Source organism: Lentzea flaviverrucosa, from assembly GCF_003350445.1.
GTDB classification, from domain to species: Bacteria; Actinomycetota; Actinomycetes; order Mycobacteriales; family Pseudonocardiaceae; genus Lentzea; species Lentzea californiensis.
Map to the genome: position 1 here is coordinate 967220 of NZ_QQAU01000001.1, position 54766 is coordinate 1021985.

Annotated in this window: 63 protein-coding genes (2 of these 63 cut by a window edge); 27 read left to right on the plus strand and 36 right to left on the minus strand. The window is 70.5% G+C overall.

Going from position 1 to position 54766, the window contains the following annotated elements; genetic code table 11:
• Positions 1-525, plus strand: the 3' portion of a protein-coding gene (locus DFR72_RS04300; protein WP_211335296.1) for an SDR family oxidoreductase. The gene continues 348 nt to the left of window position 1, outside the view; only the last 525 of its 873 coding nucleotides appear in the window; the start codon falls outside the window, past its left edge; the stop codon is at positions 523-525.
• Between the two features lie 5 nt (positions 526-530).
• Here DFR72_RS04300 and DFR72_RS04305 read toward each other — a convergent pair whose 3' ends face one another.
• The 5 genes from DFR72_RS04305 to DFR72_RS04325 are packed head-to-tail and all read right to left on the minus strand — an operon-like array spanning position 531 to position 3835.
• Positions 531-1250, minus strand: coding sequence for a polysaccharide deacetylase family protein (locus tag DFR72_RS04305; protein ID WP_090063932.1), 720 nt, complete (start codon positions 1248-1250; stop codon positions 531-533).
• Entirely contained in the window at positions 1247-1747 is a 501-nt protein-coding gene (locus DFR72_RS04310) for an MOSC domain-containing protein (protein WP_090063931.1), read from the minus strand. Before DFR72_RS04310 ends, DFR72_RS04305 begins: the two co-directional genes overlap by 4 nt.
• On the minus strand, positions 1726-2223 hold the full coding sequence (msrA, locus tag DFR72_RS04315) for a peptide-methionine (S)-S-oxide reductase MsrA (protein ID WP_090063930.1): 498 nt from the start codon (positions 2221-2223) through the stop codon (positions 1726-1728). The genes DFR72_RS04310 and msrA overlap by 22 nt, the downstream gene beginning before the upstream one ends.
• Before the next feature lie 24 nt (positions 2224-2247).
• The gene (locus tag DFR72_RS04320; RefSeq protein ID WP_090064520.1) at positions 2248-3387 is read right to left on the minus strand and encodes an AI-2E family transporter; all 1140 of its coding nucleotides are present in this window, start codon (positions 3385-3387) and stop codon (positions 2248-2250) included.
• A gap of 52 nt (positions 3388-3439) precedes the next feature.
• Positions 3440-3835 (minus strand): nuclear transport factor 2 family protein, encoded by a 396-nt coding sequence (locus DFR72_RS04325; RefSeq protein ID WP_090063929.1) that lies wholly within the window; start codon positions 3833-3835, stop codon positions 3440-3442.
• Positions 3836-3918: 83 nt separating this feature from the next.
• Here DFR72_RS04325 and DFR72_RS04330 point away from each other — a divergent pair, with 83 nt between their 5' ends.
• Positions 3919-4287 (plus strand): winged helix-turn-helix transcriptional regulator, encoded by a 369-nt coding sequence (locus tag DFR72_RS04330; RefSeq protein ID WP_090063928.1) that lies wholly within the window; start codon positions 3919-3921, stop codon positions 4285-4287.
• Here DFR72_RS04330 and DFR72_RS04335 read toward each other — a convergent pair.
• A complete protein-coding gene (locus DFR72_RS04335; protein ID WP_090063927.1) occupies positions 4284-5459 on the minus strand; it encodes an FAD-dependent oxidoreductase in 1176 nt (391 codons plus the stop codon). The two genes, DFR72_RS04330 and DFR72_RS04335, sit on opposite strands and share 4 nt — an antisense overlap.
• Positions 5460-5474: 15 nt before the next feature.
• The gene (locus DFR72_RS04340; protein WP_090063926.1) at positions 5475-6242 is read right to left on the minus strand and encodes a DUF4142 domain-containing protein; all 768 of its coding nucleotides are present in this window, start codon (positions 6240-6242) and stop codon (positions 5475-5477) included.
• A 95-nt stretch (positions 6243-6337) separates the two neighbouring features.
• Here DFR72_RS04340 and DFR72_RS04345 point away from each other — a divergent pair, with 95 nt between their 5' ends.
• Positions 6338-6826, plus strand: a complete 489-nt coding sequence (locus DFR72_RS04345) for a MarR family winged helix-turn-helix transcriptional regulator (RefSeq protein ID WP_090063925.1) — start codon at positions 6338-6340, stop codon at positions 6824-6826.
• Here DFR72_RS04345 and DFR72_RS04350 read toward each other — a convergent pair.
• The 5 genes from DFR72_RS04350 to DFR72_RS04370 form a co-directional block, all read right to left on the minus strand.
• Entirely contained in the window at positions 6773-7330 is a 558-nt protein-coding gene (locus DFR72_RS04350; RefSeq protein WP_090063924.1) for a TetR/AcrR family transcriptional regulator, read from the minus strand. The two genes, DFR72_RS04345 and DFR72_RS04350, sit on opposite strands and share 54 nt — an antisense overlap.
• A gap of 9 nt (positions 7331-7339) precedes the next feature.
• Positions 7340-7768 (minus strand): SRPBCC domain-containing protein, encoded by a 429-nt coding sequence (locus DFR72_RS04355; RefSeq protein WP_090063923.1) that lies wholly within the window; start codon positions 7766-7768, stop codon positions 7340-7342.
• Positions 7769-7880: 112 nt separating this feature from the next.
• Positions 7881-8948, minus strand: coding sequence for a CU044_5270 family protein (locus DFR72_RS04360; RefSeq protein ID WP_090063922.1), 1068 nt, complete (start codon positions 8946-8948; stop codon positions 7881-7883).
• Positions 8941-9531: an RNA polymerase sigma factor gene (locus DFR72_RS04365; protein WP_143086648.1), complete on the minus strand. Its 591-nt coding sequence runs from the start codon at positions 9529-9531 to the stop codon at positions 8941-8943. Before DFR72_RS04365 ends, DFR72_RS04360 begins: the two co-directional genes overlap by 8 nt.
• 70 nt (positions 9532-9601) lie before the next feature.
• Positions 9602-10168: a GNAT family N-acetyltransferase gene (locus DFR72_RS04370; protein WP_090063920.1), complete on the minus strand. Its 567-nt coding sequence runs from the start codon at positions 10166-10168 to the stop codon at positions 9602-9604.
• 57 nt (positions 10169-10225) lie between these two features.
• Between DFR72_RS04370 and lexA the strand changes: the two genes are divergently transcribed.
• Positions 10226-10885 (plus strand): transcriptional repressor LexA, encoded by a 660-nt coding sequence (lexA, locus tag DFR72_RS04375; RefSeq protein ID WP_090063919.1) that lies wholly within the window; start codon positions 10226-10228, stop codon positions 10883-10885.
• A gap of 30 nt (positions 10886-10915) precedes the next feature.
• On the opposite strand, the gene DFR72_RS04380 is transcribed toward lexA, so the two are convergent.
• On the minus strand, positions 10916-11809 hold the full coding sequence (locus DFR72_RS04380; RefSeq protein ID WP_245982513.1) for a LysR family transcriptional regulator: 894 nt from the start codon (positions 11807-11809) through the stop codon (positions 10916-10918).
• Positions 11810-11865: 56 nt separating this feature from the next.
• On the opposite strand from DFR72_RS04380, the gene DFR72_RS04385 reads away from it, so the two are divergent.
• A complete protein-coding gene (locus DFR72_RS04385; RefSeq protein WP_090063918.1) occupies positions 11866-12525 on the plus strand; it encodes a type 1 glutamine amidotransferase domain-containing protein in 660 nt (219 codons plus the stop codon).
• A 19-nt stretch (positions 12526-12544) separates the two neighbouring features.
• Here the strand turns inward: DFR72_RS04385 and DFR72_RS04390 are convergent, their stop codons facing one another.
• Together DFR72_RS04390 and DFR72_RS04395 are read right to left on the minus strand one after the other, a co-directional pair.
• Positions 12545-13900 (minus strand): DUF6297 family protein, encoded by a 1356-nt coding sequence (locus DFR72_RS04390; protein ID WP_090063917.1) that lies wholly within the window; start codon positions 13898-13900, stop codon positions 12545-12547.
• Positions 13897-14502: an ABC transporter ATP-binding protein gene (locus DFR72_RS04395; protein ID WP_090063916.1), complete on the minus strand. Its 606-nt coding sequence runs from the start codon at positions 14500-14502 to the stop codon at positions 13897-13899. The genes DFR72_RS04390 and DFR72_RS04395 overlap by 4 nt, the downstream gene beginning before the upstream one ends.
• Positions 14503-14591: 89 nt before the next feature.
• On the opposite strand from DFR72_RS04395, the gene DFR72_RS04400 reads away from it, so the two are divergent.
• Genes DFR72_RS04400 through DFR72_RS04410 form a run of 3 tightly spaced genes read left to right on the plus strand, consistent with a single transcriptional unit; the run spans position 14592 to position 16830 of the window.
• Entirely contained in the window at positions 14592-15749 is a 1158-nt protein-coding gene (locus DFR72_RS04400) for an LLM class flavin-dependent oxidoreductase (protein ID WP_090063915.1), read from the plus strand.
• Positions 15746-16168, plus strand: coding sequence for a MarR family winged helix-turn-helix transcriptional regulator (locus DFR72_RS04405; protein WP_245982514.1), 423 nt, complete (start codon positions 15746-15748; stop codon positions 16166-16168). The genes DFR72_RS04400 and DFR72_RS04405 overlap by 4 nt, the downstream gene beginning before the upstream one ends.
• Positions 16168-16830 carry a CE1759 family FMN reductase gene (locus tag DFR72_RS04410; RefSeq protein WP_090063914.1) on the plus strand — a complete coding sequence of 221 codons (663 nt, stop codon included), beginning with the start codon at positions 16168-16170 and terminating at the stop codon, positions 16828-16830. The genes DFR72_RS04405 and DFR72_RS04410 overlap by 1 nt, the downstream gene beginning before the upstream one ends.
• Here DFR72_RS04410 and DFR72_RS04415 read toward each other — a convergent pair.
• Positions 16827-17657 carry an SDR family NAD(P)-dependent oxidoreductase gene (locus DFR72_RS04415; protein WP_090063913.1) on the minus strand — a complete coding sequence of 277 codons (831 nt, stop codon included), beginning with the start codon at positions 17655-17657 and terminating at the stop codon, positions 16827-16829. The genes DFR72_RS04410 and DFR72_RS04415 overlap by 4 nt on opposite strands.
• Positions 17658-17716: 59 nt before the next feature.
• Between DFR72_RS04415 and DFR72_RS04420 the strand changes: the two genes are divergently transcribed.
• A complete protein-coding gene (locus tag DFR72_RS04420; protein WP_090063912.1) occupies positions 17717-18373 on the plus strand; it encodes a TetR/AcrR family transcriptional regulator in 657 nt (218 codons plus the stop codon).
• Here the strand turns inward: DFR72_RS04420 and DFR72_RS04425 are convergent.
• Genes DFR72_RS04425 through DFR72_RS04435 form a run of 3 tightly spaced genes read right to left on the minus strand, consistent with a single transcriptional unit; the run spans position 18370 to position 20824 of the window.
• Positions 18370-19119: an ABC transporter permease gene (locus DFR72_RS04425; RefSeq protein ID WP_090063911.1), complete on the minus strand. Its 750-nt coding sequence runs from the start codon at positions 19117-19119 to the stop codon at positions 18370-18372. The two genes, DFR72_RS04420 and DFR72_RS04425, sit on opposite strands and share 4 nt — an antisense overlap.
• Positions 19116-19838 carry an ABC transporter ATP-binding protein gene (locus DFR72_RS04430; protein WP_090063910.1) on the minus strand — a complete coding sequence of 241 codons (723 nt, stop codon included), beginning with the start codon at positions 19836-19838 and terminating at the stop codon, positions 19116-19118. Before DFR72_RS04430 ends, DFR72_RS04425 begins: the two co-directional genes overlap by 4 nt.
• The gene (locus DFR72_RS04435) at positions 19835-20824 is read right to left on the minus strand and encodes an ABC transporter substrate-binding protein (RefSeq protein WP_090063909.1); all 990 of its coding nucleotides are present in this window, start codon (positions 20822-20824) and stop codon (positions 19835-19837) included. The genes DFR72_RS04430 and DFR72_RS04435 overlap by 4 nt, the downstream gene beginning before the upstream one ends.
• Positions 20825-20878: 54 nt before the next feature.
• Here DFR72_RS04435 and DFR72_RS04440 point away from each other — a divergent pair, with 54 nt between their 5' ends.
• Positions 20879-22399, plus strand: a complete 1521-nt coding sequence (locus DFR72_RS04440; protein ID WP_090063908.1) for an FAD-dependent monooxygenase — start codon at positions 20879-20881, stop codon at positions 22397-22399.
• Between the two features lie 4 nt (positions 22400-22403).
• Positions 22404-22919, plus strand: coding sequence for a cupin domain-containing protein (locus tag DFR72_RS46215; protein WP_177224505.1), 516 nt, complete (start codon positions 22404-22406; stop codon positions 22917-22919).
• Here the strand turns inward: DFR72_RS46215 and DFR72_RS04450 are convergent.
• Positions 22904-23278 carry a YciI family protein gene (locus DFR72_RS04450; RefSeq protein WP_090063907.1) on the minus strand — a complete coding sequence of 125 codons (375 nt, stop codon included), beginning with the start codon at positions 23276-23278 and terminating at the stop codon, positions 22904-22906. The genes DFR72_RS46215 and DFR72_RS04450 overlap by 16 nt on opposite strands.
• Positions 23279-23370: 92 nt before the next feature.
• On the opposite strand from DFR72_RS04450, the gene DFR72_RS04455 reads away from it, so the two are divergent.
• Positions 23371-23790 carry a hypothetical protein gene (locus DFR72_RS04455; RefSeq protein WP_143086647.1) on the plus strand — a complete coding sequence of 140 codons (420 nt, stop codon included), beginning with the start codon at positions 23371-23373 and terminating at the stop codon, positions 23788-23790.
• Here the strand turns inward: DFR72_RS04455 and DFR72_RS04460 are convergent.
• The 3 genes from DFR72_RS04460 to DFR72_RS04470 are packed head-to-tail and all read right to left on the minus strand — an operon-like array spanning position 23723 to position 26082.
• Positions 23723-25423 (minus strand): GMC family oxidoreductase, encoded by a 1701-nt coding sequence (locus DFR72_RS04460; protein WP_090063905.1) that lies wholly within the window; start codon positions 25421-25423, stop codon positions 23723-23725. The two genes, DFR72_RS04455 and DFR72_RS04460, sit on opposite strands and share 68 nt — an antisense overlap.
• Positions 25420-25698 (minus strand): hypothetical protein, encoded by a 279-nt coding sequence (locus tag DFR72_RS04465; protein WP_090063904.1) that lies wholly within the window; start codon positions 25696-25698, stop codon positions 25420-25422. Before DFR72_RS04465 ends, DFR72_RS04460 begins: the two co-directional genes overlap by 4 nt.
• A gap of 51 nt (positions 25699-25749) precedes the next feature.
• Positions 25750-26082, minus strand: coding sequence for a putative quinol monooxygenase (locus tag DFR72_RS04470; RefSeq protein ID WP_090063903.1), 333 nt, complete (start codon positions 26080-26082; stop codon positions 25750-25752).
• A gap of 95 nt (positions 26083-26177) precedes the next feature.
• Between DFR72_RS04470 and DFR72_RS04475 the strand changes: the two genes are divergently transcribed.
• Positions 26178-28142: an MDR family MFS transporter gene (locus DFR72_RS04475; protein WP_090064517.1), complete on the plus strand. Its 1965-nt coding sequence runs from the start codon at positions 26178-26180 to the stop codon at positions 28140-28142.
• 99 nt (positions 28143-28241) lie between these two features.
• On the opposite strand, the gene DFR72_RS04480 is transcribed toward DFR72_RS04475, so the two are convergent.
• Complete coding sequence (locus DFR72_RS04480; protein ID WP_211335297.1) at positions 28242-30860, minus strand: AfsR/SARP family transcriptional regulator; 2619 nt, start codon at positions 30858-30860, stop codon at positions 28242-28244.
• A 199-nt stretch (positions 30861-31059) separates the two neighbouring features.
• Here DFR72_RS04480 and DFR72_RS04485 point away from each other — a divergent pair, with 199 nt between their 5' ends.
• Positions 31060-32193, plus strand: a complete 1134-nt coding sequence (locus tag DFR72_RS04485; protein WP_211335298.1) for an endonuclease/exonuclease/phosphatase family protein — start codon at positions 31060-31062, stop codon at positions 32191-32193.
• On the opposite strand, the gene DFR72_RS04490 is transcribed toward DFR72_RS04485, so the two are convergent.
• Positions 32190-32480, minus strand: a complete 291-nt coding sequence (locus DFR72_RS04490) for a DUF1905 domain-containing protein (RefSeq protein ID WP_090063901.1) — start codon at positions 32478-32480, stop codon at positions 32190-32192. The two genes, DFR72_RS04485 and DFR72_RS04490, sit on opposite strands and share 4 nt — an antisense overlap.
• Positions 32481-32490: 10 nt before the next feature.
• The gene (locus tag DFR72_RS04495) at positions 32491-33030 is read right to left on the minus strand and encodes a hypothetical protein (RefSeq protein WP_090063900.1); all 540 of its coding nucleotides are present in this window, start codon (positions 33028-33030) and stop codon (positions 32491-32493) included.
• Between the two features lie 85 nt (positions 33031-33115).
• Between DFR72_RS04495 and DFR72_RS04500 the strand changes: the two genes are divergently transcribed.
• Together DFR72_RS04500 and DFR72_RS04505 are read left to right on the plus strand one after the other, a co-directional pair.
• A complete protein-coding gene (locus DFR72_RS04500; RefSeq protein WP_090063899.1) occupies positions 33116-33667 on the plus strand; it encodes a TetR/AcrR family transcriptional regulator in 552 nt (183 codons plus the stop codon).
• A gap of 5 nt (positions 33668-33672) precedes the next feature.
• The gene (locus DFR72_RS04505) at positions 33673-35829 is read left to right on the plus strand and encodes an MMPL family transporter (protein WP_090063898.1); all 2157 of its coding nucleotides are present in this window, start codon (positions 33673-33675) and stop codon (positions 35827-35829) included.
• A gap of 61 nt (positions 35830-35890) precedes the next feature.
• On the opposite strand, the gene DFR72_RS04510 is transcribed toward DFR72_RS04505, so the two are convergent.
• From DFR72_RS04510 to DFR72_RS04525, 4 genes are all read right to left on the minus strand, one after another.
• Positions 35891-36211: a DUF6292 family protein gene (locus DFR72_RS04510; RefSeq protein WP_090063897.1), complete on the minus strand. Its 321-nt coding sequence runs from the start codon at positions 36209-36211 to the stop codon at positions 35891-35893.
• Positions 36212-36299: 88 nt separating this feature from the next.
• Positions 36300-37247 (minus strand): sporulation protein, encoded by a 948-nt coding sequence (locus DFR72_RS04515; protein WP_090063896.1) that lies wholly within the window; start codon positions 37245-37247, stop codon positions 36300-36302.
• Between the two features lie 27 nt (positions 37248-37274).
• Complete coding sequence (locus DFR72_RS04520; protein WP_090063895.1) at positions 37275-38306, minus strand: hemolysin family protein; 1032 nt, start codon at positions 38304-38306, stop codon at positions 37275-37277.
• Positions 38303-39547 carry a hemolysin family protein gene (locus DFR72_RS04525; protein ID WP_090063894.1) on the minus strand — a complete coding sequence of 415 codons (1245 nt, stop codon included), beginning with the start codon at positions 39545-39547 and terminating at the stop codon, positions 38303-38305. Before DFR72_RS04525 ends, DFR72_RS04520 begins: the two co-directional genes overlap by 4 nt.
• A gap of 104 nt (positions 39548-39651) precedes the next feature.
• On the opposite strand from DFR72_RS04525, the gene DFR72_RS04530 reads away from it, so the two are divergent.
• Positions 39652-40047, plus strand: a complete 396-nt coding sequence (locus tag DFR72_RS04530) for a MerR family transcriptional regulator (RefSeq protein ID WP_090063893.1) — start codon at positions 39652-39654, stop codon at positions 40045-40047.
• A gap of 33 nt (positions 40048-40080) precedes the next feature.
• On the plus strand, positions 40081-41784 hold the full coding sequence (locus DFR72_RS04535) for a dihydroxy-acid dehydratase (protein WP_090063892.1): 1704 nt from the start codon (positions 40081-40083) through the stop codon (positions 41782-41784).
• Here the strand turns inward: DFR72_RS04535 and DFR72_RS04540 are convergent.
• Positions 41781-41963: a zinc transporter Slc39a7 gene (locus tag DFR72_RS04540; protein WP_090063891.1), complete on the minus strand. Its 183-nt coding sequence runs from the start codon at positions 41961-41963 to the stop codon at positions 41781-41783. The genes DFR72_RS04535 and DFR72_RS04540 overlap by 4 nt on opposite strands.
• A 111-nt stretch (positions 41964-42074) precedes the next feature.
• On the opposite strand from DFR72_RS04540, the gene DFR72_RS04545 reads away from it, so the two are divergent.
• From DFR72_RS04545 to DFR72_RS04565, 5 genes are read left to right on the plus strand one after another with little or no spacing between them, the layout of a single operon-like run.
• The gene (locus tag DFR72_RS04545; RefSeq protein ID WP_090063890.1) at positions 42075-43637 is read left to right on the plus strand and encodes an ABC transporter substrate-binding protein; all 1563 of its coding nucleotides are present in this window, start codon (positions 42075-42077) and stop codon (positions 43635-43637) included.
• Positions 43604-44614 (plus strand): ABC transporter permease, encoded by a 1011-nt coding sequence (locus DFR72_RS04550; RefSeq protein WP_245982515.1) that lies wholly within the window; start codon positions 43604-43606, stop codon positions 44612-44614. Before DFR72_RS04545 ends, DFR72_RS04550 begins: the two co-directional genes overlap by 34 nt.
• Positions 44607-45491, plus strand: coding sequence for an ABC transporter permease (locus DFR72_RS04555; RefSeq protein ID WP_090063889.1), 885 nt, complete (start codon positions 44607-44609; stop codon positions 45489-45491). Before DFR72_RS04550 ends, DFR72_RS04555 begins: the two co-directional genes overlap by 8 nt.
• Positions 45485-46387, plus strand: a complete 903-nt coding sequence (locus DFR72_RS04560; RefSeq protein ID WP_211335299.1) for an ABC transporter ATP-binding protein — start codon at positions 45485-45487, stop codon at positions 46385-46387. Before DFR72_RS04555 ends, DFR72_RS04560 begins: the two co-directional genes overlap by 7 nt.
• A complete protein-coding gene (locus DFR72_RS04565; protein WP_090064513.1) occupies positions 46381-47001 on the plus strand; it encodes an ABC transporter ATP-binding protein in 621 nt (206 codons plus the stop codon). The genes DFR72_RS04560 and DFR72_RS04565 overlap by 7 nt, the downstream gene beginning before the upstream one ends.
• Here the strand turns inward: DFR72_RS04565 and DFR72_RS04570 are convergent.
• From DFR72_RS04570 to DFR72_RS04590, 5 genes are read right to left on the minus strand one after another with little or no spacing between them, the layout of a single operon-like run.
• Positions 46973-47497, minus strand: coding sequence for a class F sortase (locus DFR72_RS04570; RefSeq protein ID WP_245982516.1), 525 nt, complete (start codon positions 47495-47497; stop codon positions 46973-46975). The genes DFR72_RS04565 and DFR72_RS04570 overlap by 29 nt on opposite strands.
• Positions 47497-48234: a DUF4397 domain-containing protein gene (locus tag DFR72_RS04575; RefSeq protein WP_143086646.1), complete on the minus strand. Its 738-nt coding sequence runs from the start codon at positions 48232-48234 to the stop codon at positions 47497-47499. The genes DFR72_RS04570 and DFR72_RS04575 overlap by 1 nt, the downstream gene beginning before the upstream one ends.
• Positions 48235-48279: 45 nt before the next feature.
• Entirely contained in the window at positions 48280-49137 is an 858-nt protein-coding gene (locus DFR72_RS04580) for a PfkB family carbohydrate kinase (protein ID WP_090063886.1), read from the minus strand.
• Positions 49138-49156: 19 nt separating this feature from the next.
• Positions 49157-49906, minus strand: a complete 750-nt coding sequence (locus DFR72_RS04585; RefSeq protein WP_090063885.1) for a hypothetical protein — start codon at positions 49904-49906, stop codon at positions 49157-49159.
• Positions 49907-49931: 25 nt separating this feature from the next.
• A complete protein-coding gene (locus DFR72_RS04590) occupies positions 49932-51056 on the minus strand; it encodes a GAF domain-containing protein (RefSeq protein WP_090063884.1) in 1125 nt (374 codons plus the stop codon).
• Between the two features lie 125 nt (positions 51057-51181).
• Between DFR72_RS04590 and adh the strand changes: the two genes are divergently transcribed.
• The 4 genes in view from adh to DFR72_RS04610 are tightly spaced (at most 37 nt apart) and all read left to right on the plus strand, a layout consistent with a single transcriptional unit that may run on beyond the window.
• Entirely contained in the window at positions 51182-52705 is a 1524-nt protein-coding gene (adh, locus tag DFR72_RS04595; protein WP_090063883.1) for an aldehyde dehydrogenase, read from the plus strand.
• Complete coding sequence (locus DFR72_RS04600; protein WP_170176120.1) at positions 52705-53070, plus strand: DUF779 domain-containing protein; 366 nt, start codon at positions 52705-52707, stop codon at positions 53068-53070. Before adh ends, DFR72_RS04600 begins: the two co-directional genes overlap by 1 nt.
• A gap of 37 nt (positions 53071-53107) precedes the next feature.
• Positions 53108-53962, plus strand: coding sequence for a hypothetical protein (locus DFR72_RS04605; protein ID WP_090063882.1), 855 nt, complete (start codon positions 53108-53110; stop codon positions 53960-53962).
• Positions 53959-54766: the 5' portion of a hypothetical protein gene (locus DFR72_RS04610; RefSeq protein ID WP_090063881.1), read on the plus strand. It continues 35 nt past the right edge of the window; the window shows 808 of its 843 coding nt (coding positions 1-808); the start codon lies at positions 53959-53961; the stop codon falls past the right edge of the window. The genes DFR72_RS04605 and DFR72_RS04610 overlap by 4 nt, the downstream gene beginning before the upstream one ends.

Sequence of the window (54766 nt, forward strand, 5' to 3'; positions counted from 1 at the left end):
CTGGGCACCCAGCGCGTGAACCGCGCCGCCCTGCCGCACCTGCGAGGACAGCGTTCCGGCCACGTCGTGTGGGTCGGTTCGAGCTCGACACGCGGCGGCACTCCCCCGTACCTGGCCCCGTACTTCGCGGCCAAGGCGGCGATGGACGCGGTCGCCGTCTCCTACCGCGCCGAACTGCTGCGCTTCGGCATCGAGACCACGATCGTCGTGCCGGGCGCGTTCACCCACGGCACCAACCACTTCGCGCACAGCGGCACGCCCGCCGACACGTCCCGCGCCTCGGAGTACGAGGAGCTCTACCCCGGCCTGATGGACCAGGTCGGTGGCCGTCTCGCCGAGTTGGAGCCTTCATGGGCGGACGCCGGTGCCGTGGCCGACGCGATCGTGGACGTCGTCGGCGCGGCGAAGCCGCCGTTCCGGGTGCACGTCGACCCGTCGTCCGATGGCGCCGAGGTCGTCAACGCGGTGGCGGACCGGGTGCGCGGCGAGTTCCTGCGCCGGGTGGAACTGGCCGACCTGATCTAGTGCGACTAGCGGCTGCCCAGGAGCGCGGACACGGTCAGGAACCGGTAACCGCGCTCCTTCAGCCCGGTGATGACGGGCTTGAGCGCCTGCCGGGTCTGCTCCCTCGCCGCGTACATGGGGTGCAGCAGGATGATCGAGCCCGGCTTGGTCTGAGCGAGGGTCCGCTGGGTGATCTCCTGCGCGGTGGGAGTGCCCTCGGAGTCCGGTTCGACGTCCCACATGACGGTGGTGCGGTCGTGCTGCTGGAGGTAGCGCGGCAGGGCGAAGAGCTTCTTGCCGTTGGGCGGGCGGAAGTGGATGTCCCCGCTGTAGCCGGTCCTGCGGATCTGGGCGTCGGTGTCCTCGACCTCCTTCGCCACCGTGCTCGGGAGGACGCCGATCATGCGCTGGTGGTTGTAGGTGTGGTTGCCGATCTCGTGCTTCGCGTCCGCGATCCGCCTGCCGAGCTCCGGGTGCTTCTCGAGGTCGCGGCCCATGAGGAAGAACGTCGCGGGCACGTTCTCCGCTACGAGCAGGTCCAGGACCTGCTGGGCGCCTGCGGGGTCCGGTCCGTCGTCGAAGGTGAGGGCGACCACCTTCTCGGTGGTCTCGACGCGGTCGACCAGGTCGCCGAAGAACTGGAACGTGCGGGCGCTGCTGACGTTCCACAGCGAGATCGCGGCGACCAGCACCACGATGAGGCTTACCGCCGTGATGATCGTTGGCTTGCGGCGCAACCAGTTCATGCGCTCACTATGACCGCGGCGGACTTCCCGGTGCGCAGCACCCCGTCGTCCAGCGGCACGCACCGGATCCCGCCCTTGCGCCGCAGCGCCTTGAAAGCCCCCGGAGCGATGACCTGGTCCATCCAGGCACAGGGGTTCGCCGGCCGATGAACTTCGAACCGCACCGGCCCGTCCCCGCTGTCGAGGCTGAACACCGCACCACGCGGCAACGAGTCCACGTCGAACCCGCGCACGACGACGTTGCGGCGCGCCACCAGCGGGTCCACCGGCCATGCGTCAAGTGACTCGGCCGCGATGAACGTGACCGCCGCGTTGCGGTGGGCAGGGTGGTTGAAGTAGCGGTCACCGACGATGCCCAGCCGGGCCCTGATCTCCACCTGGGAGCGCGAGACAGGCCCGGGATCGGGACGAGGGCCGTCCGTCGGACGGCCCTCGAACGCGTGCACGGGTGAGACGTGCAGCGCGACGATCTCGATCAACGCTCGCCGAGCTGCCACTCCGGCCGCACGTAGTGGCACGTGTAGCCGTTCGGGTAGCGCTCCAGGTAGTCCTGGTGCTCCGGCTCGGCCAGCCAGAAGTCCGACTCCTGGGTGACCTCGGTGACGACCTTGCCCGGCCACTTGCCGGAGGCGTCGACCGCGGCGATGGTCTCCTCCGCGATCTTCTTCTGGGTGTCGTCGGTGTAGAAGATCGCCGAGCGGTAGCCCGCGCCGATGTCGTTGCCCTGGCGGTTGCGGGTCGACGGGTCGTGGATCTGGAAGAAGAACTCCAGGACCTGCCGGTAGCTCAGCAACGAAGGGTCGAACACGATCTCGATGGCCTCGGCGTGGTTGCCGTGGCGGCGGTACGTGGCGTTCGGCGTGCTGGGGTCGCCGGTGTAACCGACGCGCGTGGAGACGACGCCGGGGTGGCGGCGGAACAGGTCCTGCATGCCCCAGAAACAGCCGCCCGCGAGAACAGCCTTCTCCGTCACTGTGTCACTCCTCTTCTCGGGTGTTCACTCAGGAGAACGTTCGGTCTTCCCCGGTTCATCCCCGTCAGGTTGTGACGTAACCATTACGGACCTGGATTCGATGACTTCGCCCAGGTAGCGCATGACGACGGCCACGGCGGCGGCGACCGGGACGGAGAAGAACGCCCCCGCGATGCCGTAGAGCGACGTGCCGGCCGTGACGACGAGCAGGACGACCGCCGCGTGCAGGCGCAGGCCGCGCGACTGCAGGATGGGCTGCAGCACGTTGCCCTCGACCTGCTGCACCACGACGACGATGATCAGCATGATGATGGCCGTGGTCAGGCCGTTGCTGACGAGCGCGACCAGCACGGCCAGGGCGCCGGCGATGAACGCGCCGATGATCGGGATGAAGCCGCCGAGGAACGTCAGCGCGGCCAGCGGCACCGCCAGCGGTACGCCGAGGATGAGCAGGCCCACGCCGATGAACACGGCGTCGATCAGCGAGACGATGGCCTGGCTGCGGATGAAGCTGCCGAGCGTGACCCAGATCCGCTCCAGCACCGTCGTGACGTGCGCGCCGGCGCGCTCACCGATCAGCCCGCGCACCCACGGCGTGAACCGCATGCCGTCCTTGACGAAGAAGAAGGCCAGCAGCAACGCCACAAGCCCGGTCACCAGGCCCGACGTCACCGCGCCCGCTCCGGTCAGCAGCCCACCGGCGATCGACCCGATGCTGGACTTGATCTGCTCGACGCCCTGCGAGATGAGCCGGTCGAGATCCGTGTCGCGCAGGTTGAACGGTGGCCCGGAGGCCCAGTCCTGCAGCTGGGTGACGGCCTTCTGCGCGCTCTGCGCGATCTCCGGCACGCCGGACGCGATCGACGACGAGATCGCCGCGATGACCCCGCCCAGCACGCCGAGCCCGACGAGCAGCACGATCGTCGCCGCCAGGGCCGAGTTGAGGCCCTTCGACATCATCCACCGCGCCGGCGGCCACAGCACCGTCGTGATCAGCAGGGCGAGCAGCACGGGCATGACGACCACCCACAGCTTCCCGACCAGCCAGAAGACCATCCAGAAGCCGAGTGCGGCCAGCGCCGTCCGCAAACTCCACCGCGCGAGCCAGCTCACGCCGTGCCCGATGGCCTCACCCTTGTCCGCCCACCTGCGATCCCGTTCCACGCCCACAGTGTGTCGTTACCCGCACCGAACGGGTGGCAGACATGCCGTTTCGTTAGCCGCGCCCCCAGAACGCGTCCTCCTCCGCCGGGTCGGCCGTGAACAGCCACACCTCGACGACCTTCCCGCCGTCGACGCGCATCACGTCGATCCCGGCACCGTCCATCTCCGCCCCGGAGCGCTTGCCGGTCCAGTGCACGGGAGCCGCCACGACATCGCCGTTCACCATCAGCGGGGCGCTGCGCTTCAGGGAGAAGGTGCCCTCGGACACGGACATCATGCCGCCGATCATCGCCCCGACGGCTTCACTGCCGCGGTGCACGCCCGAGAACTGGTTGCCGCCTGGCTGGTGCCACACCACGTCGTCCGCGAACTGAGCTGCGACGGTGGCGAAGTCGCCGACCTCCAAGGCCTCGAAGTAGGTGGTGGCGACGGCGAGCGGGGTGGTCATGGGTTTCTCCGTTCGTTGCGGTTGACCTATGCTCACCAAAAGTAACTAATTACCTCAACGTAACTAATGGACGGATGTGTGCCATGTCACAGACCATGCCGGACTGGAACGTGCTGATGGCCACCTGTCCGTCTCGCAAGAGCCTGGCGCGCATCGCGAACAAGTGGACGGCCATGGCGGTGTCGGTGCTGGGCAACGGGCGCACGCGGTTCGGCGACCTCAAGGCGCAGCTCGACGGCATCAGCGGCAAGGTGCTGACCGAGACGCTGCGGGACCTCGAACGCGACGGGCTCGTCACGCGGCACGTGTACGCCGAGGTGCCGCCGCGGGTCGAGTACGAACTGACGGAGCTCGGGTTCACGCTGTACGAGCCGCTGCTCGCGCTGTGCCGGTGGGCCGAGGAGCACATCGCCGAGGTGCTGGTGAACCGCGAGGCGTACGACGCGCGCTAGCGCGAAGGTGTTCGACCGGGCGTGAGCACGCCGTCGACGTCCGGCGCGACGGAGCCGCGGATCAGGTTCCGCACGACGGGCAGGCCGGACAGCCGGAACGCCAGGTCGCGCACCGAGATCCACCACGCGGACGAGGGCGCCATCCAGCCGATGAACCGCCGCCCGAACTCCTGGGTGTGCGCCACGGCAGGCTTCATCCGGTCCTGGTAGCGATCGAGAGCGCCCTCGGCGCCCGCGGAGAGCTCTTCCACCAGCACGCAGGCGCCGGTCATCGCGAGTGAGGCCCCGTGGCCGGCGAACAGCGACACTGCCCCGCACGCGTCGCCCACGAGCACGACCTTGCCGCGATGCCACAGCTGCATGTCCACTTGGGAGACCTCGTCGTAGTAGACGTCCTCCGGCACGGCGGAGAGCAGCGCGGGCGCGACCCAGCCGAGGTCACCGAATCGCTCCCGCAGCGCCGAGGCCGGATCGGCGGGCAGTTCGGGAGAGGTGGACCGGTAGAGCATCAACGCGGCCATCGACCCGTCCCGCACGGCGTAGCAGCCGATCATCCGATGCGGCACGGTCAGCATCTGGTAGCGGTGGCCGATTCGCGCGCTCAGCTCCACGTCCCGCAACGAGAACGCCGCGGTGTGGTGCCCCAGATACCGCACGAACGACGACGACGGCCCGAACACCAGCTCCCGCACCCGCGAGTGCACGCCATCGGCACCGACGACCAGGTCGAACTCGTCCGAGGACCCGTCCGAGAACGTTGCCCTGCCGCCGTCACTGAGAGCGGAAACCGTTGTGCCATAACGGATCGGCGCGCGCAGGTCGTCGCGGATCACCGAGGCCAGGTCGCCGCGCAACAGGCTGATCACCCCGTCCGCGACCGCCTCGTAGGCGGAGGCGGAGATCTCCGCACGCCGACGCCCGGAGGAGTCCACGCTGGTCACCGACGAGATCGGCGCCCGCCGCGCCTCCAGCGCGGGCAGCAGCCCCATCCGCCGCGCCACCTCGTGACCAGGCCCGAAGAAATCGATCATGTAGCCGCCCGCGCGGAACGACGGCGCCTTCTCCACCACCGAGACGTCCCACCCGGCGCGCTCCAGCCACCACGCGGTCGTGAGCCCGGCGATCCCCGCTCCCACGACCAGCGCACGTTGTTGGGCATTCGACTTAGGCATTTGCCCAATCTAGCATCACGGGTGCGGCCGGCGACTGCTCCGCCCGCTCGTCCAGAACCAGAGACCGGCCACGACCAGCGCCAGCACGCCCAGCCCGAGCGCGCCGTCGGGGATGTCGCCGTCGTCCTGCCGCAACGGCTGGGAGTACTGCGGACTCTGCTGAACGGCCTGACCGGAAGGGGTGGGCGCGATCGAGGACGGCTGTGCGACCAACGCCAGCGGAATCGCCTCGGTGTCGTTGAAGTCGACCATCCCGGTGGCTTCGAGCACCGTCATGTGGTCGAGCACGGTGTCCATGCAGACCTTGGCGTAGTCGCGGATCGCGGTGTTGCGCGTGCCGGTGCGCACGGAAGCGAGGAACTTGTAGACACCGCCGTGCGCTGCCCTGAGGCGATTCGCGAACACGCGGTCGAACTCGGGGCTGCGCGCGGGCGCGGCCGTCATCTCGTCCAGCCAGCCCTGCTGCGCCTCACTGGGCCGCGTCGGCAGCTGCACGCCGAACGTGCGGGCGAGCACGGCGGTGCGCCGGTCCAGGTCGGCGTGCCCGTCGATGAGGTGCCGGCCGGCCTCCTGGACCTTCGGGTTGGCCGACTTCTCGAGCCCCATCCGCCCGGCGGGACCCTCCCACAGGCCCGCGAGGGCCACCTTCTCCAGCAGGTCCCGACCGGCCGGACCCATCGGCCCGAACTGGGTCTGCACATAGTCAGGCCCCAGATCCTGCTGCGCGAACGCGGGCTGCGCTCCGAGCGACAACGCCAGCAAAGCGACGAGGAGTATCCGCATGACGAGAGGTACGGACAGACGTCGACCCGCTGACCGTTGCACAGTGCAATGTTTATCGTTTCGTTACCGAAGCCGGGCCCTGTAGAACTAGGCGGGTGAGCGACATCGACGACCTGACCGACGCGGTCCTCACCGCGTCCCGCCTGCTGGTGGCCGTGTCGGCCCGGTCGCTCGCGGCCGTCGAGGAGACGCTCACGCTGCCGCAGCTCAGGATGGTCGTCCTGCTCGACGGCCGCGGCCCGATGAGCCTCACAGCACTCGCCGACCTGCTGGAGGTCAACCCGTCCACGGCCAAGCGCATGATCGACCGCCTGATCACGTCCGGGATGGTCGACCGCGCCCCGAACCCCGCCTCGAAACGCGAGGTCGTGGTCGTCGCGAGCCGGGAGGGCAGCCGGGTCGTGACCGAGGTGATGTCGCGCCGGCGGGCCGAGATCAGCACGATCGTCGCCCGCATGCCGGAGCACCTGCGGCACGGCCTGGTCGAGGCGCTGACGGCGTTCGCCGAGGCCGGCGGCGAGCCGCGCTGGTCAGCCCGCGACGAGGCGCCGGAACGGACCCGCGGCCACGCGGAAGTCGACTGACGAGTCCAGCGCGCGGTGCAGCACCAGGCCGTCGATGGCCGCGCTCAGCAACAACGCCACCGCGTCGGCGTCCTGCACGCCCGAGTCCCGCAACCACCCGGCGACCTGGGCCCGGAAGTCCACGACCAGCGCCGACAACGCGTCCCGCAGCCCGGGCAGCCGGTGCGCGGCCAGGAACGCCTCCGCCAGCAGCAACGACTCGGGATCCGTGCCGGTGAAGCGGGACAGGTCCTCGAAGATCCGCTCGACGCCCTCGGCCGGCGACACCGTCGCCAGCGCCTGCGCCGACTCGGCCAGCGCGCGCGAGGCGAACTGCAGCGCGGCCGTCGACAGCAGTTCGGGCACCGACGAGAAGTGGTAGTGCACGAGCGCGGCGTTGACGCCCGCCCGTTCGGCGACCAGCCGCGTGGTCACCGCACCCCAGCCGACCTCGCCCACGAGCTGTGCGGCGGCGTCGATCAGTTGTTCACGGGTGCGGCGACCGCGGTCGGCTGACTTGGGCACGTGCTCAACTTAGCTTTCGGCCTTCTTCGTGAACGCCTCGAGCACCTCGGACCAGCCGCCGGTGTTGTCCTGCAGAGCCTTCGCGCGCAGCTCGTCCGAGCCCGCGAGCTGCGAGAACCCGCTCTCCACGACCTTGAGCCGAGTCGCCTCACCCTCGGGCACGAGGGTGAACTCGACCAGCGTCGTGTTGTCCGCGCTCAGCTCCTGCCCGCCGAACGCGCTGGCCCAGCGGTAGGACACGTACGTCTGCGGCGTCACGGTCTCGACCCGCACCGGGAAGTCGCCGTACTGCTCGTTCTCGCAGAGGGTCGTCTCCCCCTCGACCGCGGTGCCGGACGGCTGGGAGGCCACCCAGAACCCCGGCTCGGTCACCAGCTGCCAGACCCGCGCCAGTGGTGCTTCGATCAGGGTCTCGCGTTCGATCCGGTCCACGCTCACGACAACTCCCAGGTCCGCCAATAAGTGCAACCCCAGAGTTGCACATCCCCCCGAGGATGCGCAACCCCAGGGTTGCATGTCTCTCCCGCGCCCCGAACGGCGGGAGATGGGCCTAGGGGTGGCCGCCCAGCGAGTCCACGACCGCGGAGGTCACCGCGTAGGAGCTTCGAACGGTGCCCTTCTCCAGACCGCCCATGTCCTCGGGCAGGTCCTCGGCCACGGTCGACCGGCCACCGATGAAGTCGCCGTTCTCCGGGTCGATGATGATCTCGCTGAAGTCCTCGCCCTGCTTGATGCCGAGCGCGACGCCTTCCTTGCCGTCGAGGTTGGCCTTCTTGTCCGTGACGACCAGTCCCGGCACCAGCGCGACCGCCCGGAAGATGTTCGCCCGCACGTCGGCGGGGTACTGACCCGACTGCAGAGCCCGGCGAGCCGACGCCAGCACGCCCGCGTCGCCGGTCCCGTCCTCGTCCTTCAACCTGGCGTAGAGCTCCTTCGGATCCTTCGGCAGCGACGCGATGAACTCCGGCGTGGGGTTGTGGAGCGAGCCGGCGGTGCACCGGTCGGGCTGCCCTTGGGCGAAGTAGGAGTAGTTGCCGCACTTGGCGCGGAACTCCTGGCCGTCCTTGAACGACGTGCCGGGGTCCGGCGCGCCGTCGCCCTCGTGGCCGTCCAGCCACTTCGAAGAGTTGATCTTGTTCCGGAACAACCACTCGTCGCGGCGGTCGGCGGGAAGCCACTCCTCCTGGACCAGGTCGACCTCCGAGGCGTTCCCGGAACCGAGCTCCACGGTGATGCCCGCGGAGCGGGTGCGCACGTACCGGAACTGGCCGGGAGCGAGAGGCCGTTCGACGACACGGGACGCCAGGTCGGCGGCCTTGGTCAGCTCCTCGGCGGCGTTCACCGGGTTGCTGCCGACGCCGGTGAGGTCGACGGTCGACGCGGCCAGGCCACCGCCGGTCAGCACGGCCACGGCGGCAGCGGCGGCGAGCCAGCGAACCCGCTTGCGCGGCCGGTGCTCGACGGCGATCGGCTCGGCCACTTCGGCGCGTGCCTTCAGAGCTGCGGCCAGGGCGTTCTTGCCGGCGGCCCCGTCGAAGTGGACGGGCTCGTCACCGGCACGCGACAGCGCGGCGTCGAGCACTCGGTCGAGGGTCTCGGGCTTGGTGGGCTCAGACATGGCTGTCCTCGGTGAAGTCGTGGTCGGTCGCGGCGAGACGGGTGCGCAGCCGTGCCCGGCCGCGGTGCAGGCGAGTGCGAACGGTGGCCACCGGGACGTCGAGCGCCACGGCGATCTCCGCGGGCGAGAAGTCCGCCCACGCGTGCAGCAGCAGCACTTCACGTTCCTCGATGCGCAGTTCGGCGAGCCAGGAGGTGAGCGGCCCGGCGAGCAGCCCGGCGTCCGCCGCGGCGCTCACCCGGTCGCCGATGTCGGCCTCGTCGGTGCGGGCCGCGTACTCCTTGCTCCACGCCCGCAGCTTGCGTTCCTCGGCACGGACGTGGCCGCGCAACAGGTTCGTCGCCACCCCGTAGAGCCACGCCCGCACGGCGTCGGCGTCGTAGGCCTGCCCGGCGCGCTGGTCCCAGAGCACCAGGAACGCCTCCGACACCACGTCCTGCGCGGTGTCGGCGCCGACCCGCCTGGCCACGTAGCGGTGCAACCGCTCGGCCGTCGATTCGTAGAGCTCCAGCAGCGCGGACTCGTCCAGCACGGCCGGCCTCACTTCCGGTGTCAGCGCCATCGGCGCCGCTTGGGTTCGCACAGACCTACCTGGTCGCAGCCCCCCGGAGCGTTCCCGACGTGTGCTCACCGCCACATCGTGCGGCAGCCGGTCAGATTTCGCGCGGGTACGGGTGCCGGGCGGCGAACTCGGCCGCGGTCATCCCGAACAGCACCACGTCGTGGTGACGGCCGGCGAAGAACTCGTGGTCGCGCAGCCTGCCCTCCTCGGTGAAGCCGAGCTTGCGGTGCAACGCGATCGACGCCTCGTTGAACCCCCACACGCTCGCCTCGCACTTGTGGAACCGCCGCTCGCCGAACATGAAGTTCAGCAGCAGCCGCACGGCTTCCGTCGCGTAGCCGCGTCCTTTGTGGTCGGTGCCGATCGAGATCCCGTACGTGAACCGGCCGGCGCGGTAGTCGACCGCGTCGGTCGCCAACATCCCGACGAGCGCGGCCTCGGCCAGCGACTCGACCCCGAGCATCATCGTGTCGTTCTCGGGTGTCCCGAGCGCGGTCTTCTGCGCCCACTCCCGCTGCCGGGCTCCTGATCGTGGCGGGTGGACGCGGTCTGCCCTGCGCATGTCCCCGGTGTTCGCGTCGAACCGCTGGAAGCTCTCCCAGTCCTCCGGTTCGACGCCGCGCAGCCGGACGAGTTCTCCTACCCAGGCAGAGGTCATCGCATGATCGAACGACCACCCGATCGTGTCTGGCAAGCGGATTACTACTATCGCCCGATGACCGCCTACGACGATCTCGAGCTCGACACGACGGTGCTGCCGGAGCGCCAGCAGGCGATCCTGGTCGCCATCCGCGACTGGGTCGTCGAGCACGGCTACTCCCCCAGCACGCGCGAGATCGGCGAGGCCGTCGGCCTGAAGTCGTCCTCCAGCGTCTCCCGGCACCTGACGGCGTTGGAGGACAAGGGTTTCCTCAAGCGCGGCGGCTCGGTGACGCGGCCGATGGACGTGCGGGTCTTCCTGAGCGGCGCGCCGATGGCGCCGGGAACTCTCTCCGGGGACTCGATCTCGGTGCCGGTCGTCGGTGACATCGCCGCCGGTGCGCCGATCTCCGCCGTCGAGCACGTGGACGAGGTGCTGCACCTGCCGCGCGGCCTGGTCGGCCGGGGCAGCAACGTCTTCGCGCTGCGCGTGCGCGGCGACTCGATGGTCGACGCCGCGATCTGCGACGGCGACACGGTCGTGGTGCGGCAGACGCACGAGGCGTACAACGGGCAGATCGTCGCCGCGATGATCGAGGAGGAGGCGACGGTCAAGGTGTACCAGCGCAAGGGCGGCCACGTGTACCTGGAGCCGCGCAACGCCGAGTACCCGGTGCTCGACGGCGACAAGGCCGTCATCCTCGGCATCGTCGTGTCGGTGCTCCGGAGCGTCTGAGGAGTCGGCGGTCCACTCAGGACAGATCGCTCAGAGGACGCCCCAGTCGCGTGACCGCAGGTGCTCCGCGACGGCGTCGGTGGCCGGCGTGGTCGTGCCGCGGGTGACGACGTAGAGGGTGTTGAGCGGGGGCACCTCCGGGTGGTGCAGCTGTTCGACCGAGCCGGCAGCGAGCGCGGGTTCGGCGAGGTAGCGCGGCAGCGCGGACACGCCCGCCCCGGCGATCACCGCGGCCAGCACGGCGCGCAGGTCGGGCACGGTGACGGCGACGGTGTTCGCCGGGCGGGTGCCGAACTCGCTGCGCCAGTAGCGGCGGACGATCGGCAGGTCGCCGTCGTAGGCGACGAGCGGCAGGTGTTCGAGGGCTCGCGCGGGGTCCGTGGCCAGCACGTCCTGGTCCACGGTCCTGGCCAGCAACGGCGGCCCGACCAGCAGGAACTCCTCGTCGGTGAACGGTGTGGCGGTGAACCCGGCGGCAGGGCGCACAGACGACAGGACCACGTCGAGCTTCGCGGCCCGGAGCGCGGCCAGCAGGTCAGCGGCCAGGCCGAACGTCACCTCGAAGCGAAGGCCCCTGCGGGTCAGCGGGGCGAGTGCGGGCAGGCCTCGCACGGTCATGAACTCCGCCGCTCCCCCGATCCGGACCGTGCCTTCGAGGGTTCCGCCGGGGTCGAGCGCGGTGCGGAGCTGGTCGACGTGCTGGCCGACGCGGCGGGCCAGGTCGTCGGCACGGGGTGTGGGAGTGACCCCGCGGCCGCCCCGCACGAACAGCGGTTCGCCTAGCTCCTTCTCCAACTTGGCGAGCTGGCCGCTGACCGCGGGCTGGGTGAGCCCCCGCCTGGCAGCCGCGCTGGTGAGCGAGCCGCCCCGGTAGATCTCCAGGAACGTCGCCAGCAGGTCCAGGTCCGTCAACCTCGCAGCCATAACTCATCTTATAGCTCATTCGTCGCGTTCTCCGGATCTGTGATGTCCTGGTCGGCATGAAGAAGCTGCTGATGGTCGTGTCCGGCGCCGACTCGCTCACCCTGGCGGACGGCTCGGCCCACCCCACGGGGTTCTGGGCGGAGGAGGTCGTCGAGTCCGTGCGCGTGCTGCGCGAAGCCGGTGTCGAGGTGACGGTCGCGACGCCGGGCGGGGTTGTGCCGACCGTGGACAAGGCGAGCCTCGACGGCAAGTTCGATGAAGCCGTCGCCTCGCTGGAGGACCTGCGCGCACCGGCCGCGCTGTCCGATGTGGACGCTGCCGGTTACGACGCGATCTACCTGCCGGGCGGGCACGGCCCGATGGCGGACCTGGCGTTCGACGCGGCGCTGGGCGCGTTGCTGGCGGAGTTCTACGACGGCGGCAAGCTCGTCGCGGCGCTGTGCCACGGACCGGCCGGACTGCTCGGCGCGGTCCGCGAGGACGGCACGTTCGTGTTCGCGGGCAAGGAGATGGCGGTGTTCAGCGACGAGGAGGAGCGCCAGGGAGGCCTGGCCGTCCCCTACTCGGTCGCCGGCCGGCTGGCCGATCTGGGCGCGCGGCTCGCGCCGGGTGAGCCGTGGTCGAGCACGGTGGTCGTGGACGGCCGGCTCGTGACGGGTCAGAACCCGCAGTCCACCGTGGCCACCGCCACGCGGGTCGCCGAACTGCTCGCCTGACGCAGACGCGCTGGGCCTCCTACAGCGCCAGCTGCAGGAGGCCCAGCGCCGCCAGCAACGCCGGACCGCGGCTGAACTGCGCCATCAGGCCGAGCGGCGTCGGACCGAGCACGCCGAAGTCGATGACCACGGCGCCGAAGTCGACCGGCGGCCGTGTGGCGACCCGGTACACGACAGCTACCGCACCGACCGCCGAGACCAGCGCGTTGACCGCGGACACGTGCGGGGTGAACGCCGCGGTGACGGCGCACCACAGGACCGCTCCGACGGCCGGGAACACCAGGTGTGCCAGCCTCAGCTGACGGTCCGGCAGCCCCAGGGCGCGGCGCATCGCGGGCGAGCGGCAGACGAACTTCAGCCCCGCGGCCAGCCGGTCGGTGGCCAGGAACGCGGCGACGAGGTGCACGGCCGGCACGACAGCGCCCTGCCAGCCCACGGACACCAGAGCCGGGACGGGCAGCAGCGCCGCCCAGACGAGCACGGCATTCGGTGTGCGGCGCAGCCGAAGCGCGTCGCACCAGGCTAGGACGACGAGCCGGGAACCCCTCAACCGCACCGACTTCACGCGGCCGAGCGCACGGGCACGCCGTTCGGCCAGCACCGCGCCGAGGAGCGCGAGGTCGAACCAGCTCACCGACACCCGCGCCACGCCCGCCAGCGCACCCCCCGGCGCGAGGTCGGACCGCCGCAGGGACCGCAGCGAGGCGGCCCCCACCACGGCCAGACCGATCGCCACCACCCAGGCGGCACCGACCACACCGGCCCACCCGTCCAGCAGCCCCGGCTCACTCACCTGCCCTGCACCGGCGCCCAGCCACGAAACCGGCAGGCCCAACCGTTCAGGCGGTACCAGCAGCGCCACCACCGCCAGCCAGACCAGCCCGCTCAACCACCCCTGCGGCCGCACCCCAGCCCGTTGCACCGCCGCGGCACCGGCCACCACGGCCACCCCGCAGGCGGCCCCGGCCCCCGCCGCGACCAAGGGCGGCACCACGGCACCCACGATCCCGGACACGACAGCGGGCCAGCAGGCCCCCACCACCGCCCCCACCGCGAGCAGCCACAAGAACCGCGGCCGCAACAAGGCCTCGCGCGGCACGGGCGAGCTCAGCACCCAGAACATCCGGTCCGCGCCCACGAAGACCGGCCCGGCCGCCAGCGCCACCTTCATGAGCACGGCGACGCCCAGCACCCACAACCAGAGCGCGGTCCACTCGCCCCCGGGGTAGGAGGCCTTGGTCAGCCCGGCGTACACCCAGCCGTAGCCGACCAGGCCGACGATCGAGAAGTTGACGAACGGGGCGTACAGCCGCGTGACCTGCAAGCGCCACGGCACCGGGGGTCGCAGCCGGTGCCGGACGGCGGACGCGGTCACAGCGTGACGGTCCGGCACGCCACCGCCTCCACCAGCTCTTGGTCGTGCGACGCGAACACCACGGCCACCCCGGCGGCCTTCTCGGCCAGCAGGCGGGACCGCAGCCAGGAGCGACCGGCCGCGTCGAGGCGCTGCTCCGGTTCGTCCAGCACGAGCACCGACCGCGGCCGCACGAAGCACGACGCCAGCCCGAGCCGGTGCCGTTGCCCGGAGGACAGGGTCGGTGGCAACTGGTCCGCCACCGCACCCAGTCCGACCTCGCCCAGCACCGTCAGGACATCGGCCGGCGCCCCGTGCAGCCAGGCCAGCAGCCGCAGGTGCTCCACGACGGACACGTCCGGGAAGTAGTCGGCGTCGTCGAGCAGCGACGCGACGGCGGACCGGAACTCGCCCGACGACTCGTCCAGCTCGGCTCCGCCGAACAGCACGCTGCCGGACTCCAGCACCTCGGCGCCGACCAGGCAGCGCAGCAGCGTCGACTTGCCCGAGCCGTTCGGCCCCACGACGGCAACGGCCTCTCCGGGGTCGGCGGTGAAGGACAGATCTGCGAAAACGGGGACTCCGCCGTAGCTGAAGCCGGCGTCCCCCACGCCCAACGACATGTGATCAGGGTAGTGGGAATAGTCCGGGCACCCAGGCGTTAGAGTAGATGCAAACGCATAAGTCACTAAGTTTGAAGGAGGCGGGTGCCGTGCAGTTCGGAATCTTCTCGGTGAGCGACATCACCAGGGACCCGGTGAGCGGCGAGACCCCGAGCGAGGCCGAGCGCATCGACGCGATCGTGCAGATCGCGGAGAAGGCCGAGGAGGTCGGGCTCGACGTGTTCGCGATCGGCGAGCACCACAACCCGCCGTTCTTCTCGTCCGCGCCGACGACGCTGCTCAGCCACATCGCGGCCAAGACGAAGAACCTCATCGTCAGCACCGCCACGACGCTGATCACCACGAACGACCCGGTGCGCATCGCCGAGGAGTACGCGATGCTGCAGCACCTGGCGAAGGGTCGCATGGACCTGATGCTGGGCCGCGGCAACACCGCGCCGGTCTACCCGTGGTTCGGTGCCGACATCCGGCAGAGCCTGCCGCTGGCGCTCGAGAACTACAACCTGCTGCACCGGTTGTGGCGCGAGGACGTCGTGGACTGGGAGGGCAAGTTCCGCACGCCGTTGCAGGGCTTCACCAGCACCCCGCGGCCGCTGGACGACCTGCCGCCGTTCGTGTGGCACGGGTCGATCCGCACGCCCGAGATCGCCGAGCAGGCCGCGTTCTACGGCGACGGCTTCTTCGCCAACAACATCTTCTGGCCGAAGGAGCACTACATGCGGCTGATCAAGTTCTACCGCCAGCGGTACGCGCACTACGGCCACGGCACGGAGAAGCAGGCCATCGTCGGCCTCGGCGGCCAGGCCTACATCGCGAAGCGGTCGCAGGACGCGCTCAAGGAGTTCCGCCCGTACTTCAACGAGGCGCCCGTCTACGGCCACGGCCCGCGGATGGAGGACTTCATGGAGCAGACGCCACTGTCGGTCGGCAGCCCGCAGGAGGTCATCGACAAGACGCTGACGTTCCGCGAGCACTTCGGCGACTACCAGCGCCAGATGTTCCTGATGGACCACGCCGGCCTGCCGCTCAAGATGGTGCTCAACCAGCTCGACCTGCTGGGCGAGGAGGTGGTTCCGGTGCTGCGCAAGGAGATGGAGGCGCGGCAGGACCCCGAGACCGCCAAGCCGCCGACGCACGCGGGGCGCGTGAAGGACAAGTACGGCGACGGACCGGTCCGCCAGCCCAAGCCGAACGCCAACCGGGGTGACAACGTCACGGGTGGCTCGCCGTACCAGGACGCGAAGTGACCCGAGCCAACGAGGCGTGGGAGTCCCTGATGAAGGCGTACGCCGTGCTGACGAAGCAGTTCAACGCGGAGGACGTCTGGGGCGACCTGACCATGCGGGAGTACGACGTGCTGTACCAGCTGTCCAAGTGCGACAGTCCACTCAGGATGAGTGAGCTGAACCGCCACGTGCTGCTGAGCCAGCCCGCCCTGTCCCGCATGGTCGACCGCCTGGTCGACCGGGGCTACCTCGACCGGTGCCCCGATCCCGGCGACCGCAGGGGTGTGCGCCTGTCGCTCACCCCCGTGGGCCGGGAGACCCAGCGGGCCATCGGCCGCCCGCACGCACGCAGCGTCACGCGCGCACTGAGCGTGCTGACGCCCGAAGAACTCGACCAGCTCGCCGCGATCACCGGCAAGCTCAGCCAGAGCGAGGAGTAATGGGCCAGAACTTCCAGCTGGTGGTGGTGTCCGCCGGCACGAGCGACCCGTCGTCCACCCGCCTGCTCGCCGACCGCGTCGCCGGACGGGTCACCACCCTCGCCGGCAAGCGGGCGCAGACCGTCGGCACGACGGTCATCGAACTGCGCGAGCTCGCCACCGAGATCGCGAACGCCCTGGTGTCCAACCACATCGGGCCGAAGCTGCAGACCGCCGTCGCGACCCTGCAGCACGCGGACGGCATCGTCGTGAGCACCCCCGTCTACAAGGCGGGCGCGAGCGGCCTGCTCACCTCGTTCTTCCAGATCCTCGACAACGACCTGCTGATCGCGAAGCCCGTCGTGCTCGCCGCGACCGCCGGCACGGCAAGGCACGCGCTGGTGGTCGACGACCAGATGCGCGGCCTGTTCGCCTACCTGCGGACCGTCGTGGTGCCGACCTCGCTGTTCGCCTCGACCGAGGACTGGCAGGACAACGGCCTCAACAAGCGCATCGACCGCGCGGCCCTCGAACTGGTGGCGCTCATGACCTCGGGCTTCGAGAAGACCGTGCGCGACGAGTCGTGGGGCAGCTACCAGCACGAGTACGGCAGCGCGGGCGGCACGGAGCTGACGATCGACCTCGACTCCGACCTGATGCGCCTGGCGGCGGGCGGCGCCTAGAAGTCCGCACCACGCGAGAGCTTCTCGTTCTCGCGCAGCTCGACCAGCGCGTTCTCGTGCATCGCAACGGCGGCGTCGTAAGCGGCGCCGCCGAGCACGATCCGATGCGGCGGGACAGGTGCGTTCATCGCACTGAGCACCGCTTGCACCCCTCGTTCCGGGTCGCCCGGCTGCTTGCCGTCCTGGTCGGCGAACGTCGCGCGAACGCCCTCGACCAGCGGCAGGTACGCGTCCACGGTCTCGTGCACCGGCTCGCCCTGGAAACCCGCGTAAGCCTTGGTGCGGAAAGATCCCGGCTCCACGACGAGCACGCGCACGCCGAACGGCTCGACCTCCTGGCGCAGCGTCTCCGACAGCCCTTCGAGCGCGAACTTCGCCGCCGAGTAGTAGCCGAAGCCCTGGATGCCGACCAGCCCGGCCAGCGACGACATGGTGACGATCCAGCCGCCGCCCCGCGCCCGCATGCCCGGCAGGACGGCGCGCACCACGTCGACCACGGCGAACAGGTTCAGGTCGAACGTGAGACGGACCGTCTCGTCTCGTGTGCCCTCCACCGAGCCGTACCAGCCACGGCCCGCGTTGTTGACGAGCACGTCGATCCCGCCGAACCGCTCCTCCGCCGCCTTCACCGCCGCACGCACCTGCTCGGCGTCGGTGACGTCGAGCTCGAGGACCAGCACGCGGTCACCGTGGGCAGCGGCCCATTCCTGCAGCTCAGCGGGCCGGCGCACGGTCAGCACCACCTGATCGCCCTGTTCCAGCGCCGCCTCGGCGTAGGTCAGGCCGAACCCTCCGGGCGTCCCTCCGGTGATGAACCAGGTCCTCATCGCACTTCTCCCATCGCTATAGATTCACCTGTAGCGCTACATAAGCTACTATAGCGAGCATGCAGAACGCACGGGATCGGCTCCTGCTCGCCGCGGCGGAGATGCTCGACGGCGGCGGCACGGTGTCCACGAGGGCGGTGTGCGAACGCGCCGGAGTGCAGGCACCGACGCTGTACCACCACTTCGGCAGCAAGCAGGGGCTGATCGACGCCGTGCTGAACCACGGGTTCACCCAGTACACCGCGGTCGAGAGCTCCGGCGACCCCCTCGGCGACCTGCGCGAGGGCTGGGACCGCCACGTGCGGTTCGGGCTGGAGCACCCGTCGTTCTACGGCCTGCTCTACGGCCGCGCCGAACCCGGAAAACCCTGTGCCGTCACCGCTCCCGCACACGCCGCGCTGCGCGAACGGTTCACCGAGGCCGCAACCCGAGGCCTGCTGAAGGTGCCCGCGGACGACGCCGCCGAACAGGTGCTCGCCGCGAACGTCGGCGTCACGCTGACCCTGATCTCGCAGCCGGAACCGGACTTCGCGCTGTCCGAACGCGTACGCGAGGCCGCGCTGGCCGGCGTCCTGCGCGCTCCCACGACCGGCGGCGCCGCGACCCGCGCCAGCACCGCGCTCACCCTGCGCGCCCTGGTCGCCGACGATCCGGCCGACCTCACACCGGGCGAACGGGCACTGCTCGGCGAACTGCTGGACCGCCTGGCCCGCTAGAGCACCCGGTGTTCCTCGGACCAGGGCACCAGCTTGCGCTCGGCCCAGGTCAGGCCGTAGAAGAGCGCGACGCTGATGATCGCGAGCAGCGTCATCGCCGCGAACGCCAGCGAGGTGTCGGCGCTGCCGCCGGACACGGTGATCACGTAACCCAGTCCGGCATCGGCGCCCACGAACTCACCGATCACCGCCCCGATGACCGCCAAAGTGATCGACACCTTCAGGCCGACGAAGATCTGCGGCAACGCGTGCCACAGGCGCAGCTTGAAGAACTCGTGCGTCCGCGTCGCGTCGAGCGACCGGAACAGCTCGACCAGTTCCTGGGGCGTCGACCTCATGCCGGACGCGGTCGAGATCACGATCGGGAAGATGCACACGAGCACCACCATCAGCACCTTCGACTCGATGCCGAATCCGAACCACACCACGACGATCGGCGCGATCGCGACCTTCGGCACGGCGTTGAGCGCGACCAGCAGCGGGTAGAACATCCGCTCCAGCACGCTCGACCCGACGATCAGCAACGCCAGCGGCACACCGATCACAATGGACAGGACGAATCCGGACACGGCCTCCCACAACGTGATCAGCGCCTGTTCGAGCAGGTAGCCGGGCAGCTCCAGGAACGACGCCACGACGTCGGCCGGTGACGGCACGAGGAGCGGCTCGATCCCGAACACGATCGTCGCGAGCCACCACAGCCCGATGATCGCCAGCAGTCCGAGCACCGGCAGCGCGGCCTTCACGCGGTCACCAGGAGCCCGCGCAACTCGCGGCTCACCTCGTCGAGCTCGACCTGGCCGAGCGCGCGCGGCCTCGGCAGACCCACGTCGACGATCCGGTGGATCCGGCCCGGCCGCGGGCTGAGCACCACGATCCGGTCGGCGAGCAGCACGGCCTCGTCGATGGAGTGCGTCACGAACACGACGGCGCGCGGCCGGGCGAGCTGAACCCGTTGCAACTCCTCGGAGAGCTCGGTGCGGGTGATCGCGTCCAGTGCGGAGAACGGCTCGTCCATCAGCATCACCCGCGGGCTCTGGATCAACGACCGGCACAGCGACACCCGCTGCTGCATGCCGCCGGACAGTTCGTGCGGCAGCCGTTTCTCGAACCCGCCGAGGCCGGCCAGTTCCAGCAGCTCGTGCGCGCGGTCCCGCTGATCGCCCAGTCCGAAGATCTCGGTCGGCAGCAGGACGTTGGCCAGCACCGTCCGCCACGGCAGCAGCGCCGGCCGCTGGAACATCACCGAGACGTCCCTGCGCGGCCTGGTGACCGGCGAACCGGCCACCAGGATCCGGCCTCGCGCAGCCGTGAGCAGCCCGGCGACGAGCCGCAGCAACGTCGACTTGCCGCAGCCCGACCGCCCGATCACCGCGACGAACTCGTGCTCGCCCACCTCCAGGTCGATGCCGTCGAGCGCGTGCACACCGCCGAAGGAGTGCGAGACCCCGGTCAGGCTGATCACTTGGGCGAACTCCCGAAGGACACGAAGTCGTCGGGCGCCAACGATCCCGCCGGAATCGCACCGGCCTCCACGAGGGTGCTGACGATCTTCTGGACCCGCGCCTCGGTCACCCCGCCCACGCGACCGCTGTAGTTCAGGGGCTTGACGTACGCCGCCATCAGCCCGACCTCGGCACTGGCCACGTCCGCGTCCTGGGCCGGCTGGTACTTCTTGAGAATCGGGCCGACCTCGGCCGGGTGCTCGATCGAGTGTTCGAGGCCCTTGAGCAGCGCCGTCATGAAGGTGCGCGCCAGCTCCGGCTTGTTCTGCACGACGTCCTTCGACGACACCAGCGCGTTGCCGTAGAGATCGGGAACCAGGTCGCCGTAGGGCAGCACGACCGCCTTCCTCCCCTTCGCCGCGGCCTCGATCAGCGGCTTGCCGACGACGAACTGCCCGATCCCGTCGACCTGCCCGGCGGCCAGCAACTGCGGCAACGCGGGCGGAGCGGACGGCACGAACTGGACCTTCGCCGGATCGATGCCCGCCGCCTTCGCGTACACCGGGAACATCACCTGGTTCGTCGACCCCGGCTGGTCACCGATCTTCTTGCCGACCAGGTCGGCGGGTGTCGAGATCCCGTTGCCCTCCAGCGCGACGATCGCGGCCAGCGACCGTTGCTGGATCGCCGCCAGCACGGTGACCGGCAGCTTCTCCTTCGCCGTGGTGATCGCGGTGGCGGTGAAGTCGGCGATGCCGAAGTCGGCGCGCCCGGCCGAGACCAGCTTCAGCACGTCGACGCTGCCGGTGCCCGGCGTGATCGTGACGTCCAGGCCCGCCTCCTCGAAGAACCCCTTCTCCTTCGCCACGTGGACGTACGCGTCCCGGCCGAACGTGCCGAACGACGTCAGGTAGTCGACCTTCTGCAGAGCTTTCTGCCCGGCCGGCGCCGCGCAGGCCGTGACGGCCAGCAGAACGGCGAGTACGACTGAAAACGCTTTCCTCATGTTCCCTCCCCCGAAGGCTCCCTCATGGTCGAACATAGAGGTCGGGGAGGACCGATGAACACGTCCGATAGTCCGGTGGCCGTGATCGGCGCGGGCCCGATCGGGTTGATCACCGCGTTGGGGCTGGTCGCGCACGGTGTGCCGGTCGTCGTCTTCGAGGCCGGGGACGAGTTGTCGGCGGAGACGAGAGCGGGCACGATCCTGACGCGCACGCTGGAGGTGCTGGACCAGTACGACGCGCTGGGACCGGTGCTGGAGGCGTCGCTGCGGCTCGACGAGATCGGCGAGGTGGACCGGGCGACCGGGAAGTCGACCGGGAGCGTGCTCACCTCGGCACTGGCCGGCGAGACGCGATTCCCGTTCGTCGTCAACGTTCCGCAGCACGAGCTGGAGCCGGTGCTCGCGTCGGTGCTGGCGCCCGGCACTGTGCGGATGGGACACCGGCTGGTGGACTTCGCACAGCACGAGGACGGCGTGACGCTGCAACTGTCCACTCCGGACGGAATCGTCGGCTTCGAGGCCGCGTACGTGCTGGGCTGTGACGGCGGGCGCTCGACCGTGCGGGAACGGCTCGGCGTCGAGGTCACCGGGCACACCCTGGAGCAGCGGTACATGTTGGTCGACCTGGTGTGCGACCTCGACATCGCCCACCCGCGCGACTACCCGTACCTGGCCTACTTCGGCGACCGCGAGGAGTGGATGGTCCTCGTGCGGCAGCCGCACTGCTGGCGGTTCGTGTTCCCGCTGGCGCCCGGCCGCGACGAGCCGGCACCGGACGAACTGCGGGACAAGGCGCGGCACTTCATCGGCGACGTCGACTCGCTGGAGGTGCTGGGCAGCAACGTCTACACCGTGCACCACCGCGTCGCGTCGTCGTGGCGGGACGGCCGCGTGTTCCTGCTGGGCGACGCGGCGCACCTGATCACGCCGATGTGGGCGCTGGGCCTGAACACCGGCGTGCTCGACGCGTCCAATCTGCCGTGGCGACTGGCGTGGGTGCTGCGCGGATGGGCTTCGGAGGCCCTGCTCGACGGCTACGAGGCCGAGCAGAAACCGGTGGCCGTGCACGGTTCGGGCGCGCTGGCGGAGGCGGCCCGTGCTGTGATGGACCGGCGCTCGGACTCCGTCGCGGGGTGGCAGGACGCGATGACGCGGACGTTGCTCGGCGTGCGGCTGGGCGCGGACTGGTCGATGACGCGCGCCGGGCCGTTGCGCGTCGGCGACCGAGCCCCGGACCTGCGGATCTTCGGCCTGCGCGGTCCGGTCCACCTGCACGAGCTGTGCCGCGACTCGTTCGTCGCGCTGCACCTCACCGACGCGCGCCGCCGGCCGTTCATCCCAGCCGACGGGCCTGCCGGGCTCAGGCAGGTCGTCGTGAGCCGGTGGGACGCTCCGCACTCGGACCTGCGTTCGCACGCCTACTTCGATCCGGGCGACACGGTGCGGGAACGCTTCGGCGACGTCGTGGTCCTTCTACGTCCGGACGGACACATCGCCCACGTCGAACCGTGGACCGCCGCCTCGTGGCGGTCGGTCCAGGACCGCTATCTGCAGGAGGTGCACCTTGCGGGGTGACGTCGTGATCTCACCGTCCGGTGAGGAGATCGTGCTCGTCGACGTCGGCCGGCGCGTGCTGCACGACGACCCGGTGATCCGCGTGTGGGAGGTGACGCTCGAACCGGGCGAGACCCACCCGTGGCACCTGCACCACAACCCGTACGTCGTGCTCAGCATCGAGGGTTCGGAAGGCCGCATGGACTGGCTCGACGGCAGCGGGCCGAGGTTCATCTCCGAGCACCGCGGCGGTTTCGTGTACCGGCCCGTGTCGCCCGTGCACCGGCTCACGAACATCGGCACGACCTTCTACCGCAACCGGCTGGTCGAGCTGAAGGACCTCGGCGAGAACCTGCCCGAGCCGTTGGACGTCCGTCCCGACGACGTCGGCGTGCGCACGGTCACGGACGTGACCCTGGACCTGGAGGGGCCGCACGTTCTCGCCGCGTTGGACGGTGAGGACGTGCGGCTCCACCCAGGGGGACCGTGCCGGCTCGACGGCGAGTGGTTCGTCGTCGAACTGGCCTACTTGGCCAGGTAGGGCTCGATGTCCTCGAACTCGGTGACCTGCCGCACCTCGATCGACATCTCCTCGACGCCCGCGAAGCAGGTGATGTAGTCCTCGGCGACGGCGGTGGCCTGCGCGAGGTCCTCCGCGCGGATCAGCAGGAAGCCGCCGACGACCTCTTTGGCCTCGGCGAACGGCCCGTCGGTCGACTTGATCGCCGCACCGCGCCTGCGCACCACCGCACCGCGCGGCAGCACGCCCTCGCCGCCGAGGACGACGCCGTCCGCCGTCAGCTTCCCGACGAAGGCGTTCATCCGCTCGATGAGCTCGGAGCTCGGCTCCCACGAGGCCGGGTCGTCCAGCGAAACTCGGTGCATGAGCATGAACCGCATGTTCTCTCCTCGGTGTCCACTGGCAGCGTCCGCTGCCCACCCCTGCGTCGATCGGCGTCACGGAGCTTTCGACATTTCGCCATGATGGCCCGGTGAGATCTTCGCGGCTGGTCGTGCCCCTGCTCGGCATGTGGCTGTTCGGCAACCTCTACGAGCAGGTCGTGTGGAATCCGCAGCTGCTGGCGGACCCGCGACCCGGCTCGCTCGTGGGCGTGTTCGCCGTGGGCAGCCCCGTCTACTACTACCTGCCGTGGGCGCCGCTGGCCGTGGTCCTGGCGGTCGTCACGCGTGCGCCCCGGCCCGCACTGGGCTGCCTGGCGGTCTCGGTCGCGATGAAGCTCCTGCTCATCACGCAGGTCAACCCGGTGTTCCGCGACCCGTCCGTCACCCGTGACGTCGTCCACGACAACGCCGTGCTCTGGGCGTTCGGCAACGGCGTCGTCGTCATCGCGGTCGCCGCCGCGATCCTGCTGGTTCAGCGCGCGCAGCGCGGGCCGGCGTCCCCCGCGTAGCGACGAGGTGGTCCGCGGTGCGCAGGACCAGGGCGGCCATCGTCAGCGACGGGTTGGACGTGCCGAGCGACGGCATGCTGCCGCACCCCACCGCGTACAGGTTCGGGTGGTCCCAGCAGCGTTGCCACTGGTCCACGACGGAGTCGCGCGGCGAGGTGCCCATGACGTGCGTGCCGCCGCCGTGCCCGGCGCCCCAGTAGCGCAGCGGTTCGCCGTCGTGCTCGAAGTACCTTTCCTCATCGGGCTTGTACGAGGTGTGGTCATCGGCGCCGAGCATCTCGAAGATGCGGTCCGAGACCCGTTTCGCGGCCAGCAGGCCGTCCTTCACGTAGTCGGACAGTCCGTAGTGGATCGACGGGCGCGGGTTGCCGAGCGGGTCGCGGTGCGCGTGGTCGAGCGTCACGCGGTTCGCGGGGTCGGCCTCCTGCTCGATCTCGAACTGGAGCGTGAACTGGCGGCCGACCCGGTCCGCCACCGCCTCCCGCAACGCCTTGCCCCGCAGCCCCGCCGCGACGAACTCCGCGGTGTCGGAGTCGGGGCTACCGGCCGACCAGCCCCAGCCCCAGTTGCCGATCTCGATGCGGAACGGCGCCCGCGCGGCACGGTCGGGACCGCCGCGGAACGCCTCGATGCCCGTCGTCGAGCCCGGTCCGCGGAACGGGCCGATCGGCTGCGGCATCAACGCCCACGTCAGCAGCGCGGGGTGGTCCATCAGGTTGCGGCCGACCTGGTCGCTGCTGTTCGCGAGCCCGGACATGAGCAGCAGCTTGGCGTTCTCGATGGCATGAGCGGCGAGGATGACGACGTCCGCCTCTTCCTCGTGCCGCGTGTGCCTGCCGGACGTGTCGTCCTCGTAGCGCTGGTAACTGACCTTGGTGATGCGGCCGAACTCGTCGGCGTGCACCCGGTTCACCACGCAGCGCGTGCGCAGTTCCACGTTCGCGGACCACCGCTTCTGCGTCCGGTGCGGCGTGTACTTGGCGTTCTCCGGGCAGACCGGCACGCAGCTCGCGTAGCCGGTGCACTGGTGCCCGTCCAGCCGGTACCCGTTCACCGGAACCCCGTTGCGCGCCTGCGGTGTGCCGATGACGAGCAGCTCGCGGCCGTCGATGCCGGCACCGTCCACAACGGACGCGATGGCGTGGTCGAGGTACGTGCGGGGCAGGGCGTGCATGGGATAGCGGTAGCCGTCCGCGACGGGCAGGTGCTGGCGTTGTTCGTCGGCGTCGGCCGCGATCCCGATCTCCCACTCCGCGGCGCGGTACGCGGGTTCCAGGTCGGCGTAGCTCAGCGGCCAGTTCCGGCCGCGCCCCAGGTCGGCGGTGTGGAAGTCGTCCGGGCGCATCCGGGGCGTGATGCCGGTCCAGGCGGTGCCGGTGCCGCCGTTCATCCGCAGGTACGGGCTCGAGTAGGCGAACGGCCCGGTGTTGATCAGGTAGGGGCTGGACGGTGCGGCGGCGGTCGTGCGGTACGGCTTCAGCGGCGACTTGACGAGCGCCGTGCGGAACCGGCCGGCCGCGTCGTCGTTCGCCTCGGCGCCCGCCTCCAGCACGAGCACGCAAAACCCGTTGTCCCCCAGCACTTTGGCGATGAGCGAGCCGGCGAAGCCAGCGCCGGCCACCACGGCCCTCACCGGGCGCTTCTTCGGGGTCTCTGCTCCCAGCTGCCGAACCCGGGAGCCCTGGTGCCCGGCGCGGCGGCCCCGACGGCCTTCCACGCCAGTCCTTCGGCGTAGGCGCGCTCGCCCGGGATCACCCCTCGCCAGACCCCCGTGTACCAGAGCTGGATGATCTCGTTGTCGGGCGCGCCGTCGGCCAGCGCGCGGTACTCCTCGACCAGTCCGGTCGACCTCAGCTCGTCCGCCGAGAACCCGGTCAGCTCGGCGGACAACTCCACGAAGGCGTCCATCCGGCCATACTCGGCGGAGGAACCGCCTGCACCAAACGATCCGGGCAAGGCTCACCCGCGTGGCGCAACCTCCATCTCGCCGAGCTCGGACCAGTCGTCCTGCTCGACGGCCTGGCTGACGACGCGCGGCGTCTCCGCGAGGTACCGCGGCAGCTCGGCCTGGGCGGCCCTGAAGTGGTCCGACCGCACGTGCGCGCCGCCCGCGTCGCCGTCGCGGAACGCCTCGACCAGCACGTACTCGTTCGGGTCGTCGAGGCTGCGCGACCAGTCGAACCACAGGCAGCCGGGTTCGGCGCGGGTGGCCTCGGTGAAGCTCCTGCTGATCTCGGGCCAGGCCTCGGCGTGCTCGGGCAGGACGCGGAACTTGGCGGTGATGAAGATCAAGACGGCCTCCTTCGGGTGATCACCCCTGAGCCTAGATCGGGCTCTTCCGCCCTGCGAGATCGCGCGACCTGCGCGACCATCGCCCGGTGCCCGAGATGATCGACACCCGCAGGCGGAACCTGGTCGTCGCGGCCGTCCTCCTCGCCATGCTGCTGGCCGCTCTCGACCAGACCATCGTGTCCACGGCGCTGCCCACGATGGTGGCCGACCTGGGTGGCGGCGCGCACCTGTCGTGGGTGGTGACGTCCTACCTGCTCGCCGAGACGATCATGACCGTGCTGATCGGCAAGTTCGGCGACCTCTACGGGCGCAAGAAGACGTTCGTCGTCAGCGTCGCGCTGTTCCTGGTCGGGTCGTTCTTCGCGGGCTGGTCGGAGTCGATGACCACGCTCATCGCGTTCCGCGCGATCCAGGGTCTGGGCGCCGGCGGGCTGATGGTCACCTCGACGGCGATCATCGCGGACGTCGTGCCGTTGAAGGAACGCGGCAAGTTCCAGGGGCTGGCGGGCGCGGTGTTCGGCGTCGCGACGGTCGCCGGGCCGTTGCTCGGCGGGCTGTTCGTCGACCACCTGAGCTGGCGCTGGGCGTTCTACGTGAACATCCCGCTCGGCATCGCGGTGGTGCTGGTGGCGATCGCCGCGCTGCCCACCATCAGGACCGAGGGCCGTCCGAAGATCGACTACGCCGGCATCGCGCTGATCGCCCTCGCGGCGACCGGGCTGACACTGGTCACGAGCTGGGGTGGCACCGAGTACGCGTGGACGTCGCCGACGATCCTGTGGATGGCGGCGGGCTCGGTCGTGCTGCTGGTCGCGTTCGTGCTGGTGGAGCAACGCGCCGCCGAGCCGATGCTGCCCATGAGGTTGTTCCGCAGCAGGGTGTTCACGGTGTCGGGCATCCTGAGCTTCGTCGTCGGGTTCGCGATGCTCGGCGGCATCACCTACCTGCCGATCTACCTGCAGTACGTGCGCGGCGAGTCGGCCACGGCGTCAGGCTTGTGGATGCTGCCGCTGATCGCCGGGCTCATGGCCACTGCGCTGCTCACCGGCAACACGATCAGCCGCACCGGCAGGTACCGGATCTTCCCGTTGGCCGGCTCGGTCGGTCTCACGATCGGCCTTTTCCTGCTGTCCCTCCTGGACGCGTCGACCAGCTACTGGGAGATGGGCGCGTTCATGATGGTGCTGGGCGCGGGCATCGGCCTGGTGATGCAGGTGCCGGTGATCGTCGTGCAGAGCACCACGAACTACACCGACCTCGGCGTCGCCACGTCCGGCATCAGCTTCCTGCGCACCATGGGCAGCTCGTTCGGTGTCGCGATCTTCGGCACGATCTACGCGAACAACCTGCCGAAGAACCTGGTGGTCCCCCAGGGCGTCGACCCGCGTGCCATCGCCAGCCCCGCCGCCGTCCACGCGCTGCCGGACGCGCTGAGGGCCCCGATCGTCGCCGGGTACGCCGAGACCGTGCAGATGATGTTCCTGATCGCCGCGCCGATCGGGCTCGTGGCCCTGGCCGTCGCGTTCTTCCTGCCGCAGGTGCAGCTGCGCGACACGTCCCGTGCCTCCGCGTCCGGCAACAGCGGCGTGGGCGAGAGCTTCGCCGCCCCGCCGTCGAACTCCTACGACGAGCTGCGCAATCTGGTCTCCACCGTGGTCGCGAGGTCCAACGAGGACCCCGGCCTGGCCGTGCTGCGCCGGTCCGGCGTCGACCTGCCGCTGGAGCAGGCGTGGCTGCTCGGCCGCGTGTACCGGGCGTCGACGGACGACGGCGTGGCGACGCTCGACGAGATCGCCGACATGACGAAGGTGCCCGGCGGCATCTTCGAACCGACCGCGCAGGCCCTCGTGCGGTCCGGGCACCTGGCGTTCGGCGACGACGGCTACCGCTTCACCGACCGGGGCGCCGACGTGTTCGCCCAGCTCGTGCGGGCGTGGCGGCGCTGGCTGCTCGACCAGCTGCAGGACTGGCACGAGCCGGACCAGCTCGACTTCGCGCACGCGCTCGACTCGTTCACCGACGAGCTGATCGAGAGCGGCCGGCAGATGAGCCGGGTTTAGTGGTGTGGCTCAGAACGTTGCCGGGCGAATTCGCGGTCAGACGGGTGCGACGCGCCCTGCTGAGCGTGAATTACCCAGCCAACGTTCTGAGCCACGCCACTACACGCGGGCTTGCAGGGCCGTGGCCTCCGTGTCGCGGCCCTGCTCCCGGTACAGCTCCAGCGCCCGGTCCCACTGCTCACGCGCCTGCACGGTCTCCCCCGCCGCCGCGTGCACGTCACCCAGGTGTTCCAGCACGGTGGCCTGCTCGGCGGAGTTGTCCAGCTCCCGGTACAAAGCCAGCGCCTCGCCGTAGTGCGCGACGGCGTCGGCGTGGCGGCCGTCGTGGTGGGCGATGTGCGCGAGGCTGTCGAGAGTGGCCGCGCACCCCTCGGCGTGACCGAGCTTGTCGTTGAGCCGCATGGCTTCCTCGCAGAACGTGCGGGCCTCGGCGTAGCGGCCCAGGCAGGCGTGACGCCAGCCGACCTCGTTGAGCGACTCGGCCACGCGGATCTCCGTCCCGGCCGCGCGGAACTCCTCCAGCGCGGCGAGCGAGTGCTCCAGCGCCTTCTCCAGGTCGCCCACGAACTCCGCCGCCCATGCGATCGCCCGGTGTGCGCCGCCGTGCGCCTCGCGGTCGCCGGTGCCCGCGGCCAGTTCCAGGCCGCGTTCGAAGTGGTTGTGCCCCAACGGTGTCTGACCGACCTCGATGTAGTTGGCACCGAGGCACCGGTGCGCGGTGGACTGCTTGATCGGGTCTCCCAGCGCCTCCGCGGCGCGCAACGCCGTCAGCCAGGCGTCGATGTCGTCGGAGGTGCGGCCACGCCGCAGGTGGTAGTTGTTCAGCGCGCGGCCGATCAGCCAGGCCGCATCGAAGTCCTCACGCCCCAGCGCCTGTCGCTGTTCTGCCATCAGGCAGGCGTGCTCGGCGTCGAACCAGGCCATCGCCGACGCGTTGGTCCCGAAGGTGAGCGCGTGGCCGCTTTCGTGCTCCGGCAACACCTTGTGCGGTTCCAGCGCGAGCGCGGCGGCCCGTGCGGTGGCGGCGTAGAAGTCGGCGAGCCGGGAGCCCGGATCGGCGGGGAGGTCCGCCGCGTACAGGCCGACCAGGTCGTGCATCCGGTACCGGCCGGGCACGTGCTGCTGCACCAGGTGCGCGTTCTCCAGCTCTCGCAACACCATTCGCGCCCGTGTGACGGGCCGGTCGAGCAACGCCGCCGCTGCCGTGAGACCCACGTCCGCCGTGCCGACGGTGCCGAGCAGTCCGAACGCGCGCGCCGCCTCGTCCGAGAGCGCCGCCACAGACCAGGAGAACACCGTGCGCAGGTTCGTGCCGATCTCGCCCGTGTCCAGCGCGTCGAGGGGGTGCTCGCGCAGTTCCGCGGCGAACGCGGCGAGGGGGAAGTCCGGTTCCACCGCGGCGCGGGCGGCGACGATCGACAGTGCCAGCGGCAGTCCGCCGCACCAGTTCACCAGGTCCGCGACCACCCCGGGTTCGGCCGCCACGCGCGCGGCGCCCAGCCTCGCCACGAGGAACTCGCGGGCGTCGGCCGGGTGCAGCACGTCCAGTGACACGGACCGCGCTCCGTGCGCCGCCACCAGCCCCGCGAGCTTGAGGCGGCTCGTGACCAGCACCGTCGCGTCGGGACCCGGCAGCAGCGGCACGACCTGCTCGGTCGAGCGGGCGTTGTCGAGCACCACCAGCAGGCGCCGTCCCGCGACCACGCTGCGGTAGCGCGCGGCCCGCGCGTCCAGGCCCGCCGGGATCGTCTCCTCCCCCAACGCCTCCAGGAACTCGCGCAGCACGGTCTCCGGCGGCGTCGGCCCGGCGGACGGGTCGAAGCCGCGCAGGTTCACGTAGAGCTGGCCGTCCGGGAACTCGTCGAGGTGCCGGTGCGCCCAGTGCAGTGCCAGCGCGGTCTTGCCGATGCCGCCCGTCCCGCCGATCGCGGTGATCACGACCGTGCCGGACGACCCCACCGCGGCGAGCTCGCCGGTGCGACCGGTGAACCACGGGTGCGGCGCGGGCAGCTGGCGTGGACCGGCGGCACGTTCCTCCACGCTGCCGACGAGGATCCTCTGGTGCACGTCCTGCAACGGTTTGCTCGGGTCGACGCCCAGCTCGTCCGCGAGGCGTCGGCGCACGATCTCGTAGTGCCGCAACGCCTCCGCGTCGTTGCCGGTCCGGTGCAGCGCCAGCATCAGTTGCGCGGCAAGGCGTTCGTCGTGCGGCAGCGCGTCGGCGAGCCGCCGCAACGACGGCAGCAGCGCGGCGTGCCGGCCCTCCGCGAGCGCCACGTCGTTGCGGTCCAGTTCGGCGGCGACGCGTTCGGCGTGCAGGCTCTCGCGCAACGTGTCGAAATACGGCGACTCGAGGCCGTCCAGCGCCTGCCCGCGCCACAACCCGAGCGCCGCGTCGAGAGCGCCCTGCCGCACGAGTGCGCGGAAGCGGAACAGGTCGACCTGCTCAGGGTCCACCACGAGCCGGTATCCGGCCGGCGAGCGTTCGATGTCCAGCCCGAGCAGCTTGCGGAGCTTCGACACGTACCCGTAGAGCGTCTCGCGTGCTCGCAGCGGCGCCCGCTCACCCCAGACGCGGCCGAGCAGCCGATCGACCGGGACCGGCCGGCCCTCCTCCACCAGCAGCGCGACCAGCACGGACCGTTGCCGGACGTGGCCGATCTCGACCGGCACGCCCGCGTCCCGCACCTCCACGGCGCCGAGCAGCCCGAACTCCAAGATCACCCCTCAGCCAGTGGATTCAAGGTTCATCCTAGGTTCACCCTTGATCGAACGGGCAACGTCGGCACGGCAGGAAGGCCCCGGTCCGACCGGACCCGGCAGCCCAGCCACGGGGCCTTCCCCACCTTCGGCGCAACGAAAGATCACCCGAGCGGACCAGGGCGCACTCGTTCCTCCACATGCGACCCTGGAGTGTGTGAGCACCACGCGGATCGGCTCGTTCAACGTGGAGAACATGTTCGAGCGCCCGAAAGTCATGGGCCGCAACGCCACCAAGCACGCGGCCCCGATCCTGGCCGCCCACGCCCGTTTCAACGAACTCATCGCCGCCGAGACCTACGCGCCGGAAGTCAAGGAAGAGCTGAAAGAACACCTGGCGACACTGGAGTTGCTCAGGAGCGACCGCAGCAAGTACGCGATCCTGCGGCGCATCCGCGGCCGGTTCCTGGCGCGCCACCGCACCGGCGAGACCTCGGTCGTGGCAAGCGGTCGCGAGTCCTGGGTCGGCTGGGTGGAGCTCACCACCGAACCCATCAGCGAGCTCGCCACGCGCCACACCGCACAGGTGATGCGCGACGTCGGCGCCCACGTCCTCGGCGTGGTCGAGGCCGAGTCGCGCGAACTGCTGCACATGTTCTCCGCCAGCATGCTCAAGAACGTCGGCTGGACCCCCTACGAGGAGGTCCACCTCATCGACGGCAACGACGAGCGCGGCATCAACGTCGGACTGCTCACGCGGGACGACCACCAGGTCATCACGATCCGCACGCACGTGTACGCGAAGGACAGCTCGGGCGTCGTGTTCTCCCGCGACTGCGCCGAATACCACGTCCGCACGCCCGCCGGTCCCGAAGTCGTCGTGCTCGTGAACCACCTGAAGTCCAAGGGCTACGGCGCACCCGGCGACCCGATCGGCGCCCGCCGCCGGTTCCGCCAGTCGGTCCGCATCGCCCGCATCGTGAACCGCCTGCGCGACGAGGGCCACGAGCACATCGCCGTCGTCGGCGACCTCAACGACACCGCGGACAGCGAGGCGCTGCGCCCCCTGTTCCAGCGCACGGGCCTGCGGGACATCAGCGAGCACGAGAACTTCGACTGGGACCACCGCCTGGGCACGTACCGCGGCGTGAACGAGAAGGGCAAGATCGACTACGTCCTGCTCACCCCCGAACTGTTCGCGAAGGCCACCGGCGGCGGCATCTTCCGCAAGGGCGTGTGGCGCGGCCCGCGCACGAAGAACCGTTGGGACGTCTACGAAACCATGACGAACGAGGTGCACGCGGCCAGTGACCACGCCGCGATCTACGCCGACATCGACTGGACGCTCTAGACGACCTCGACGGTCACCTCGAGGACGTCGCCCGGCACCACGTCGTTCGCCTTGCGCACCGCCGCCTTGATCGGCAGCACGTAGCAGCCGGACTGCTTGTCCGGGAACACCGACGTCGACCAGCTGCTCGCGCCGACCCCGACGCGCACCTTGACCGCGCCGAACCCGGCACCGGGCGTGGCGATGTCGCGGATCTGGTCCGAGACGTCCTCGGGCAGCGTCACGAAGGTCCAGGTATCCGTGCGGCGGGCGTCCCAGATCCAGAGCTCCGCGTCGAAGACGAACATCCGTCCATTCTCACAGAGGCGCGGTGATGACGAAGTCCTCGTCGAACCGCGCGGCCAGCACCTCGCCCAGCCCGTGGGGCGTCCAGCGCCGCACGAGGTCGAGGAACCCGGTGAGGTCCTGGCGCACGCGCTCCAGGTGCCCGGCGAGGTCCGCGATCTCGCACGCGAGGTCGTCAGAGCGTTCCTCGTCCGGCCGCACCCTCACCACGCCGGCGGCGAACTCCACCCCGGGCGACGGCGAGTGCCCGAGCCACGGCACCTCGCCGTCGAGCAGCCTCGCCCAGTCGCGCCAGCTCTCCAGCCCGGCGCAGCAGCCGGGTCCGACGCGCACGCCGGTCTCGGTGTCCCGCACCTGCAGCCCGCCGGCCATGATGATCACCTCCTCGTCCAGCAGCGCGCGGAGTTGCGCCGGTCCGAACTCGACGTCGTCGTCCGAGCCATAGCCGGCGATGGCGACGAGTGCCCGGTCGAACTCCTCACGGCTCATCCGCCCGGACAGCGCAACAACATCACCGCCGGTCACCTCGACCACCGCCTGAACCTCGATCACTCACCCATTGTGGTGACGAACGCCACCGACCATTTCGGTCGGTAAACCTACCGAATCGGTCGGTGAACGTCGTAAAGTCGATTTCATGCCACGACAGCCCAGGACCGGGGTCGACGAGAACATCCTCGACGCCGCCGCCGCGCTCTTCGCGCGGCACGGCTTCGAGCAGACCTCGTTGAAGTCGCTCGCGGACGCTGTCGGCTTGTCCAAGGCCGGCCTCCTGCACCACTTCCCGAGCAAGGACGCTCTCTTCGAAGCGGCGTGGGAGCAGAGCCGTGTGCTCACGATGCACGTCCTCGACCAGGTCTCACCGCTGGCCGCAGGGCCCGAGCGGGACCGGCGGGCGCTGGAGCTGCTGACCGACCACGCGCTGGACCGGCCAGGACTGGTCTCGCTGCTGTTCCGGACGATGACGGCGCCGGGTGAGGACCCGCAGCAGGCGCAGGACGAGCTGCTCCTCAACGAGATGTTCGTCATCGACCCCGAGGAAGAACTGCCCCGCGCCATCCGGATCGTCGGCGCGCTGAGCGCCATGGCCGTGCTCACCCTTCTGGCCAACCAGCAGGGTGACAAGACGACCTGGCGCCCCTTGATCCTCTCTACCTGCTACGACGCACTCGGGCACCAGGAGGCCTGACCATCATGGCGAAACTGCTCTACAAACTGGGAATGGGCACCTACCGGCGCCGTCTCCCCGTCGTCCTGATCTGGCTCCTCGTGCTGATCGGCACCGGTGTCGGCGCGTTCACCCTCGGCGGTGAGACGTCCAACTCGATGTCCATCCCCGGGCAGGAGTCGACCACCGCCCTGGAGCGCATCCAGGAGAAGTTCGGTTCCGGCGAGACCGCGTCGGCCAAGGTCGTCGTGCAGGCCCCGGACGGTCAGACGCTGCCGCAGCACGTCAAGGCGATCACCGACCTGGTGGCCGACGAGTCCGCGCTCAAGGGCGTGCGGTCGGCGACGAACCCGCTCGACCCGGCGGCGCCCAGCGTCAACCGCGACGTCAACGTCGGCTACAGCACCGTCACCTACGACGTGAAGCCCGGTGAGGTCACCGCCGAGCAGCGCGCCGAGCTGACCAAGGCCGTCGACAAGGCGCGCGCCGCCGGACTGACCGTCGAGGTCACCGGCACCGCGATGCAGGAGACGCCGCACGTCGGCGGGCCCACCGAGGCCATCGGCGTCGTGCTCGCGCTGGTCGTGCTCGCCCTGACCTACGGCTCGCTCGTGACCGCGGGCATGAACCTGCTCAGCGCCGGCATCGGCGTCGGCATCGGCACGCTCGGCATCACGATCGCCACCGGGTTCATGGACCTGCAGTCGACCACGCCGATCCTCGCCTCGATGCTGGGACTCGCGGTCGGCATCGACTACGCGTTGTTCATCATCAACCGCTATCGCCAGGAGCTGCGCCGCGGCTCCAGCGTGGGTCACGCCGTCGCGACCGCGGTCGGCACCGCCGGTTCCGCCGTCGTCACCGCCGGGCTCACCGTGGTGATCGCGCTCGTGGGTCTCGCGATCGCGGGCATCCCGTTCCTCACGCAGATGGGCGTCTCCGCCGCCGCCACGATCGTCGTCTCGGTCCTGATCGCCATCACGCTGGTGCCCGCGGTGCTGAGCCTGCTCGGCCGCCGCGTGCTGACCCGCAAGGAACGTGCGGCCGAGGCCTCGGAGCCCAAGGACCGCGGCGTCATCCGCGCCTGGGGCGGTGCGATCACCCGCAACCGCGTCGTCGCGCTGCTGTTCTCGGTCGTGGCGCTCGGCATCGTCGCGATCCCGGTGACGTCCATGGACACCACGCTGATCCAGAAGCCGCCGGCCGGTTCCACGCAGGAACGCGCCGACCAGATCCTCGCGAAGGGCTTCGGCGAGGGCTTCAACGGCCCGATCATCGTCCTGTTCGAGGGCGAGGGCGCCGCCGCGACGGCCACCGAGGCGTCCAAGCCGATCGCGCAGTTGTCCGACGTCGCACTGGTGACGCCGGCCCAGCCGAGCCAGGACGGCAAGTCCGCGCTCGTCACCGTCATCCCGAAGTCCGGCCCGGACACGGTGGAGACCGAGAAGCTCGTCGCCGACCTGCGCGCCGAACTGTCCGGTGTGGACGGCGGCAAGGCCTACGTCACCGGTGCCACCGCGGTCAGCGTCGACGTGGCCACGTCCCTCGACAAGGCCCTGCCGATCTACCTGGCGGTCGTCGTCGGCCTCGCGCTCGTGCTGCTGGTCCTGGTGTTCCGCTCGCTGCTCGTGCCGCTGGTCGGCGTGCTCGGCTTCCTGCTCACCATCGGCGCGTCGCTCGGCGCCACGGTGGCGGTGTTCCAGTGGGGCTGGCTCTCCGGCGCGGTGAACCTCGACAGCACCGGCCCGCTGATCAGCCTCACGCCGATCCTGGTGATCGGCATCCTGTTCGGCCTCGCCATGGACTACCAGATCTTCCTGGTGTCCCGGATGCACGAGGCGCACCACCGCGGCGCGAAGCCCATCGAGGCCATCACCACGGGCTTCCGCCAGGCCGCCCCGGTCGTCGTGGCCGCCGCACTGATCATGTTCTCGGTGTTCGCGGGCTTCGTCCCCGCCGGCGAGGCGACCGTGAAGTCGATCGCCTTCGCCCTGGCCGTCGGCATCTTCGTCGACGCGTTCGTGGTCCGCATGGTGCTCGTGCCGGCCGCGCTCGCCCTGCTCGGCGAGCGCGCCTGGTGGCTGCCGAAGTTCCTGCGCTGGCTGCCGGAGCTCGACGTCGAGGGCACCGCGCTCGACGAGATCGAGAAGAAGGACAGGCAGGAGCCGGTCAGCGTCGGCTGATCCCGCTCATGAAAAGGTCCCTTGCGCCCGTGATCACGGGCGCAAGGGACCTTTTCTGCGTTCAGGCCACTTGTCCAGTACCCAACACCGATGAGCTGCTCTCGGTGAACTGGCGCCGCACCCAGCGGGCGACGGTGCGCGGTGGCGGCTCCACGGCCCCACCCAGGTGTGCCACCACGGTCAGCTCGGCACCGTCCTCGACGGCGATCGCCCACCCGTGGCTCTCAGTCCACAGCAGCGCGACGTCATGATCGGGATGTCCGGGTAACCGGCCGTCCACGGCGATGTACACACGCAACGGCTTGAGCTGGTCCACGCACGAGGACTCACCGCTCAAACCCAGTTCCCGCGTGACCCTCAGCGCGTAATCAAGCGCGATCACGTCGTCACCACCCTCCGCTCACCGGGGCAACAACGCCGACTGCTTGACGCAGAACGCGGTTACCCCGGGAGGAGGAACGCAAACCCGGTCATTCGCCGCCGAAGTCGCCGAAGTCCTCGAACGCGTCGTCCATCATCTCGCCGACCACCATGCCGCCGACGACACCGGCGGCACCGGCCGCGACGACCGTGCCCATGCCCATGCCGCCCCGGCCGTGGTGACCGCCGTGGTGACCGTGCACGCCGTGGTGGCCGTGCATGCCGCCGCCACGCTGCGCGACCTGGGCCAGCCACCCGTTGATGGACGAGGCCCAGTCGGCGACCTCCGCCTCCTGGTGCGACAGGTGGAAGTGACCGAACGCGTCACCGCCCGACGAGAACATCCCGCCGCGCCGGTCGGCCTCCAGGATCACGAACAGCTCGTGCGGGTTCGCGACGAACGTCAGCTCGACCTGCTGGACGGCACCGGCGAACTGGGCCGGCGGGAAGAACTCGATCTCCTGGTAGAAACCGAGCTCCTGCGGCACGCCGTGCAGGCGGCCGGCCTCGACGTCCGCGCTGCGGAACGAGAAACCGAGCTGCCCGAACGCGTTCAGCACCGCGTCCTGCGACGGCAGCGGGTGCACCAGCACGGGGTCGAGGTCGCCCTTGTCCGGCGCGCCCGCGATCACGAGCTCGGTGCGCACGCCCACGGTCATGCCGGGCAGCTGGCCGCCGCCGACCGCGGTGATCGGGGTCTCCCACGGGATCGGCAGCTGGAACGGGATCGCGACCAGCTGACCGGCCGCGACCCGCACGCCCTGCTGCACGACGACCCGCAGGAACTCGGACACGCCGGCGTACTCGTGGTCCCCCCGCTCGACCTCGACGCGGGTGACGAGCGACAGCACGACCTGGCCGATCTCGGCGTCCGCGCTGCCACCCTGGATGCGCACCTGCCCGGTGACGACCTGGCCGGGCGTGGCGTGCGGCGAGTCCAGCACGGTGTCGACCGACGGGCCACCGACGCCGAAGGCGCTGAGCATCCGTTTGAACATGTGTGTTTCCTCCCTGGGAAACTCCGGTCAGCGGACGCCGGCCGGACGGGTGTCGGTTTCGTCCTCGAAGTCGCCGATCAGCTCTTCGAGGAGGTCTTCGAGGGCCGCGATGCCGAGAATCTCCCCATCGCCGACCAGGGCGAGCTGCGACCGTTCGGCACGCATCGCGGTCACGGCCTGGGCCACCGGCATCGACGCGGGCAGCGTCAGCACCGGGCCCATCAGCTCGCGGGCCGGCGGGTCCTCGCCGCGGGCCGTGGCGCGCATGGCGTCGCGGATGTGCACAAGTCCGACGTACCGGCCGTCCTGGCCGGTGACCGGGAAGCGCGACCGTCCACACTGGAGGCTGCGTCGCTCGACCTCCCGCGCGGTGGTGTCCTCGGTGACGGCCGAGGTCTCCTCGATCGGCACCATCACCTCGCTCACGGTCGTGCGCTGGACCTGCAGCATCCTCGTCAGCAGCCGTTGCTGGGCCTCGGGGATGAGGCCGTGCTCGGCGGACTGGCGCAGCAGCATCCGCAGGTCGTCCGGCCGGTGCGCCTGCGCCAGCTCGTCCTGCGGCTCGACCTTCATCAGGCGCAGCAGCGCGTTCGTGACGCCGTTCAGTCCGCTGAGGAGCCAGCGGACCGAGCGGGCGAACGCGCGGAACGGCAGCGCCAGGATCAGCGCGGACCGCTCGGGGTTCGCGATGGCCCACGACTTCGGGGCCATCTCGCCGACGACCATGTGCAGGAACACCACCAGCACCAGGCTGATCGCGAACGCGATGCCGTAGGCGAACGCCTCCGGCAGGCCGGTCAGGCGCAGCGCCGGTTCCAGCAGGTCCGCGACGGCCGGCTTGGCCAGCGCGCCCAGGCCCAGGGTGCACAGCGTGATGCCGAGCTGGGCACCCGCGAGCATCAGCGACAGCTCCCGAACGCCCGCCACGGCGGCACGCGCCGCTCGTGACGTCTCGGCGGCCTGCTCCAGCCGGTGCCGCTTCGCCGCGATCAACGCGAACTCCGCGGCCACGAAGAAGCCGTTCAACGCCAGCAGCACAACGGAGATGAGGATGCTCATCGGGACAACACCACCGAGTCGGGCACGTTGCGCGCCACGGAAGTGACCACCAGCCGCACGCCGTTCATCTCGATCTCGTCTCCGGCCTCGGCGACTCGGCCCAGCTGGTGCAGCACCAGACCGGACACAGTGTCGTAGGCGTCGTCTTCCGGGAGTTCCACACCGGTGGCGTCCTCTACCTCGTCCAGCCTCATGCGGCCGGGCACGCGCCAGTCGTCGCCGACCTTCTCGATCATGTCGGCCATGTGGTCGTCCTCGTCGTGGATCTCACCGACGAGCTCCTCCGCCAGGTCCTCCAGCGAGATGACACCGGCGAACCCGCCGAACTCGTCGACCACGCAGGCGAGCTGACGGCGTTCGGTGCGCAGGCGCTCCAGCACGGCGGGCAACGGCAGCGTCGCCGGGACCACCAGCGCGGGCGAGGCGATCTTCCCGATCTCCGTCGAGGAACGCTCCTCCGGCGGCAGCGTCAGCACCTCGGCCAGGCCGACGACACCGCGCAGGTCGTCCAGGTCGTCGCCGACCACGGGGAACCGCGAGTTGCCGGTCTCCAGCAACGAGACCACGCGCGCGGCGGGTTCGTCGGACCGTACTGTGTGGACGTTCACGCGGGGCGTCATCGCCTGTTCCGCGACGAGCTCGCGGAACCCGATGCCGTGCTCCAGCAGGCGGGTGAGCTCGGGGTCGAGGTGACCCTGTTCCCCCGCCTCCTCGACGATCTGCCGGAAGTCCTCGGGGGTCGCGCCCTGGGGCAGTTCCTCGACGGGCTCGATGCCGAGCGCGCGCAGCAGCCGGTTCGCGGCCGCGTCGAACAACCGGATCACCGGACCGGCGATCTTCAGGTAGACCAGCGTCGAGGAACTCAGCGCCAGCGCCAGCTTCTCGGGCCGCGCGATCGCGAGGTTCTTCGGCAGGAGCTCACCGAGCACCATCTGCACGAAGGTCGCGAAGACCAGCGCGATCACCATCGAGCCCGGCACGCCGAGACCGGTGCCGAGCAGCGGCTCGGCGACGTACCCCACTAGAAGCGCTGTCACCGTGATGCCGAACTGGGCACCGGACAGCATGAACGAGAGCTTCTGGGTCACGCGGTAGGCACGGTCGGCGGCCTTCGAGCCGCCCTCGGCCAGCTGCTGCAGGCGGCCGCGGTCGACCGCCATGTAGGCGAACTCCTGCGCGACGAAATAGCCGGTGGCCACGGTGAGGGCCACGATGGCGAGCAAGCCGGATGCGATCAACAAGACGCACCCGGCCCAGTACTACAGCCGTCTACATCGGCTTCTTCAGACATGTACCAACAGTAGCACGTAGCACTGTATGGTTGCGGTGACGGGAGGTCACCGCCATGTCCGAAGCACTGCTGAAGATCGGCGAGCTCGCCGCCCGCGCCGGCGTGAGCATCCGCACCGTCGACTACTACACGACACTGGGCCTGATCAGCCCCGCCCAGCGCACCGCGAGCAACTACCGCCTCTACCTCGGCGACGACGTGGAGCGCATCCACCTCGTACAACGCCTGGAGGTCCACGGTCTTCCCCTGGAGGACATAGCCCGCGCGTTCACGGCCGGTCCGGCCGACACCGCGGCGGTGCTCGGGCAGATCGACACGGACCTGCGCACGCTGCAGGAGGCCGCCGACGCCGCGTCCCCGGAGATGCACGGGCTGCTGTCGGTGATCGCGAACCGGGTCCACTCGCTGATCACCATCGCTCTGCAGCTGCCGCCCGACCTGCCGATGTAGCTAAGGTCGAGGGGGACCGCTAGGAGGCGCTCAGTGGGGCTACGCAGCGAGCACTGGTACGCAGGTCAGGACCGCAACGCCTACATCCACCGCGCCTGGATGCGCCGCGGCACCCCGGACGACGCCTTCCGCAGGCCGCAGATAGCCATCGCCAACTCCGCCTCCGACCTCACCCCGTGCAACGCGCACCTGGACGAGGTCGCGAAGTCCGTCTCCAACGGCGTGTACGAGGCGGGCGGCATCCCGCTCAACCTGCCCGTGGTGTCGCTGGGCGAGACCAACGTCCGCCCCACCGCGATGCTGTGGCGCAACATGGCCGCGATGGCGGCCGAGGAGATGCTGCGCGCGAACCCCGTCGACGGCGTGGTGCTGCTGGGCGGCTGCGACAAGACGATCCCGGCACTGCTGATGGCCGCCGCGTCCGTCGACATCCCGGCGGTCGTGCTGCCGGGCGGGCCGATGCTGACCGGCACGTTCCGCGGCACTCCCCTGGGCTGCGGCACGGACGTCTGGCGGCTGTCCGAGGAGGTGCGCGCGGGCACGTTGTCGCAGGAGGCGTTCGCGCGCTCCGAGTCCGCGATGATCCGCAGCCGCGGCCACTGCAACACCATGGGCACCGCGTCGACGATGGCGCTGGTCGCCGAGGCGCTGGGCACCGTCGTCCCCGGCGTGGCGGGCACCCCGGCGCCGGACAGCAGGCTGCTGGAGGCCTCGCACGGCACCGGCAGGCTGGTCGTGGAGCTCATCGAGCAGGACCGGCGGCCGAGCACGTTCCTGACCAGGGCGTCGTTCCACAACGCGATCGTGGCGCTGGCGGCGATCGGCGGCTCGACCAACGCCGTGGTGCACCTGCTCGCGATCGCGGGCCGGCTCGGCGTCGACCTGGCGCTGGACGACTTCGACCGCATCGGCTCGGGCGTGCCGCTGCTGGTGGACCTGCAGCCGGCGGGCCGGTTCCTGATGGAGGACTTCCACCGCGCCGGCGGGCTTCTGGCCGTGCTGCGGGAAGTGCGCGACCTGCTCGATCCCGCCGGACTCACGGTCACCGGACGGCCGCTCGTAGACCACCTCGGCGACGCACCGATCTGGGATCCCGAGGTGATCAGGAGCAGGTCCGCGCCGATCATCACCGAGGGCGGGATCGCGGTGCTCCGCGGCAACCTGGCGCCGTCAGGGGCGTTGATCAAACCGGCGGCCGCGTCGCCGCACCTGTTGCAGCACCGCGGGAAGGCCGTGGTGTTCGACAGCATCGAGGACTTCCACGCCCGCGTCGACGACCCCGACCTCGACGTGGACGCGGACTCCGTGCTGGTGCTGCGGGGCTGCGGCCCGCGCGGCTATCCGGGCATGCCGGAGGTGTCGAACATGCCGTTGCCGAAGAAGCTGCTGGAGCAGGGCGTGCGCGACATGGTCCGCGTCTGCGACGGGCGCATGAGCGGCACGGCTTACGGCACCGTCGTCCTGCACGTGGCACCGGAGGCGGCAGCGGGCGGACCGCTCGGGCTGGTGCGGACCGGTGACGTCATCGTGCTGGACGTGGAGAACCGCCGGATCGACGTCGAGGCGCCGGACTTCCTGTCCCGCACGCCGAACGCGGCCACGACAGCGGCGTTCGCCTCACCGAGGCGGGGCTGGGAACGGCTCTACGTCGACCACGTCCTGGGCGCCGACACCGGAGCCGATCTCGACTTCTTGATCGGCTCCAGCGGCAGCGCAGTCGCCCGCGAATCGCACTAGTGCGAGTGCTCGTGCTCCTCGACGTGACCCGCGTCGTGCACGTGCGTGTGTGAGTGCGTTTCGCCGCCGTGCGTGTGGGTGTGTTCGTGCTCGCCGTGGTCGTGTGCGTGCTCCCCGTGGGGATGCGTGTGGGTCGTATCACCGTGGGCGTGTTCGTGGGTGTGCACTCCGTTGGTCATGCCTTGATGCTGGCACGACTCTTCCTCAAGCGCGCAGCTGCAAGGTCTTGCTTATTGCAACTTGCCTGCTGTTAGCTGCCTCTGGCAACACAGACACTGGGGAGGAACTGGATGCGGCGCGCGCTTCTGCTGGCCGTCGTCCTGCTGGCGGGGTGCTCGTCACCCGACGGCTCGACGACCGGATCGGCGACGTCCATCGTGATCGGCGCGGGTGGCGAGCCGGAGAACCTCAACCCGGTGCTCGGCTACGCCCCGGACGGCGCCGGGAAGATCTTCGACGGGCTCGTCTCGCGTGACGCCTCGCTGGCGCTGAAACCGGCTCTGGCCGCGGAGCTGCCGACGGCGTCGGCGGACGGCCTGACGTGGACGGCCAAGCTGCGCAAGGACATCACGTTCTCCGACGGCACCCCGCTGACCGCGGACGACGTCGTGTTCACGTACAGGTCCGTGGTGGACAAGAAGGTGAACTCCACGATCGCCTCCCGGTTCGACGCGCTGGCCGGCGTCGTGGCGAAGGACCCGGCCACCGTCGAGTTCACGCTCTCCTACCCGTACGCGCCCTTCGCGCAGCAGCTCGCGCTCGGCATCGTGCCCGCCGCGAAGCTCACGGGCGTCGACATCAACAGCGCGCCGTTCAACACCGCCCCGGTCGGCACCGGCCCGTACACGGTCTCGGAGTGGCGCAAGGGCGACCGGATGGTGTTGCGGGCCAACGAGAAGTACTGGGGCGGCGCGCCCGCGATCAAGTCCGTGACCGTGGTCTTCGTGCCGGACGACAACGCCCGCGCGACCCGCATGGCCGCCGGTGAGTTCGACGGCACCGTGCTGCCGCCCAAGCTCGCCAGGACCTACCGTGACAAGTCCGGTTACAAGATCGTGCAGAACCCCTCGGCGGACTACCGCGGCCTCGGCATCCCGTCCGAACTGCCGTTCACCTCGTCCCCGCAGGTCCGGCGCGCGATCAACCTCGGCATCAACCGCCAGGCCATGATCGACGCCGTGCTGGCCGGCTCCGGCAAGCCCGCGTCCACGCCGATCTCGCCGTACCTGCAGAACTGGTACGACGAGAAGACCGCGTTCACCTTCGACGTCGCCGAGGCGGAGAGGCTGCTCGACGAGGCGGGCTGGCGCAAGGGCGCGGACGGCAAGCGCGCCAAGGACGGCCAGGCCGCGAAGCTCCCGGTGCTCTACCCCGCTCCCGACGTGCTGCGCAAGGAGCTCGCGCTCGCCACGGCCTCCGACATCGCGAAGCTCGGCATCGACGCCCCGGTCGAGGCGACCACGTTCGACGTCATGCTGCAGCGGCGCAAGGCGGCGGCGGTGTGGGGCGGCGGTGACCCGTACGACCCGGACACGGCCGCTTACACGTTGCTGCACAGCAAGTACGCGGGCCAGGACGGCTACGTGAACATGACGCTGTACCGGAACTCCACTGTGGACACCGCGCTCGACACCGCCCGCCGCAGCCTCGACCCGGCCGCGCGCAAGCAGGCCTACCAGGACTTCCAGCAGGCCTACGCCGCCGATCCCGGCTGGGCGTTCCTGGTGTTCCTCGACCACACCTACGTCCTGCGGGACAAGTGGAACGGCCAGGAGACCCAGGTCGAGCCGCACGACCACGGCCTCGTGCACGCGGTGTGGTGGAACCTCGAGCGCTGGACGCCGAAGCCGTGACGCGGGGGCAGGCGATCGGCAGGCTGGCGCTGCGCCGGCTCGCGTTCGCGGTCCCGGTGCTGCTCGTGGTCAGCTTCGCGTTGTTCGTGCTGGCCAAGGCTTCACCGTTCGACCCGATCGAACGCTACTTCGGCGTCCGGATCATCGGCGCCTCACCGGAGCGCGTGGCCCAGCTGCGCGCGAACTGGGGAGTCGACGAACCCGTCGTGTCGCAGTACTGGGCCTGGCTGCGGCACGCGGTCACCGGCGACCTCGGCGACTCGTTGTCGTTGCAGCAACCCGTGTCGGCCGTGATCGGCGACCGTCTCGGGTGGACGGTGCTGCTGGTGTCGGTCGGCTTCGCGCTGGCCCTGGTGCTCGGACTGCTGCTGGGCACGCTCGCGGCGTGGCGGCAGGGGTCGTGGCTCGACCGGTCGATCACGGGCAGCTGTTACGCGCTGGAGGCCGCGCCGGTCTTCTGGGTGGGACTCGCGGTGCTGTACGTGTTCGCGCTGCAGCTGCGGTGGCTTCCCGGCGGTGGCGTGACGACCGGGTCCGAACCGTTGTCGGCCGGCGGCGTCGCGGCCCACATGGTGCTGCCGGTGGCCGTGCTGGCGATCTCGCAGGCGCCGTGGTTCGTGCTGTTCGTTCGGCAGAACCTGCTCGAGTCGTTCACGCAGGACCACGTGATAGGCGCCCGTGCCCGCGGGCTGCCGGACCACCTGGTGGTGTCGGGGCACGCGCTGCGCACCTCGCTGCTGCCGTTCCTGACCCTCCTCGGCGCACGACTGCCCGAGCTGATCACCGGGGCGTTGCTGGTGGAGACGGTGTTCTCGTGGCCGGGCATCGCGCGGGCGACGGTGGAGGCGGCGCTGAACGTCGACTTCGCGCTGCTGGGCGCGCTGACCGTGATGGCGACGGGTGTGGTGCTGGTGGGCAACCTGCTGGCCGACGTCCTGTACGCGCTGGCCGACCCGAGGGTGGCGCTCGATGGCTGACCTGACCTGGCGCCCCGCCCCGCGCAGCCGCCTCACCGCCGCGAGCCCGCCACGATCGCCGAAGTGGCGGCTCCTGCCGTCCGCGGTCGTCCTGGGCGTCGTCGCGCTGGTGGTGCTGGTCGTGCCGCTGTTCGTGGAGCTCAACGAGCAGTACGTCGACCTCGCGATCGCCAACCAGCCGCCGTCCGCCGCGCACCTGTTCGGCACCGACGAACTGGGCCGCGACGTGTTGCTGCGCTGCGTCTACGCCCTGCGCGTGTCCCTCACGGTCGGCGTGGTCGCGGCCGTGATCTCCGCGGTCGCCGGCACGGCGGTCGGCGCGCTCGCGGGGTCGATCGGCGGCTGGTTCGACCGGATCCTGATGCGCGTGGTCGATGCGATCGCCTCGGTGCCGCACCTGCTGCTGGGCATCGTGATCGTGGCGGTCCTGCGGCCCAGCCTCTCCGCCGTGATCATCTCGATCGCCCTCACGCACTGGCTCACGTCCGCCCGGATCGTGCGGTCGGAGGTGTTGTCGCTGCGCACGAGGCCGTTCATCGACGCGGCGATCGTCGGCGGTGCGAGCCGAACGCAGGTGCTCACCAGGCACCTGCTGCCCAACGTCGCCCCGCAGGTGCTGCTCGCGACCACCCTGATGATCCCGCACGCGGTGTGGCACGAGACGGCGTTGTCGTTCCTGGGCCTCGGTCTGCCGCCGCACGCGGCCAGCGTCGGCAACATGATCAACGACGCCCAGCGCTCGTTGCTGACCGGCGGCTGGTGGATGTCGCTGGCACCCGGACTGCTGCTGATCGTCACGACGCTGGCGGTGTCCGGGCTGAGCGGCGTGTGGCGGGACCGGCTGAACCCCAAGCGGCGCACGGAGCTGACGTGGTGAACCTGGAGATCGACCGGGTGTCGGTGCGGTTCGCGCTCAAGGGCGCGACCGTCGAGGCCGTGAACGACGTGTCGTTGCGGATCAGGCCCGGCGAGTGCGTGGCGCTGGTCGGCGAGAGCGGCTGCGGCAAGACGGTGCTGGCCTCGGCGCTGCTCGGGTTCCTCCCGGGCAACGCGGAGACCTCGGGCAGCGCGCGGCTCGGCGAGGTCGACCTGCTCGTGGCGACCGACCACGAGCTCGCGACCACGGTGCGCGGACGGCGGATCGGGCTCATCCCGCAGAGTCCGGCGAGCCACCTGACGCCGGTCCGCACCGCGCGCGCCCAGCTCGAGGAGGCCGCGCGCGTCCTCGGCGGCGACGCTCAGCAGGCCGCCGAACGGGCCGGACTGCTGCCCGAACACCTCGACCGCTACCCGCACGAGCTGTCCGGCGGCATGGCGCAACGCGTCGCGAACGCGCTGGCGCTGGTCGGCAACCCGCCGCTGCTGATCGCGGACGAACCGACCACCGGCCTCGACCGCGACCTCGTGGACGGACTGCTCGGCGAGTTCCGCAGGCTGGTCGACGACGGCCACGCCGTCCTGCTGATCACCCACGACCTCGCGGCGGCGCACAAGGTCGCCGACCGGATCGCGGTGATGTACGCGGGCCGGATCGTCGAGGTCGGCCCGGCGCACGAGGTGCTCGACGCCTCCAAGCACCCCTACAGCCGGGGGCTCGCGAACGCCCTGCCGGAACGGGACTTCCTCCCCATCCCCGGCCAGCCTCCCCTGCTCACCGACCTGCCGGCGGGGTGCGCGTTCGCCCCGCGCTGCGAGCAGGCCACCGCGATCTGCGAGGACCGCCCCGTGCTCACCGACGACCCGCACGCCGTCGCGTGCCACCGCCCGTGCTGACCGGGATCGGCATCACCGCCGGCTACCAGGCCCCGGTGGTCACCGACGTCAGCCTGACCGTCCACCCCGGACAGACCGTGGGTCTCGCCGGGCCGAGTGGATCGGGCAAGTCCACTGTGGCGCGGGTGCTCGCGTTGCTGCACAAGCCGTTCGCCGGGACGGTGGAGATCGACGGCGAGACCGTCACAGGGTTCCGGTTCAAGGCCAGGCAGCGCACCAGGATCGGTGTCCTGTTCCAGCAGCCGAGGTTGTCCGTCGACCCGCGGTTCACCCTCCGCCAGGCGATCGCGGAACCCGGCGGGGACCGCGTCGACGAACTGGCCGACCTGGTGATGCTCACCGACGACCTGCTGGGCCGCCGACCGCACGAGGTCAGCGACGGCCAGTTGCAACGCGCCTGCCTCGCCCGTGCGCTCGCGCTGAAACCGCGGTACCTGATCTGCGACGAGATGACGACGATGCTGGACGCCTCCACGACGGCGGCACTGGTCGGCGTGATCCGGGCATACCAACGCGAGTCCGGCGCGGGAGTGCTCGCGATCTCGCACGACACCACGCTGCTCACGCGGTGGGCGGACGAGACCGTCAGGCTTTCAGCACCGCTTCCACGATGACGTTGTCGCGGTAGCTGCCCGCGACCCGGTCGAAGTCGCCCCCGCACGTGACCAGCCGCAGCTCGGACAACGGCGTCGGCCCGTAGACCAGGGCGGTCGGGAACGCGGACTTCTCCATCGTCTGAGTGCTGTTCACGACGAACGTGAGCTTGCTGCCGTCCTCGCGCTCCACCAGCACCTCGGCACCGGGCCGCAGCTCGGGCAGCCGGAAGAACACACCGGGCCCGGTCTTCGAGTCGACGTGCCCCGCGATCACGGCCGGACCGGCATCACCCGGCGCGATCCCCCCGGCGTACCACCCGGCCTTGTCCGAGCGCGTCGGCGGCTCCAGCGCCCCGGCGGAGTCGACCTCCAGCGCTTCGAGCGCGGTCTCGACGCCGATCGACGGGATCAGCACCGTCACCGGCTCCGGCACCTCGTCCGAACCCGGCCCTTTGACGACGTAGATCAGCGTGACCAGCACCGCCGACCCCATCAGGAGCTTGCCCTTGGCCATCAGCCGAACCGGAACAGCCGGCCGCGCACCGAGTACATCGCCACGCCCACGATGAGCGTGATCACCAGGGCGGTGAGCCAGTCCCAGCCGCCCGCCATGCCGCCGAACCCGGTCTCCTGCCCGCCGCCGGGCACGACCTCGGCGCCCTTGGCGTCGGTCCGCAACTCGATCCGCCGGGCGTTGACCAGCAGCGTGTAGACGCCGCCGGGTTCGATCGCGGCCTCCAGCGTCGTCGAGTCCTTGCCGCGCGGCACCACCTGCAGCCCGTCCGAGCCGGGTGCCAGCAGCACGTAGCCGGTCGTGGAATAGGCCTGCACGCCTCGGTGCACGGCCACGCCGCCGCGCACCAGGTCCATCGCGGCGTCACCGGCGTTGATCACGCGCAGCCGCGCCTGGCCGTCCGGGGGCAGGCTGATGTCGTCCTCGAGCACCCTCATCGAGGAGGCGATGTCGATGACCGTGTAGGTCTTCCCGGTCTCCGCCCGCATCGACACCGACCGCAGCAGCGGGCTGCCCGGCTCGGCCATGCGGAACTCGACGACGTGCTCGCCCGGCTCGATGCGGCGGTAGTCGTAGAGCTGGGCGTAGTCGAGGGTGCCGAGCTTCACCCCGTCGAGCGTGCCGTCGACGCGCGCCTGGTCCATCGAGAAGTGCCCGAGACGCACGTACGTACCTGTCGCGGCGTGCGCGGGCGTGGCGGAGAGCAGCAGCAACAGCACTACGGCGAGTACTCGCACGCGGACCCCTCCCCTCGATTGACGGCTCAACGATAACCCGCCTGATCAGCTCGCAGTGAGGTTCGGCCGTCCCCCGGGATGCGTCACCGTGGCCCCGGAGGCCTCGACGGCGAGCCTCGCCGCCTCCTCGGGGCCGTCTCCACGCGTGAGAGCGAACGCCAGCGCCGCCACGAACGCGTCACCGCCGCCGGTCGTGTCCACGACCTCCACGTCCCCCAGCGGCACGACCAACTCGCCGCCGTCCCACACGAACACGTTGCCCACACCGTCCACGGCGAACGCCACGAGCTCCTTCGGCATCAGCTCGCGGGCCGCACCCAGCGCGTCGTCCGCGCTCGTGATCTTCCGGCCGGTCAGCTGCTCGGCCTCGCGGTGGTCCGCGCGCACCACGTCGGCGCACGCCAGCAGTTCGTCTCGCAGCCGTTCGGGTGCGCCGTCGAGCACGACCCGGCCGGATGCCGCCCGTGCCGCCTCGAGAGCCACCTCGGGCGGTTGCTGCAGCTGCACCACCACGGTGCCCGCACGCGTGATGACCTCGATCGGCAGGTCCTCCTCGCGCAGCAGCGCGGCGTCCGGCACGTCCTCCAGGTAGCGCCACCCGTCGGCGACCACGTCCACGAAGAGCGCGGTGGCGCATTCGGGCCGCCGCACCACGGCCTCGGTGGCGATCCCGTCCGCCCCGGCCCGCGCGATCAGGCGGGCGCCCACGTCGTCGTCCCCGACCACACCGACGAGCGCGACCGGCGCACCCAGCTGGGCCAGCCCGACCGCGATGTTCGCGCCCTTGCCGCCCAGCAGCTCCCGGCGCTCGCGCACGGGTGTGGTGCCGCCGGCCTGCGGCACCTCGTCCACGACGAGGACCAGGTCCCGTCCCACCTGCCCGACCACCACGAAGTCGTCCATGGTGGAGGACTACCCGCGATCAACTCCGGGGGAACCGATCGGTGACGTCGAGCCCGTCGGGCAGCACCGCGAACAGGTCGACCGGCGTCCGCTGCGACACCATCTCGCCGCGGTGCAGCCGCCTGAGCCGGTCCCTGGCCACGACGACCTGCTGGCTCGGCGCGCAGAGCACGATGACCGGCACCGCGCCCTGGGCGACGTGCGCGCTCACCCGGTCCGCGGTCCCTCGCCCGAACTTGAGCACCGTCCCGTACCGCACGAGGTAGAGCATGTCCTCCTCGCCGCGCACGCGCTTGAGCCGCCGCACCTCCCCGGTCTCGTCGTCGCGGCCCCACGTGCCGTGCGACTTGGTCAGCCACCGGTACCCGGTCCACGGCAGCCCGTGCACGTCGGTCGCGAGCACGGTCCAGCCGGGCCGGAAGTACTTGGCGAGCCGGACCTTCACCGTCGTCGCGGCGATGAGCTCCGAGTTCTCCCGCCAGGTGCCGTCGAGCTCCAGCCGGTGCGCGATCTTCTGCACCGCCGGGTCCGGCACGGACCTGTCGTCCAGGCACACCAGGCACCTCGTGCGCCAGCCGACGCCGCACGAGCGCGCGACACCGCACCAGCCGCACTGCTGGATCTGCACGGCCGCGCCACCGGGCCGGTCGTGCAGCACCTTCATCTGGTCCGACACGACCTGCAGGCACGGCGCGCACAAACCGCACCACGCGACCTCGGTGACCTCCTTGCGCGGCAACCGGGTCATGCAGTTGATGCACTGCTTCACTTTTGCCCTCCCCTGGCGGGAAAGCCTATTCCAGCGCCCTTCGCAGGCGCGAGGAGACGAGAGCGTGACGAGGATCGGTGACCGGGAGCAGCAGGTGCAGGCGCTCGAGCACCTCGGCGTCGTCGCCGTTGTCCGCGAACGACAGCAGCGCGTCGAGATCTCCCCGCTCCAGCACGCCCTTGCGCACCGCGGCGGCGAGGTCGACCCGCTCCTCGCGGATCACCGGCGCGTCCGAACGGGGTAGCAGATCACCGTGGTAGTGCCGGGTCGCCTTGCCCGCGTCGCCGGACCTCAGAGCCGTCCGCACGTCCAGGAAGTCGCCGCGCACCACCGCATCGAGCCGGTACGGCCTCGTCAGCAGGACACCACCGAGCTGCGCACGCAGCCTGTGCAGCTCCGCGCGGACCGTGGTCGGGTTCCCACGTTCACCATAGAGCAACAACGCGAGTTGTTCCGCCGTCAGACCCTTGGGGTGCAGGGCGAGCGCCGTCAGGACCTCCGCGTTGCGCAACGTCAGCGCCAGCGGCCGTCCGTCGAGGTCGGCGTGCAGCCCGCCGAGGAAGTTCAGCGTCAGCACGTGCTGCCGCGGCGCGAACCGCTGCAGGTGGTGCTCGGCCAGGCGGGCGGCCGCGGACACGAGCTGCGCGACGGCCGGGTGCATCGTCTTCAAGGGTCCGCTGACGTCGACGACCCCCAGCAGCAGCCCCGTGTGGGGGTCGTGGATCGGGCTCGCCGCGCACGTCCAGCCGTGGTAGGTGCGCACGAGGTGTTCGCGGGAGTGGACGGTGACGGACCTGCCGGTCACCAGCGCGGTGCCCATCGCGTTCGTGCCGATGACGTCCTCGCTCCAGCGCGACCCCTCGGTGAGGTGGACGCGTTCGGCCTTGTGGCGGACCTGGTTGTCGCCCTCGCACCACAGGATGTGGCCACGGGTGTCGGTGACGATCATGATCGTGTCGTCCATCGACAGCGTGTGCGTGAGCAGCGGGACGGTCGCGGCCAGCGGGTGCGCGCCCCTCAGATCCGCGACCTCGTCCGGGCCGTACACGACCGGCGCCTCGTGGCGGTCGGGGTCGATGCGCGCGTCGAGGGACCGCCGCCACGACTCGAAGATCACCGGCCGGGCGGCACCCAGTTCGCCGGGGTCCATTGCTCCAGGATGCAGGGCACGTTGCCACCGGAGCAAGCCCACGGCTACTCCGTTCGGATGCAACGCGGGTGAAACGTTGACGGTTCTACGTTCGCCGCCTGTTCGCAACGACGCGGGAGGCCCAGATGGCGAAGTACGCGGCTCCAGGACAACCCGGCAGCGTGGTCACGTACCGCGACCGGTACGACCACTTCATCGGAGGCGAGTACGTACCGCCCGCCAAGGGCCAGTACTTCGCCAACCCCACCCCCGTCACCGGGGAGGACTTCACCGAGGTCGCGCGGGGCACCGCCGAGGACGTCGACCTCGCGCTGGACGCGGCCCACGGCGCCTCCCGGGCCTGGGGCAAGACCTCGGTCGCGGAACGCGCCAACGTGCTCAACAAGATCGCCGACCGCATCGAGGCCAACCTGGAGGTGCTCGCGGTCGCGGAGACGTGGGACAACGGCAAGGCGGTCCGCGAGACGCTGGCCGCCGACCTGCCGCTCGCCGTCGACCACTTCCGCTACTTCGCGGGCGCGCTGCGGGCCCAGGAGGGCGGCATCTCGCAGATCGACGAGGACCTGGTCGCCTACCACCTGCACGAACCGCTCGGCGTCGTCGCGCAGATCATCCCGTGGAACTTCCCGATCCTGATGGCGGTCTGGAAGCTCGCGCCCGCCCTGGCCGCGGGCAACGCGGTCGTGCTGAAGCCGGCCGAGCAGACGCCGGCGTCGATCCACGTCCTGATGGAGCTGATCGCCGACCTCGTCCCGCCGGGCGTCCTGAACATCGTCAACGGCTTCGGCGTCGAGGCGGGCAAGCCGCTCGCGTCCTCGCGCCGCGTCGCGAAGGTGGCGTTCACCGGCGAGACGACCACCGGCCGGTTGATCATGCAGTACGCCAGCGAGAACATCATCCCCGTCACGCTGGAGCTCGGCGGCAAGTCGCCCAACGTGTTCTTCTCCGACGTGGCCTCGCAGCGGGATGCCTTCTACGACAAGGCACTCGAGGGCTTCACGATGTTCGCCCTGAACCAGGGCGAGGTCTGCACGTGCCCGTCGCGGGCGCTGGTCCAGAGCGACATCTACGACGGCTTCATGGGCGACGCCGTGGAACGGACCCGCGCGATCAAGCAGGGCCACCCGCTCGACACCGAGACGATGATGGGCGCGCAGGCGTCCAACGACCAGCTCGAGAAGATCCTGTCCTACATCGACATCGGCAAGCAGGAAGGCGCCCGCGTGCTGACCGGCGGCGAGCGCGCGGACCTCGGCGGCGAACTGTCCGGCGGCTACTACGTGACACCGACGATCTTCGAGGGCGACAACAAGATGCGGATCTTCCAGGAGGAGATCTTCGGCCCGGTCGTCTCGGTCACCCGGTTCTCCGACTACGACGACGCCATGAAGACCGCCAACGACACCCTCTACGGCCTGGGCGCCGGCGTGTGGTCACGCGACGGTTCCGTCGCCTACCGCGCGGGCCGCGACATCCAGGCGGGCCGCGTGTGGGTGAACAACTACCACGCCTACCCTGCGCACGCGGCGTTCGGCGGCTACAAGCAGTCCGGCATCGGCCGCGAGAACCACAAGATGATGCTCGACCACTACCAGCAGACCAAGAACCTGCTCGTCAGCTACTCCCCGAACGCCCTGGGCTTCTTCTGATGCCCCGCGTCGCGCTGACGCCGGAGGCCGCGGACGTGCTCCGCGGCCTCCGGGCCGACCACGGCGACCTGATGTTCCACCAGTCCGGCGGCTGCTGCGACGGCTCTGCCCCGATGTGCTACCTGGCCGGGGAGTTCCGCACCGGTTCGTCCGACGTGCACCTCGGCGACCTCGCGGTGGACGACTTCGTCATTCCTGTGTGGATGTCCGCGGCGCAGTTCGAGTACTGGAGCCACACGCACCTGACGATCGACGTCGTGCCCGGCCGTGGGAGCGGTTTCTCGCTGGAGGCACCGCTTGGAATACGTTTTCTGGTGCGCTCCCGGCTGCTGGCGGACGACGAGTTGCAGGGCGGCGACCGCTAACCGGTGACGCCTGTGGTCGCACCACTACCATGCGCGCATGACCGTCCAATGCGGATGCTGCGGAGCCGAGATCACCTCTACGGACCGCATCGACTACCGGCTCAACCGTCCGGAGCGCCTGCTCGGGGTGCCCGGCGAGCGGCTCGGCGCCCCCACGGGCGGGCTGCTCGTCGGACCGGACGGTGACTCCTACATCCGTTGCCTGCTCCCGGTTCGGCTGACCGGCGGAACCGAGATCGTGTTCGGCGCGTGGACGCAGATCAGCAAGGTCGACGCGATGTACGCCCACGCCGTGTGGGACAACGACGAGCAGTACGCGAACCTGCGGATCACCGGCACGTTCGCGAACGTCATCAAGCCGTGGGACGTGCTCGGGGTGCCCGTCGAGGCCACGGTGCTCAACACCGACGAGCTGCCGTACTTCACCTCGCACCCGTTGCTGGAGCGCGAATGGGACCGGGACGAGGTGTTGTGCCGCATCCGGCACCCGTTGCCCGTGCCGGTCCGCGAGACGCTCGGCGAGGTCTGGACCATCGAGCGCACCGAGGGCATGCGCTGCGTCGTCGACGGCCGCACGGTCAGGTTCACGAGCCCGGACCGCCGGGTGGCGCTCGACGTCTACGCCGACCTCACCAATGGCAGCGTGAGCGACTTCCTCGGCGCGGTCCTGGACGGCTACCCCGCGAGCGCCGAGCACTCCGTCCAGCACGACGGCCCGGAGCTGCGTCACGCGTTCTGGCTCAGCGAGGTGATCGACGGCCACGAGGAACAGGTGTTCCACGCGCACGTCGTCCGTCCCGGCACGATGATCTCCGTGCGTTGCGTGCACCGCTATCCGGTCGACAGGGCGTGGGCGCAGCACGTGCTCAACAGCGTCCGGTACATCGGGTGACGGCCTGCGACTGCTGCGGCGCCGACCTCGACGATTCGGGCGCCATCGACCTGGACCTGGGTCTGCCGCCCGGCGTGCGCGCCCCCACGCTCCTGGCCGGCGGCAACGTGCTCCTGACCGGCGACGCCGCGTACGTCCGGTGCGTGCTGCTCGTCGAGATGACCGGCGACCTGGAGCTGTGGTTCGGCGCCTGGATGCGCGTCGACCGGCCGGCCGCCCTGCACGCGGCCGACTCGTGGGACGGACCCGGCTACGACTCGCTGAAGTTCACCGGCACGTTCGCGCACGACATCAAGCCGTGGGACGGCCTGCGCGGCGCGGAGGTCGCCGCCGAGGTCCGCGAGCCCGGCGACCTGCCGGAGTACGTCCGGCACCCGCTGCTCGGGAAGGTCTGGGACCGCGACGAGGTGCTCAGCGGGTACCTGGTCGAGCTGCCGGTCTCGATCCAGCAGAAGCTGCCCGGCCGGTGGAGCATCGAGCGCACCGCGGGCCTCACCCCGTACGTGCTGGAGGAGGGCCTGCGGTTCGCCGGGCCCGGCCGCGCGGTGTTCGTCGACGTCCGCCGGGCCCAGGGCACGACCGCCGAGCGGTTCCTGGAGCTCGCCCTGGAGGGCGCGCCGGAAGTGCCGGAGGAGCAGCGGTTCCAGGAACGCGACGGCGTCGAGTTGCGGCACGCCCTGTGGCTGACCTCCGCCTCGGGCCAGCACGAGTTCCACGGGCACGTCGCCCGGTTCGGCGAGATGGTCGTCGTGACCTGCGTGCACGACGACCCGGCTGACCACGCGTGGGCGCGTCATGTGCTCA

Excerpts from the sequence above, each read along its gene's own strand:
- DFR72_RS04305 (WP_090063932.1), bottom strand. The coding sequence starts at position 1,250 with ATGAACTGGTTGCGCCGCAAGCCAACGATCATCACGGCGGTAAGCCTC.
- DFR72_RS04325 (WP_090063929.1), bottom strand. The coding sequence starts at position 3,835 with ATGACCACCCCGCTCGCCGTCGCCACCACCTACTTCGAGGCCTTGGAG.
- DFR72_RS04330 (WP_090063928.1), top strand. The coding sequence starts at position 3,919 with ATGTCACAGACCATGCCGGACTGGAACGTGCTGATGGCCACCTGTCCG.
- DFR72_RS04335 (WP_090063927.1), bottom strand. The coding sequence starts at position 5,459 with ATGCCTAAGTCGAATGCCCAACAACGTGCGCTGGTCGTGGGAGCGGGG.
- DFR72_RS04340 (WP_090063926.1), bottom strand. The coding sequence starts at position 6,242 with ATGCGGATACTCCTCGTCGCTTTGCTGGCGTTGTCGCTCGGAGCGCAG.
- DFR72_RS04360 (WP_090063922.1), bottom strand. The coding sequence starts at position 8,948 with ATGTCTGAGCCCACCAAGCCCGAGACCCTCGACCGAGTGCTCGACGCC.
- DFR72_RS04370 (WP_090063920.1), bottom strand. The coding sequence starts at position 10,168 with ATGACCTCTGCCTGGGTAGGAGAACTCGTCCGGCTGCGCGGCGTCGAA.
- lexA (WP_090063919.1), top strand. The coding sequence starts at position 10,226 with ATGACCGCCTACGACGATCTCGAGCTCGACACGACGGTGCTGCCGGAG.
- DFR72_RS04380 (WP_245982513.1), bottom strand. The coding sequence starts at position 11,809 with ATGGCTGCGAGGTTGACGGACCTGGACCTGCTGGCGACGTTCCTGGAG.
- DFR72_RS04385 (WP_090063918.1), top strand. The coding sequence starts at position 11,866 with ATGAAGAAGCTGCTGATGGTCGTGTCCGGCGCCGACTCGCTCACCCTG.
- DFR72_RS04395 (WP_090063916.1), bottom strand. The coding sequence starts at position 14,502 with ATGTCGTTGGGCGTGGGGGACGCCGGCTTCAGCTACGGCGGAGTCCCC.
- DFR72_RS04410 (WP_090063914.1), top strand. The coding sequence starts at position 16,168 with ATGGGCCAGAACTTCCAGCTGGTGGTGGTGTCCGCCGGCACGAGCGAC.
- DFR72_RS04415 (WP_090063913.1), bottom strand. The coding sequence starts at position 17,657 with ATGAGGACCTGGTTCATCACCGGAGGGACGCCCGGAGGGTTCGGCCTG.
- DFR72_RS04420 (WP_090063912.1), top strand. The coding sequence starts at position 17,717 with ATGCAGAACGCACGGGATCGGCTCCTGCTCGCCGCGGCGGAGATGCTC.
- DFR72_RS04435 (WP_090063909.1), bottom strand. The coding sequence starts at position 20,824 with ATGAGGAAAGCGTTTTCAGTCGTACTCGCCGTTCTGCTGGCCGTCACG.
- DFR72_RS04440 (WP_090063908.1), top strand. The coding sequence starts at position 20,879 with ATGAACACGTCCGATAGTCCGGTGGCCGTGATCGGCGCGGGCCCGATC.
- DFR72_RS04450 (WP_090063907.1), bottom strand. The coding sequence starts at position 23,278 with ATGCGGTTCATGCTCATGCACCGAGTTTCGCTGGACGACCCGGCCTCG.
- DFR72_RS04465 (WP_090063904.1), bottom strand. The coding sequence starts at position 25,698 with ATGGACGCCTTCGTGGAGTTGTCCGCCGAGCTGACCGGGTTCTCGGCG.
- DFR72_RS04475 (WP_090064517.1), top strand. The coding sequence starts at position 26,178 with ATGATCGACACCCGCAGGCGGAACCTGGTCGTCGCGGCCGTCCTCCTC.
- DFR72_RS04490 (WP_090063901.1), bottom strand. The coding sequence starts at position 32,480 with ATGTTCGTCTTCGACGCGGAGCTCTGGATCTGGGACGCCCGCCGCACG.
- DFR72_RS04500 (WP_090063899.1), top strand. The coding sequence starts at position 33,116 with ATGCCACGACAGCCCAGGACCGGGGTCGACGAGAACATCCTCGACGCC.
- DFR72_RS04505 (WP_090063898.1), top strand. The coding sequence starts at position 33,673 with ATGGCGAAACTGCTCTACAAACTGGGAATGGGCACCTACCGGCGCCGT.
- DFR72_RS04515 (WP_090063896.1), bottom strand. The coding sequence starts at position 37,247 with ATGTTCAAACGGATGCTCAGCGCCTTCGGCGTCGGTGGCCCGTCGGTC.
- DFR72_RS04520 (WP_090063895.1), bottom strand. The coding sequence starts at position 38,306 with ATGAGCATCCTCATCTCCGTTGTGCTGCTGGCGTTGAACGGCTTCTTC.
- DFR72_RS04530 (WP_090063893.1), top strand. The coding sequence starts at position 39,652 with ATGTCCGAAGCACTGCTGAAGATCGGCGAGCTCGCCGCCCGCGCCGGC.
- DFR72_RS04540 (WP_090063891.1), bottom strand. The coding sequence starts at position 41,963 with ATGACCAACGGAGTGCACACCCACGAACACGCCCACGGTGATACGACC.
- DFR72_RS04545 (WP_090063890.1), top strand. The coding sequence starts at position 42,075 with ATGCGGCGCGCGCTTCTGCTGGCCGTCGTCCTGCTGGCGGGGTGCTCG.
- DFR72_RS04555 (WP_090063889.1), top strand. The coding sequence starts at position 44,607 with ATGGCTGACCTGACCTGGCGCCCCGCCCCGCGCAGCCGCCTCACCGCC.
- DFR72_RS04570 (WP_245982516.1), bottom strand. The coding sequence starts at position 47,497 with ATGGCCAAGGGCAAGCTCCTGATGGGGTCGGCGGTGCTGGTCACGCTG.
- DFR72_RS04580 (WP_090063886.1), bottom strand. The coding sequence starts at position 49,137 with ATGGACGACTTCGTGGTGGTCGGGCAGGTGGGACGGGACCTGGTCCTC.
- DFR72_RS04590 (WP_090063884.1), bottom strand. The coding sequence starts at position 51,056 with ATGGACCCCGGCGAACTGGGTGCCGCCCGGCCGGTGATCTTCGAGTCG.
- adh (WP_090063883.1), top strand. The coding sequence starts at position 51,182 with ATGGCGAAGTACGCGGCTCCAGGACAACCCGGCAGCGTGGTCACGTAC.
- DFR72_RS04600 (WP_170176120.1), top strand. The coding sequence starts at position 52,705 with ATGCCCCGCGTCGCGCTGACGCCGGAGGCCGCGGACGTGCTCCGCGGC.
- DFR72_RS04605 (WP_090063882.1), top strand. The coding sequence starts at position 53,108 with ATGACCGTCCAATGCGGATGCTGCGGAGCCGAGATCACCTCTACGGAC.